The organism is Salmonella sp. K21076 (assembly GCF_039650795.1).
In the GTDB taxonomy this organism is placed as follows: Bacteria; Pseudomonadota; Gammaproteobacteria; order Enterobacterales; family Enterobacteriaceae; genus Salmonella; species Salmonella enterica.
The window spans coordinates 115,343-172,719 of sequence record NZ_JBCLYA010000047.1 but is presented as its reverse complement, the minus strand read 5'-3'; the positions used below and the strand labels follow the sequence as shown (position 1 = coordinate 172,719).

Below are 57,377 nucleotides of genomic sequence, written 5' to 3'. Positions count from 1 at the left end.
ATACGCGGGTGGCTTTTAGCGGCGTGGTGAACGAGCCGATGAAAATGGGCGGCGTCGATCTGCGGCTTAAATTCTCTGGCGATTCACTGGGCGATTTATATGATTTAACCGGCGTGCTGCTGCCGGATACGCCGCCGTTTGAGACCGATGGGCGATTGGTAGCGAAAATTGACGCCGAAAAGTCATCGGTATTTAATTATCGCGGTTTTAACGGGCGCATTGGCGACAGTGATATCCACGGCACCTTCACTTATACCACCGGTAAACCGAGCCCCAAACTGGAAGGCGATGTCGAATCGCGCCAGTTACGCCTGGCCGATCTTGGGCCGCTGATTGGCGTGGATTCCGGGAAAGACGCTGAGCAGTCGAAACGGTCTGAACAGCGCAAAGGCGAGAAGAATGTTCAGCCGGCGGATAAAGTGTTGCCTTACGATCGCTTTGAAACCGACAAATGGGACGTCATGGACGCCGATGTCCGGTTTAAAGGCCGGCGTATTGAGCATGGCGGCAGTCTACCGATTAGCGATCTTTCGACCCATATCATCCTGAAAAACGCCGACTTACGTCTACAGCCGCTGAAGTTTGGTCTGGCAGGCGGCAGTATTGTCTCCAACATCCATCTGGAAGGGGATAAAAAGCCGATGCAGGGGCGGGCGGATATACAGGCGCGTCGGCTGAAGCTTAAAGAACTGATGCCGGATGTGGAGCTGATGCAGAAAACGCTGGGCGAGCTGAACGGCGATGCGGATATTCGCGGCACGGGCAATTCGGTCGCCGCGCTGCTTGGCAACAGTAACGGCAATCTCAAATTATTGATGAATGATGGATTGATTAGCCGCAACCTGATGGAAATCGTGGGGCTGAACGTCGGCAACTATATTATCGGGCAGATTTTTGGCGATGACGAAGTGCGGGTTAACTGCGCGGCGGCGAATCTCAATATTGCGAACGGCGTGGCGCGACCGCAAATTTTTGCTTTTGATACAGAAAATGCGTTGATTAACGTGACCGGTACGGCGAGCTTCGCCTCTGAACAGCTCGATTTAACCATTGATCCGGAAAGTAAGGGGATTCGTATTATTACGCTGCGATCGCCGCTTTACGTGCGCGGGACATTTAAAAATCCGCAGGCGGGCGTCAAGCCCGGCCCGCTGATTGCGCGCGGCGCGGTTGCGGCAGCGCTGGCGACGTTGGTAACGCCCGCCGCCGCGCTATTAGCGCTCATTTCGCCCTCTGAGGGCGAAGCCAATCAGTGCCGGACGATTTTAACGCAGATGAAGCAGTAACGTGAAACGTCGCGCCGGATGACGCCATCCGGCGCCCTATTACAACGCCTGATGACGCGTCTCATGGGTTAACAGCAGTGCAATCAGCGTCAGCGCCGCCATTGACGCCAGGTAAACCCCTACCGCCGCCAGCCCGTAGTGGCTTTGCAGCCATGCGGCAATATACGGCGCGACGGAAGCGCCCAGAATCGATGACACATTGTAGGAAAACGATGCGCCGGTATAGCGTACTTCCGTCGGAAATAGCTCCGGCAGCAGCGCTCCCATTGGGCCGAAGGTCAGCCCCATCAGGCTCAGACCTAACAACAGGAACACGAATACCAGCGCTGGATTGCCTGAACCCAGCAGCGGGGTAAAGGCGAACAACGCGAAGAGAATGATGAGCGTGGTAATGATGACCATGCTTTTCCGACGGCCAAATGCGTCCGCCAGCAGGCCGGCGACGGGCACCATCACGCCGAAACCAATCACCGCCATCATCAGCATCCACAGTATTTCATTGCGCGGCAAGCCAAGCCCCACCGGCGCGGCGGCAGTGCTGTAAGTCATGGAATAGACGGTCATGATATAGAACAGCGTGTAGGTCGCCAGCATGATAAACGTGCCGAGAATGGTTACGTGGACATGCTTCGTCAGCAACGTGCCCAGCGGTATTTTTACCTGCTTTTTCGCTGCGGCGACTTTCGCAAACACCGGCGTTTCATGCAGCGACACGCGCACATACAGGCCGATAATCACCAGTACCGCCGAGAAGATAAACGGCACGCGCCAGCCCCAGCTCATAAATTGCTCGTCGGTCAGTAGCCAGGAGAGCAACGGGAAGGTGCCATTGGCAAAAAAGAAGCCGATCGGCGCGCCCAACTGCGGGAAGGAGCCATACAGCGCGCGTTTGCGCGGCGGCGCATTCTCCGTCGCTAATAACGCTGCGCCGCCCCATTCGCCGCCCAGCCCCAGTCCCTGACCGAAACGCGCCAGCGCCAGCAGCAGCGGCGCGAAAATACCTATCGTCGCGTAGCCCGGTAACAGACCGATAATGACCGTGGAGATCCCCATCGTCAGCAGCGAAGCCACCAGCGTGACTTTGCGGCCTACCCGGTCGCCGAAGTGACCAAATAGCGCAGAGCCGATCGGACGCGCCACAAACGCGATAGCGAAGGTGGCGAGCGATTGTAGCGTTGCCGCAGTGGGATCGCCCTGGGGGAAGAAGATAAGGGGGAACACGATCACCGCTGCGGTGGCGTAAATATAGAAGTCGAAGAACTCAATCGCGGTGCCGATAAGCGAGGCAATAACGACTTTATTGCGTGAGTTTACCGGAACATGTTCCTGCTCATGGTCGAGTGTTGTGGCGGTTGCTTGCATACTATTTTCTTATTTTTAGCGAACGAATAGCCATATTACGCACAGCAAAAGTTATATTTCAATGTGTAACAAAAGCCAAAAATGGTCAAAAAAAGCGCAAAAAGGGGATAATGTTTAAGCCAGCTATTTTGCGTCTATGAAATGCTTCACATAATTTTAGGATTGGTGGATAAAACTGGTTTCTGGTTAAATAAAAGTTAATTACCGGATTGATATGCTGAAACAATGAGATGAGGCGGAAGGACGTGCCTGATTGTACCGCCGGGTACGCTTTACATACCTGGCCTGGGTCCATACAGCAGTAGGCCGAATGACGACGCCGTGCGTGCCATTCGGCAGCAAGCCGCAGACTAGCGTTGCGTTTTACCCGGCATTCGCGGGTCGTCCTTATATTCGGCGGTGGCTATCCAGGCCGCGCAGAATAACGTCAGGCGGGCAAAAAAGTAGAAGAATGCCATCAGACCGAGTACGGAGCCAAACGCCGCGCCGGAAGGCGATTTCACCAGTGACGGCAGCGTATAAGTCATAATGATTTTAATCACCTCAAAACCGATAGCGGCGATAAATGTCCCGCGAATCAACGCTTTTTTACGGGGACGATGGCGAGGCAGTCGCCAGAAAATCCAGAAGAAAAGCAGATAGTTGGCAAAAATAGAGATGGCCAGACCGATCAAATGCCAGGCCGGTTTTAACCATTCGATGCTGTCGAGATACAAGGCGGAGATGATCATCTGCTGGGCGGAACCGGCGATGGAAGTAATGGACAGCGTAATGATTAAAGCGATTAATAATCCAATCAGCGAGATAAAATCGCGCAGATATTTGAGCCAGATTTTCTCCTGATCCTGCGGCTTGCGCTCCCAGACGTCCCGTGACTGGGCGCGAATCGCTTCCCGCAGGTTGCCCATCCAGTTAACGCCGGAATAGAGCGCGATACCCAGTCCGACCAGCCCTACCGTGGTACGCTGTTGAACCGCCGTATTAATCGTATTTTTAAGCGTGGACGCCAGCGTAGGATCGCTCACATTCATCAATATCTTGCTGAAAATATCTTCCAGTAGATTAGGGTGCGAGGCGAGGATAAAACCTGCCGCGGCAAAGGACACCATCATTATCGGGATCATCGACAGAAACGAAAAGTAGGTGATAGCCGCGCCAAACTGATTACCCAGTCGATCGTTAAAACGTTCGGTCGCGCGAATGAGGTGGGCCACCATCGGTTGACGCTGTATTTTTTGCATCAGGGTGGTGACGGAATGCAACGCCTGATTTGCCTTTTCGTTTTTTTCCGGGGCGTCATGCGGCTGCGTTTCTATTTTTTGTATCGGGTCGTGCTCCAGTTCCTGAATAGGGCGTTTTACGTCATTTTCCTGCGTCATCAGGTCGGTAGTCCTTCATCATTAATAGAATATGTCAGTATAGCTTCTCCCCGGTGGATGCTGAAAATGCGGCTACTCTGCGGCCTCTTTAATGGTTTCAGTCAGCCATACCATAAACAGGTGTACCCGGCGGGAAAGATTACGGCGATGGGGATAATGCAGCGTCACCGGCAGTGGAGCGGCGCGATATTGCGGTAAAATTTCAATGAGCGCTCCGGCGCGTAACGCCTCCCGTACAGCAATGCGCGGCGTCTGAATGATCCCTAATCCTGCCAGACAGGCCGTATGCCAGGTCTCCGTACTGTTTACCGTTAGCATTCCGCCGGTTTTTACCCACTGCATACCGTGGGGAGTTTCGAAGGCAAAACCCGGTGAAGAGACTCCCGGGGTCAATGAATAATGCACCATCGCATGTGAGGCGAGGTCGTCAAGGTTTTCTGGATATCCAAAGCGCGCCAGGTATTGTGGGCTGGCGCAGTTCACCCTTCTTAGTTTGCCAAGCGGGCGCGTCAGTATCCCTGGCGCATGTAGCGGCTCTGTGCGCACCACACAGTCGAAATCTTCCCGTAGTAAATCGACCTGTCGATCGCTACTACAAAGTTCCAGCGCAATGCCGGGATACTGATGCAAAAAAGTGAGCAGGCGCGGCATGATAAGGCTGTTTGCGAGACCTGGCGGGATATCTACCCGTATTTTGCCGCTGATACTGGCGGGATCAGGCTGGAAAAGACCCTCCAGTTCATCCAGGTTACTCAACAGATCTTTTGCCCGTTCGTAGTAAACCATCCCGTCCTGAGTAAGCTGTACCCGCCGGGTGGTGCGGTGGAGCAGGCGGATGCCCAGTTGATGTTCTAACGCTTGTATTTGCCGTGAGACGCTGCCTTTGGGAAGGCCGATATCTTCTGCTGCGCGGGAAAAACTTTCCCGTTCCGCCACGCGCACAAACAATTTCATTGCATATATTTTATCCATCATCAGGCTCTATTATTGTTTTTATTGAAACAGTGACGCTGAAGCGGCTGGTTTTATTGATTTTCTAGCATCTAATAAGCCCTTTCGCAATCATTGCTCGCGTGACGAATACGTCTGATCGCGTTGCGCGGCGGATTTATCGCCTTCCGGCTAGGCATTTTAGCGCCAAAAAGCCGATAAACGGGACGAGAGCGGTAAAACACGCTGATAGCCGCGGGTGTAGTGGGAGAGAGAAATGCATGTACATATACGGTATTGTCATTGACCCATCGTCGCGGTTTTCAGGCGGATTGGCTATTTTTTAACAAAATGTGCTACTTTATTTTTTGTAACACATAAGGCGAAAAGCAGATATTTCCTTTGTGACGCGCCAGGCGTACTCTTCATTAAATTAATATTCAAATTAGCCCTGTCTGTTTGTACTAATAAGATATTCCTTACTTTAAAACGCTAATGTTAGCGAATTCTGTAATCCCGATGTTGAAGCTGTAAATATTCATAACCTTTCTCTTCCTCAACCAATGACTATCGGTAAAATGGCCTATACCAAATGGCGACTTCTTATTTTACCCTACGGGTAATACCCTTCCTCATCTTGAGACTATTATCTTACCCAGGTGGAGAAAAGTAATGCAGGTAATCATGTTTGACAGGCAGTCAATATTTATTCATGGAATGAAAATCAGTTTGCAGCAGCACATTCCAGGAATAAGTATCCAGAGTGTCGGTCAGGCAGAAGAACTCTGGCAAAAAATAGAAAGCGCGCCGGATGCGCTGGTCATGCTGGATAGCGGCCTGGATGCTGAATTTTGCCGCGAGGTGTTACAAAGAACCGCGCAGCAATTTCCGGAGGTGAAGATTATTATCACGGCGATGGATGGCAGTCAAAAGTGGCTGCATGAAGTCATGCAATTTAACGTTCAGGTCGTGGTGCCACGCGATTCTGATGCCGAAACCTTTGTCCTTGCGCTCAATACTGTCGCTCGCGGGATGATGTTTTTACCGGGGGATTGGTTAAATTCAACGGAGCTGGAGTCCCATGATATAAAAGCGTTAAGCGCCCGCCAGCGGGAAATTTTACAGATGCTTGCCGCAGGAGAATCAAATAAACAAATTGGGCGGGCGTTAAATATTAGTACCGGGACGGTTAAAGCGCATCTGGAGTCGCTTTACCGGCGGCTGGATGTAAAAAATCGTACCCAGGCCGCCATGATGTTAAATGAATCGAATTAACGACGTTAAATTCGCAGTCCGCTTATTTCTGGCTGTGAAATATCATCCGTATTGATTAATGATAAAAAACGCTGATGTCCGATGCTGAACATCAGCGCAATAAGCGTTTCGCGTTGAAACCGATCGTTAAGTTCCGGCAAGCAATTCTGTAGCAGCATATCGCAGCTATTGAGGTCATCCAGCAAGAATGCCTCCGCCTGGTCGGGCGTAATGAACGTCAGCGTCTCATCCGGCGTCAACATATGCCCGTAACCAATCACCCAGTTACCCTGCCGATCGCGATACTTTTCCAGCGACAGACCCTGCCACTGTTTAATAAACGCGATGCAGGCGGAGCTAAAGCGAGATGAAATGTGCGGCATGGCATCTTTCTCATAAAAAGCGCGATTATAAAGTGTGCTGCACGCGTGGCTAGCGGTCAGACGGCCAAACGCAGGCAGGGAAAAGGTCTATGCCGTTCAGCGTCACGCCGCGTTGACAGAATGAAAAACTGATGTTTTTGGTTAGTAACCGATCTTCTTATAAATTTGCAATCATTAAGATTAAGTCACTGAAATGTGGCTAAATCTGTTATATCTATGAAAAAACATAATTAAAAGAAAACGAAGATCTCGTCGCGGGATCGTCTTTTTAGGGAAGATAATGACGAATAGCGCTTCGCAGGCGACACGCGCGCCTTTTGAACATAGCCTGGGGATTATCCGCCAGGCATCAATAGAAATCCTGCTGCTGCTGGGTATTCATACCACAGAGGGAAAAGAGCCCCGGTGGTTCATGGAACAACTTGAGCAGGCGCGTCTTAACCTGGGCGGTTGGGGCGCGGTGGCGAAAAAATTGCGGATAAATGACGCGCAGTTGAGCCAGTTTATGCTGCAACTGCGTCATCTTCAGCAGCATGTTCCCCAGTATGACAGCGGGCAAGAGGTGAGCGAAAATCAACTCCTTGCCGCGTTGCGTTTTGTCACCTCGCTGGAACATCTACGTCAGCAGCAGCCGCTACTGACGTATCAAACTGAGCTGGAAGACCCCGACCAGGAGGCGCATCTTGAGGCGCAGCGTCAGCTTCGGGCGATAGAACTGACGTTAAAAGCGCTTATTGCGCGCGCATGGCCGGATCGGGCGTCCCTGAATCACTACCTCAAGCAACATTTTGGCCCGGACCGTTTGCGCCAGTGGTTAAAACAGGGAGAAGATCAACATGCGCTGGAGGGCATGTTGTTTAGCGAACTGGCGCTTATGGTGGTCGATAAAAAATTGTTTGCTCGTCATTACGTCAGAATTTTTAATGACGCCTCAGCGTTAACGCTGTTCGCCGAGTCGCGCACCACTCTGCGTATGTTTCTGGATGATTGCCGCCTCGCGCGAAACGAGGTTATCGCCAGGCAGCCGCTCACCTCAGCGCAGCTTATGCTGCTAAACGTTCAGTATCAGCAAATCGTTCGGCCCATCCAGCGCGCCTATGCCGAAAAACGTACCCGCGTGAATCCCGCTTCGTTTCTGCTGGCGGATGAACGTGAATTGCGCCAGTTCTGGGAAACCGCGCGGCTTAAAGATCGGCAGGCCGGGGGAGATAAGCATGAGATTAGCGAGAGCATAGAACCACCGCGTAAGCGGCCTCCGCGTACGCCTGAAGAGCGTGAGCAACTTATTTCCGGCGCTTTGTGGGGCGGGGTTGGCGTCATGACGCTGGCGATACTGGCGGGCGCGTTCTGGCTATTTAGTTCGTCATCGCCAAGCTCCGATAACGGGCAAGCTCCCGCAATGGCGCAGGATGAACCGCCGCGCGAGGCGCCTTCCGCGCGGGAAACGCTCAATCATATGGGGATTACCTGGGATGCGTTTACCATGCGGGCGGCGATAGAGCGCAATGATACGCGGGTGACGGCGCTGTTCCTCCAGGGCGGAATGAACTGGCAGCTCGCGTGGACGGAGCAGGCGTTTGCGGCAGGACATACCGAGGTGCTGCAACTGTTGTTGCGTTATCCCGCGCTGATGGATGAGGTCAAACCCTGCCGACGATTTATCACAACGTTAAGTCATGACATGTCGAGCGGCGCGCCGCTGACCGCGATGCATAAAACCTATTTGCAAACGTTTTGCACCGTTCCGGCTGTTGTGACGCGCCAGCAGTACGATACGGAGCAGGCCCAGCTGCGCGCTCAGGCCCGGCCCAGCGCAGACAATAAAAAATGGCTGAAAATTCAGTCAGCCATTTATGATGCGATTCACTGAGCCCGGAGCAGGTTAAGGCTCTCCGTAAAGGCCAATCAGGCGGCGCACCACGCCATTGGTCCAGCCGAACCCATCCTGTAGCGGATACTCGCCCCCGCCGCCTTCGCGGGGCGTACCGCCGGAAATATGGTATTTCTCGATCAGTTTATGGTGCTCCTGATAAAAATGGTTCACCGTTTTTAACCAGTTATGGGCGATTTCATCGCCCAGCATATCGTCGCCATACCGTTTGAAGCCCTGAATCGCCATCCATTGCAGCGGCGCCCAGCCGTTCGGTTTATCCCACTGTTCGCCGGTTTCGTATTCGGTCGCCATAATCCCGCCGGGCGTTAACAGACGGCTGCGTACTACATTTGCCAGACGGTCGGCCTGCTCATGGTTCGCCATACCGACATACAGCGGCACGATACTGGCGGCGGAAAAGAGCGCCATTTCTTCGCGTCGCCAGTCATAGTCCCGATAACAGCCGTTTTCATCATCCCACAAATAATGGTTCACGGCGGCGCGTCGATCGCTGGCTTTCTGGCGAAATAGCGCCTCGGTGTCACGTTCGCCTTTCAGCGCTGAAATATTGGCGATAGCGCTCTCCAGTTTATACAGAAAAGCGTTCAAATCGATAGGGATAAACTGAGTTGTACGTATGCTGGCAAGCCGGCCCGCATCGCGTAGCCAGCGTGAAGAATAGTCCCAGCCGGACGCCGCCCCGGCGCGCAAATCCCGGTAGACTTCATTGGGCGGACGACCGGAATGTTTTGCGGTTTCGACATCTTCCAGCCAGGACTCGTCGCGCGGCGTGTCGCGATCGTCCCAGTAGCGGTTCAGCAGGGAACCGTCCGGCATCCGCACAACGTGGCGATAAGCCTGGTTGAGCGCCAGCGATTCGGCGCCGTCCATCCAGAAGGCGTATTCCATTTTGAGATGGTCGAGATAACGCCGCGCGCCGCGCACGCCATCTTCTTCGAACAGTTCAACCATCAGGGCGAAAACCGGCGGCTGCGAGCGGCTCAGATAATAGGTGCGGTTGCCGTTGGGAATATGACCATAGTTTTCAATCATCCAGGCGAAATTATCCGCCATACATTTAAGTAAGTCTTCGCGCCCGCTTTCCGCCAGACCCAGCATGGTAAAATAAGAGTCCCAATAATAGGTTTCGCTAAAACGGCCTCCCGGCACGATATAGGATTGCGGCAGCGCCAGCAGCGAAGACCACGGAATATGATCCTGCGGTTCGCGCGTCAGTATCGGCCAAAGCTGGTCAATATGTTCTTTGAGCGAGTTTTCGGGGTTAGAGACATACTCGCTGGATAAGGTTTCCGGTAGCCAGAAATGGTTCTCGACGAAGCGGCGTAAGTCAAAATCACGGTGGCGTCTGACCTTACGGTAGCGGATCAGGATATCAAGCGGGTCCATCTTCGGCGCGCAGTCCGGGAACGTTTTACTGTCTGGAAACAGTTTTGTTGACTGTACATGCTCGAACAGTTCGAGATACCGATCGGCAGGGGTCAGGGCGTCAGAGGCGGGAAGCCCCTCGATCATCTCCGGCTCCGGTTCCGCCTCGATCATTTCATCCAGCTTTAACTCGCACGGGTCTGTTTCATAAAACAGATCGACATCAATAGTCAGATCTTCAGAAGGCGTGGGGTTTAATTTCTGGTTGAGCATAATGACAAGGACCTCCGGCTTGCGTCGTAAAAGATACGGGTGTTGCCCGGCTGTCTATTAAGCGTAGACATTCGCTTCGATACCTGAGTGGCAAAGTGTGCGGTAGATCACATTTTGCAATTTATCTCTCAAAAAAACACTTCATAACTTACTGAATAGTATTGCGAAAATCCTATTTTCATGACGCCTCCCTCAGACCTAAAATCAGAACATTCGTTTCATAGTGGTATCACTACGTCACCACATGGCGTGGATTCACAAACAAAGGTAACGTAAATAGTTATAATACAAGCTATGGCACCATGATAATACAAATGGATACAAATGATCGAGCAACCCGACAGTAAAAGCGCCAAACCGCTTTATAAGCAGCTTGAAGACGCCTTAAAAGAGGCTATTGCGCGTGGAGAGTATAAACCAGGCCAGCAGATCCCGACGGAAAATGAACTGAGCGTGCGCTGGCAGGTGAGCAGGGTCACGGTCCGTAAGGCGCTGGATGCGCTGACGCGTGAAAATTTGCTGACCCGTGTCTCCGGCAAAGGCACCTTTGTTTCTGGTGAGAAATTTCAGCGTAGCATGACCGGCATCATGAGTTTCAGCGAGTTATGCCAGTCCCAGGGACGTCGCCCGGGGTCACGCACCATCAAATCCGTTTTTGAATCGGTAGACGATGAGACAAAAGCGTTACTGAATATGAACGATGGCGAAAAAGCGGTCGTCATTGAACGTATCCGCTATGCCGACGATGTGGCGGTATCGCTGGAAACCGTACATCTTCCCCCACGTTTTGCGTTTTTGCTGGACGAAGATCTTAATAATCACTCTTTGTATGAATGCTTACGCGAGAAATACCATTTATGGTTTACCCACTCCCGTAAGATGATCGAACTGGTTTATGCCAGCTTTGAAGTCGCCCATTATCTTGGCGTTAACGAGGGTTATCCGCTGATCCTGATAAAAAGTGAAATGATTGATAACAAAGGAGAACTCTCCTGCGTTTCGCAACAGTTGATTGTCGGCGATAAAATACGGTTTACCGTATGATGTCAGCATTACGCTAACGAAGAGCAGGCTGAATCGGGATCCAGATCGCGGATCCCGATTTTTTTTGGTTTCCATCTTGATCAAATGTCTTTAAATATCATATAAAAATAATAATACATTATGAGTCATTTATGGCGAATCCTCGCCTGTATCATTGATGGAACCAGAGGAAAGCATGATGGGTATGAAAGAGACAGTTAGCAATATTGTGACCAGCCAGGCAGAGAAAGGAGGCGTTAAACACGTCTATTACGTGGCGTGCGGCGGTTCTTATGCGGCGTTCTATCCGGCGAAAGCATTTTTAGAAAAAGAAGCGAAAGCGTTGACTGTCGGTCTGTATAACAGCGGAGAATTTATTAACAACCCGCCGGTAGCGCTGGGAGAAAATGCCGTTGTGGTTGTCGCCTCCCACAAAGGTAATACGCCAGAGACAATTAAAGCGGCTGAAATCGCCCGTCAGCACGGCGCGCCGGTCATTGGTTTAACCTGGATAATGGATTCACCGTTGGTGGCGCATTGCGACTATGTGGAAACGTACACGTTTGGCGACGGTAAAGATATTGCCGGAGAGAAAACGATGAAAGGCCTGCTGAGTGCGGTCGAACTGCTCCAGCAGACGGAAGGGTATGCGCACTACGACGATTTTCAGGATGGCGTCAGCAAAATCAACCGTATCGTCTGGCGTGCTTGCGAGCAGGTAGCGGAGCGTGCGCAGGCGTTCGCGCAGGAATATAAAGACGATAAAGTCATTTACACCGTCGCCAGCGGCGCGGGCTATGGCGCAGCCTACCTACAGAGCATCTGTATCTTTATGGAAATGCAATGGATACATTCCGCCTGTATTCATAGCGGTGAGTTTTTCCACGGGCCCTTTGAAATTACCGATGCGAATACGCCTTTCTTCTTCCAGTTTTCCGAGGGCAATACGCGGGCGGTGGATGAACGCGCGTTAAACTTCCTGAAAAAATATGGCCAGCGATATTATCCTGAAACTTTCACAGAAGGTGAATGCGTTATTGGCGCGGGATGATGTTGACGGTGTGGTCATTACTCATGGCACTGACACGCTCGATGAAACCGCCTACTTTCTTAATTTGACCGTGAAAAGCGACAAACCGGTGGTGTTTACCGCTGCAATGCGGCCCGCGTCGGCAATCAGCGCCGATGGCGCAAGGACAGCCAGGGCTGGTGTCTGACTCGCTCAACCCGGCGAAGGCGCGGGTGTTACTGATGATGGCATTAACTCAGACGCGTAATCCGGAACTGATCCAGAGTTATTTCAGTACGTATTAATCATGAAGGCCTGTGCGCCCACCCTCGAAGATGGGCGCACAAGATATTAACGCATGGTCACAAACTCTTCCGATGCGGTCGGGTGAATAGCGACGGTATTATCGAAGTCTTTCTTGGTAGCGCCCATCTTCAGCGCCACTGCGAAGCCCTGCAACATTTCATCCATGCCGAAGCCGATACCGTGGATACCCACAATTTTTTCTTCCGGCCCGACGCAGACCAGCTTCATACGGCACGGCTGGCGGTGCGTCGTCACCGCGGTATACATAGCGGTAAACGATGATTTATAGACTTTCACCTGCTCGTCGCCGTACTGCTCGCGCGCCTGCGGCTCGCTTAACCCGACAGTGCCGATAGGCGGATGGCTAAAGACCACGGTCGGGATGTTGCTGTAGTCCAGATGCTCGTCCGGCTTGTTGTTAAACAGGCGCTCGGAGAGACGGCGACCGGCGGCGACGGCGACTGGCGTTAGTTCTATCGCGCCAGTATTGTCGCCAACGGCGTAAATGCCTTCTACGTTCGTGTTCTGCCATTTATCAACGATGATGTAACCTTTTTCATTGGTTTTCACGCCCGCTGCCGCCAGATTAATATTGTCGGTCGACGGTTCGCGACCAATGGCCCAGATCAGGCAATCAACGGTTTCACTGCGGCCATCTTCCAGTTCCAGAGTCAGACTGCCGTCGGCGTTTTTCACCACCGCTTTCGGCACGGCGTGAGTATGCAGTTGCGGGCCTTCGGCGTTCATCACCTCAACCAGCGTTTCGCTAATCATCGGGTCAAAACTGCGCAGCGGCGCATGTTTACGGACAAACAGATGCGTTTTCGCCCCCAGCGCGTTGATAACGCCAGCCAGTTCAACGGCGATATAACCTGCGCCTACCACCGCGACGCGCTCCGGCAAGGCAGATAGCGCAAAGAAACCGTCGGAATCAATGCCGTATTCCACGCCTGGAATGCTCGGATGGCTCGGACGGCCGCCGGTAGCGATCAAAATATGGTCAGCGGTGATGGTTTCGCCGTTCACTTCAATGGTTTTGGCATCGACAAAGCGGGCAAAGCCTTTAATCACATCTACGTTATTTTTGCCCAGCACGTTGTCGTATGAAGTATGGATGCGGTCAATATACGCGGTACGGCTGGCAATCAGCTTGCTCCAGTCGAACTGATTAATCGTGGTGTCAAAACCGTAGTCCGGGCCATACAGATGAATCGCTTCACGAATCTGCGCGGCATGCCACATCACTTTCTTCGGCACGCAGCCCACGTTAACACAGGTGCCGCCCAGCTCTTTGGCTTCGATGAGCGCGCATTTCTGGCCGTACATAGCGGCGCGGTTAATCGAGGCGATACCGCCGCTGCCGCCGCCGATAGCGATGTAATCATAGTGTTTGGTCATGACCGCTCCTTTATGTTCGTTGTCGGACGGATAGATTCTGCGCTACCCGCCAAAATATTCGCGATTGTATACCTGAAGGTGAAAGGTTCCACCGATGGCTGTGATTACTCCGGCACGATCCAGCTTACCGAAGTGTGTCCGTGACCGTTTGGCGCCAACCTGCTGTGCAGCCACGGTAGCACGTTGTTCATCTGCTGCTCCAGTTTCCACGGCGGGTTAACCACGATCATACCGGACGCCGTCATCCCGCGCTGATCGCTGTCCGGGCGGATCGCCAGCTCAATTTGCAGGATTTTACGGATGCCGGTGGCCTCCAGCTCATGAATCATGCGCTTAATTTGCTGGCGGAGTACCACCGGATACCATAGCGCGTATGTACCGGTGGCGAAACGTTTATAACCCTCGCTGATGCCGCTGACTACCGCCTGGTAATCGGTTTTCATTTCATAAGGCGGGTCAATGAGAATCAGACCGCGGCGGGAAACCGGCGGCAATTTGGCTTTCAGTTGCTGATAGCCGTCAGCGCGTTCCACGCGGGCGCGGTTGTCTTTTTGAAACTCCGCGCGCAACAGTGGGAAGTCGCTGGGATGCAATTCCGTGAGTTGCAGACTGTCCTGCTCACGCAGCAACTGGCGGGCGATTAACGGGGAGCCCGGATAGTAGCGTAACTGCCCGCTGCGGTTGAAATGTTTTACGACGCTAATATACGGTTCCAGTTCGGCGGGCAGATCGTCCTGCTGCCAGATACGGGCGATGCCTTCCAGATACTCTCCGGTACGTTCAGCATGTTCGCTGCCCAACTGATAACGCCCCGCGCCCGCGTGCGTGTCCAGATAGAGAAACGGTTTTTCTTTCTCTTTTAGCGACTCGATGATCAGGCTCTGAACGGTATGTTTAAGGACGTCGGCGTGGTTGCCAGCGTGAAAGCTGTGACGATAACTGAGCATGGATGCAGATATTCCGGGAAGTAAACAAGTTAGCCGATAGTTTACCGCAGATCCGTAGAGATTACCGCTCTTGCGCTTTTATCGCCGTTGGCCAGGAGGAAAAACAAGTAGGCTGTGGCGTCAGAGCGTAAATAACGTCAACGAAGTGATGCAGGCGTCTGGATTGGCCTGTTTCACGGTCTTAAGGAAGGTGGCAAAATTTCGATTGAATAGGGTGTAGTTATGAAGGAAGCGCGTCTGTTTTCTTTGCCCTTCCGCTGTTATCCAGTCGACTGACCAGACTGAACGACCACTGACTCTCGTTGTTCCCGGTTTCGCCTCAATAATGCTGGTGAGTGGTATCGCGGTGGTGATACCGTCCGCGACCTCATAGAGGTACTGCATGTCAAAGTAGTAATCCGCGTTATAGCCGCGAGAACTGCCAAATTTTCGCAGCATCAGCGAAGAAGATGAAATTAATTTACGGCCATCTTGCAGATGCTTACTCCGACGGAAAATTTTTCGCCCAGGGAAAATAAAGAAAACAATAAATATCAGTACAATAACCTGTAATAACGTGGTCATATACAATCCTTGTATTCCAGAAACGAAAAAGTTGAGAATATTATACATGGGCAGTTTGCGCAAAAATGACAGCGATTGATGTCACGGCCCTGTTTTCAGAAAAACACCCATGAAAAGCCTATCTGAATTTAACGCTAATCATGCCGCGACGCGTCCACCGACTTACCCCTGTCGGGTCTTATTCTGAAATCGTTTTTATTATGATGATAGTGCTGGTTTTACCTTGTTTATTTGATTAAAACGATAGCGCTAATAATAGAAAAGAAAGGATTCATTGATGTTCCATTATGGAAAATGTGTCGTTCGCACGTTGTTTTTATTACTGGTTTGCTGTTCGCTGTCGGGCTGTCTTTCATTTGGGCTGATACTTGCCACCGATAAAGATGGCAATCGTCATCAGTCTACCTGGAAATCGGATACCGTTACCGCGCTTTCCTTAGGTAAAGATAGCAACGGGAAAACGGGCTGGGTGTTTGTTGGCGAACATTTTGACTACCTGTTGACCCAGGGCGGCGATAATGTGGTGGCGCTGTTAAAAGATGCGACTATTCGCCGGGATAAAATGCGAGTAAAGGATGGTGTTAAATTCCTGATTGATACAGATAAGAAGGAGTTTACGGGTGAAGTCAATGTGACTTACGCCTGGGTGGACGAGAAAGATAAACTGGCGGCGGTAGGCTACGGGTTTATTTGTGCAGACGGCGCGGTAAATTGCACGCTATCCGTCATGGACCTGAAAGGGACTATCCATCAGAAAAATAAAGAGCAGAGCGTTACGCAGCAGCTATCGTTCTATCATCCTTTCACCGTTGAGTTCTATCAGTATCAGCGCAGTATGTCCGGGGCAAAATTTGGCAGAGTGTTGCTGCCGGTAACTTTGGCGCTGGATATTGTCACTATGCCGCTACAGCTACTGATCTTCAGTCGTTAAAATTGGATTCAGCAGCAATGCCTACGTTCGGATGCTGGCGTTGCTGCACGGGTGAAATGAGCGCCCACCATCATTGAAATTCCCCCAACTATCCCCCATTCTAGATCCATAGCGAAAGCGCGATAGAGCGCTTCATTTCTTTTTTAGACCAGGACTGCGCATATGACCAATCCATTACTAACGTCTTTTTCACTGCCGCCTTTTTCTGCAATTAAACCGGAGCATGTGGTGCCTGCGGTCACCAAAGCGTTGGCCGATTGCCGGGCGGCGGTAGAAGGCGTTGTGGCGCATGGCGCGCCGTATAGCTGGGAAAACCTCTGCCAGCCGTTGGCGGAAGCCGACGATGTTCTGGGGCGTATTTTCTCGCCAATTAGCCACTTAAACTCGGTGAAAAATAGCCCGGAGCTGCGTGAAGCCTACGAACAGACGTTACCGCTGCTGTCGGAATACAGCACCTGGGTTGGGCAACATGAAGGACTGTACAACGCGTACCGCGACCTGCGCGACGGCGATCATTACGCCACTCTGAATACCGCGCAGAAGAAAGCGGTTGATAACGCGCTGCGTGATTTTGAACTGTCCGGCATCGGCCTGCCGAAAGAGAAACAGCAGCGTTACGGTGAAATTGCCACCCGCCTGTCTGAGCTGGGCAACCAGTACAGCAATAATGTGCTCGATGCCACCATGGGCTGGACGAAGCTCATCACCGACGAAGCCGAGCTGGCGGGAATGCCGGAAAGCGCGCTCGCCGCCGCTAAAGCCCTGGCGGAAGCCAAAGAGCAGGAAGGTTACCTGCTGACTCTGGATATCCCGAGCTATCTGCCAGTGATGACCTACTGCGACAACCAGGCGTTGCGTGAAGAGATGTATCGCGCCTATTCCACTCGTGCCTCCGATCAGGGGCCGAACGCCGGTAAGTGGGATAACAGCCCGGTGATGGAAGAAATTCTTGCGCTGCGCCATGAACTGGCGCAACTGCTGGGCTTCGAAAATTATGCCCATGAGTCACTGGCCACCAAGATGGCGGAAAATCCGCAGCAGGTGCTCGATTTCTTAACCGATCTGGCGAAACGCGCCCGTCCGCAGGGGGAAAAAGAGCTGGCCCAGCTGCGCGCCTTCGCCAAAGCCGAATTTGGCGTTGAGGAACTGCAACCATGGGATATCGCGTACTACAGTGAAAAGCAAAAACAGCACCTGTACAGCATCAGCGATGAGCAGCTACGCCCGTACTTCCCGGAAAACAAAGCCGTGAACGGCCTGTTTGAAGTGGTGAAACGTATTTACGGCATCACCGCCAAAGAGCGTACTGATGTTGATGTCTGGCACCCGGAGGTGCGTTTCTTCGAACTGTATGACGAAAATAACGAGCTGCGCGGCAGCTTCTACCTTGACCTGTACGCGCGCGAACACAAACGCGGCGGGGCGTGGATGGACGACTGTGTCGGCCAGATGCGTAAAGCGGATGGCACATTGCAAAAGCCGGTCGCTTATCTGACCTGTAATTTCAACCGTCCGGTGAACGGTAAACCCGCTCTGTTTACCCATGACGAAGTGATCACCCTGTTCCACGAGTTTGGTCATGGCCTGCATCATATGCTGACCCGCATTGAGACCGCCGGGGTCTCCGGTATCAGCGGCGTGCCGTGGGATGCGGTCGAACTGCCAAGTCAGTTTATGGAAAACTGGTGCTGGGAGCCAGAAGCGCTGGCGTTTATCTCCGGCCACTATGAGACCGGCGAACCGCTGCCGAAGGAACTGCTGGATAAAATGCTGGCGGCGAAAAACTATCAGGCGGCGCTGTTTATTCTGCGTCAGCTGGAGTTCGGTCTGTTTGATTTCCGTCTGCATGCGGAATTTAACCCGCAGCAAGGAGCGAAAATTCTTGATACGCTCTTTGAAATTAAAAAACAGGTCGCCGTGGTGCCGTCACCGACATGGGGCCGTTTCCCACATGCGTTCAGCCATATCTTTGCTGGCGGCTATGCGGCAGGCTACTACAGCTATCTGTGGGCCGACGTACTGGCGGCGGACGCTTATTCTCGCTTTGAGGAGGAAGGCATTTTCAACCGTGAGACCGGTCAGTCGTTCCTTGATAACATCCTGACTCGCGGTGGTTCTGAAGAGCCGATGGAACTCTTTAAACGCTTCCGTGGCCGTGAACCACAGCTGGACGCGATGCTGGAGCATTACGGGATTAAAGGCTGATTTTACGTGCAAATCTGCTTAATGGATGAAACGGGCGCCACAGACGGCGCCTTATCTGTTCTGGCTGCCCGCTGGGGACTGGAGCATGACGAAGACAACCCGATGGCGCTGGTATTGACGCCGCAACATCTGGAGCTGCGCAAGCGCGACGAACCGAAGCTCGGCGGCATTTTTGTCGATTTTGTCGGCGGCGCGATGGCGCACCGGCGCAAGTTCGGCGGCGGGCGCGGCGAAGCGGTGGCGAAAGCCGTCGGTATCAAAGGCGATTACCTGCCGGATGTGGTTGATGCCACGGCCGGACTGGGGCGCGATGCGTTTGTGCTGGCGTCCGTCGGTTGCCGCGTGCGGATGCTGGAGCGTAATCCGGTGGTCGCCGCGTTGCTCGACGACGGCCTGACGCGCGGCTACGCCGATGCGGACATTGGCGGCTGGCTTCAGGAGCGTTTGCAGTTGATTCATGCTTCCAGCCTGACGGCGTTAACCGATATCACGCCGCGCCCGCAGGTGGTCTACCTCGATCCGATGTTTCCTCACCGGCAGAAAAGCGCGCTGGTGAAGAAAGAGATGCGGGTGTTTCAGTCGCTGGTGGGGCCGGATCTCGACGCCGACGGACTGCTGGAACCGGCGCGTCAGTTGGCGACCAAACGCGTGGTGGTCAAACGTCCCGATTATGCGCCGCCGCTGGCGGATGTCGCGACGCCCAACGCCATCGTCACCAAAGAGCATCGGTTTGATATTTATGCCGGAACCCCTCTGACGGAGTAACGGATTGCCCGATGGCGCTACGCTTATCGGGCCTACGATTCTCAATTATTTGTAGGCCGGATAAGGCGTAAGCCGCATCCGGCACTGAGTATTACTGTTCGGTACCTTGCGTATTAATCATTCGGTTTAACCACGGCACCATAATGGCCATCACCACGGTGACCGCCAGCGTTACCAGACCAATTTTGCTAAAGACGCCGGTATAAATGGGCAGCGTCTGTAACGGATCGGTGATGTTTTCCGGTACGGCAGTGAAGGTCGCCACATAACCGCCGAGCAGGAAGGCGGCGGCCTGGGTCAGGAACCACATTCCCAGAATAAAGCCCATCAGATGCTGCGGCACCAGAGCGGCGACCATTGCCAGCCCCAGCGCGCTAATCAGCAACTCGCCCAGACTCTGGAACAGATACACTAGCACGATAAACCACGGCGACGTCAATCCTTGCGCATCGGCAAACCACATCCCGGCGGCGGCGGTCAGAAAACCCAGCGCGCAGAGGAACATGCCGAGCGTAAACTTCATCGGCATAGTCAGATCTTTGCCTTTGCTACCCAGTCGGGTGTAAATCGCTGCCAGTACCGGACTGGCGACGACCACCCAGAATGGGTTCAGCGCCTGAAAACTCACCGGGTTAATGGCGAATCCAAGAATTTCATGATGCACGTTATTAATCGCAAAGAAGTTCAGTGAGGTAGGCATCTGCGCATACAGAATGTAAAACAGCACGGCTTCAATCATCAGAATAAACGCCACGAACATTTTATTGCGGCCGGTTTTATCCAGACGAAACGCTTCGCGAAAGAAGAAAATAGTGACGACGATAGAAAGGACGATGAGCACCAGATTGGCAATCTTAACGTTGTGCATCAGCCAGGCGCAGAGGAAAATCATGACGACGGTGCCGAGTAGTACCAGCAGCAAATTGCGAAAACGTAGCGGTTTATGATCCGGTTCAGAACCGATATTTTTCACCATGCCACGGCAGGCGAAGTACACCAGAAGCGCAACAATTAAACCAGCGCCGCACAGATTATAGGTCACCGCATAGCCAAATTTATCGGCAATCACCGGCGCCAGCGATAGCGATAACAAAGAACCGATGTTAATCGACATATAAAACAGGGTGAAAGCGCCATCCAGCCGGGGATCTTTAGGCTGATAGCATTTAGAGAGCAGGCTGGCGGGATTGGCTTTAAATAACCCGTTGCCCACGGCAATCGTACCCAGTGCGATAAAAATCAGATCGGGATTTAATAGCGACATACCAGTCATAAAATAGCCAATCGCCAGCACAATCGCGCCCAGGACCAGGGTGCGTTTAGTCCCTAACAGATGGTCGCCAACATAGCCGCCGATGGAGATCAGGCCATAAACCAGCGCCGCAAAAGCGCCAAAAGTAATAAAGGCCTGTTCCTGAGAAAAACCCAATTGTTTAACGAAAAAGACCGCCAGGATGCCCTGGACGCCGTAATAGCTAAATCGTTCCCATAATTCTACAAAAAAGATCATGAAGAATGGACGAGGTTGCTGCAGCAAGCCCGTAGGTGCAGTTGTATTCATATTCCTTCGCCTTTTAATGCCATCCCGAAACGTATGAACGCGTATATCAAAACGCGCCGAAAAGTCTTACCCTGATATAGACTGCGGTTATTAGCCTGATCAATAGGTTATTATACAAATGATACGCAAACTAATTAGTGGATCACACTAATTATGTTTGGTGTGATGGAATGATGTACTGAGTACTGCGAAGAAGGGGGGATAAACAAAACGCCCACATAAGCGGGCGTTGTTGTTGATAGCCGGAGTTTGCCTGATGGTTCAGGCCAACCTGATTGACTATAGACCAGATGCGGTCTTAGCCGCCAGCCGGCACGGTAAGTATTACTCTTCTTCGTCGCGCAGCGGAACAATCAGCATGTCAACGTGAACGGTGTTGATCAGCTGGCGCGCAGAAGACATCAGTTTGCTCCAGAAGTCCTGGTGATGACCGCAAACGACCAGATCCATATCGTATTTCTTGATGGCGTCAACCAGCACCTGGCCCAAATCGCCGCTACCGCTCAGGGTTTCAGTGATAGGGTAGCCAGCGTTGGTAGACAGCTCGGTCAGCGCGTGGTGGGTTTCTTTGGAGATACGTTTCTGCATATCGCCCAGATTGACGTCAATCAGACCGGTGTACAGGTCTGAATAGTTCACATCAACGTGGATGAGGGAGATTTTCGCGTTGTAGGGGCGCGCCATAGAGACCGCTTTTTCAACCAGAACTTTACTTTCCGGGGAGAGATCAACTGCGATAAGAATGTGTTTATAAGCCATAGTGTTACTCCTTCCATAAGTTGTCGATGACCATTGAGCTACTGGCGTTTCTTATGCCGCCGCGTCACCCGCGTCCTGCGAACTCTATGCGCGGGGCTAGCTCAGCCGTTTACCATAACTATCCTTACATTATAGCGACCAGGATAATCCGTCAATCTGCCTTGCTTGCCAGTTAGTTAAACAAAATTTTCAGGGAATTGCATTGATAGTGATTAACCTTCTGGTAAAAAAATTAACTGATCTCCTACAATGTGTATAAGAGCCGTTCGAATGCGGAGCGCTAATATGGACGGCTTTCGTAGTACTCTTTCACTGATTGTCTGGCAGGGTATCGGGGAGCGGTAGTCCCGGAGAGGAACTCCGTGGGCGGGTCGCCGGGGAGGAGATATGATAAGCACCGTCTCACTATTCTGGGCTTTATGTGTCGTTTGCATTGTTAATATGGCGCGCTATTTCTCATCGCTACGCGCACTGTTAGTGGTACTTCGTGGTTGCGATCCTTTGCTCTATCAATATGTCGATGGCGGCGGCTTCTTTACCACGCATGGTCAGCCCAACAAACAGGTGCGCTTGGTATGGTATATCTACGCTCAGCGCTATCGCGATCATCATGATGAAGAATTTATTCGCCGTTGTGAACGCGTGCGCCGCCAGTTTCTGCTGACCAGCGCGTTATGCGGTTTGGTGGTGGTGAGCTTGATTGCGCTCATGATTTGGCACTGAATAAAAAAAGCGGGCCAGTTTCCTGACCCGCTCGTATTAGATAAGCCTCCGGATGACGCCGCTTGTAGCGGCCTGTCAGGCCTGTGTCGTTTCATCCTGACAGGCCGGATTAGCGACAGCGCTATCCGGCCCATTTGGCTTAAATAATCTTCAGGGAAAGCCAGTACAGCACGCCGGAAAGAATAATCGCCGCCGGTAACGTAAATACCCAGGCCATCAGAATGCTGGTCACGGTTTTACGCTGTAACCCGCCGCCATCAACGACCATGGTTCCCGCCACTGAAGAGGAGAGTACGTGAGTGGTAGAAACTGGCATACCGGTGTAGCTGGCAAGACCGATAGAGACTGCCGCCGTCATCTGCGCCGACATTCCCTGCGCATACGTCATGCCTTTTTTACCAATTTTCTCGCCGATAGTGGTCGCCACGCGACGCCAGCCGATCATCGTACCAATACCCAGCGCCAACGCCACTGCCATAATGATCCACACCGGCGCATACTCAATGGTGCTTAACATATCGGTCTTCAGCTTTTTCAGCAGGCGCTGGTCATCGCTGCTTACGCCAGGCAATTTCACGACTTTGTCGGTCGTGTCGGAAATGCACAGCATAATGCGACGCAACTGACTACGCTGTTCAACGCTTAACTTGTCGTAGCTTTCCACGTTTGCCAGCATCCCTTTCGCACGGTTAAGCGCGTTAATGGTGTTAGCCGGATGGCAGTGGAATTCAGTCGGTTCAGTCGCGCCCGGTTCCGGAGAGGGAATCAGTTGGTCAACGCCGGTGACGGCTTTCAGCAGGTCAGGACGCTGCTCAAAGTACGTTTCGACATTGTTGATAGCATCGCGCGTACGGGTGATTTCGTAGCTGGAGGCATTCATATTGACCACGAAACCCGCAGGCGCGACGCCAATCAGCACCAGCATGACCAGGCCAATGCCTTTCTGACCATCGTTCGCGCCATGCGAAAACGCCACGCCGATAGCTGAGAGGATCAGCGCGATACGCGTCCAGAATGGCGGCTTTTTCTTGCCGTCTTTCTTTTCACGTTCGGCTGGCGTCAGGTGGATACGGGCGCGTTTCTTAGTACCGCTCCAGTAGCGGCGCAGCAAGAAAATCAGACCGCCGGCGAATACCAGACCGACAATAGGGGAGATAATGAGTGAACCGAAAATATTGATAACTTTCGGGATGTTAAGCGCATCCACCACTGACGTGCCGGTCATCATCGCATTGGTTAAACCGATGCCGATAATGGCGCCAATCAGCGTGTGGGAACTGGACGCCGGCAACCCGAAATACCAGGTACCGAGGTTCCAGATAATCGCCGCCAGCAACATGGAAAAGACCATAGCGAGGCCGTGCGCGGAACCCATGTTGAGCAGGAGATCCGTCGGTAGCATATGCACAATGGCATACGCCACGCTGAGACCCCCCAGCAAAACGCCAAAAAAGTTAAACACTGCCGCCATGACAACCGCCAGCTGCGAACGCATCGCACGGGTGTAAATCACGGTTGCGACTGCATTGGCTGTATCATGGAAACCGTTAATCGCTTCGTAGAACAGCACAAAAGCCAGAGCAAGCAATAATAAAAGCCCGGTATGTAAATCCAGGCCAGCAAACAAATGTAGCATAGGACGTTACGCCATTTTGAGGACATGAACGCGGCGCATTATCAGTGACTTTGGCGGCGCGGGCAAAGTGAAATATAGACTTTTTTTGATGTACTTCGTGCTTTGTTTGATATCACTAAAGAATTATCTTATATATTTCAGATAAATACCATTTTCAGGCGCTTTTCGCGCTGGTGCGACCACTGAGGAAACTTTACAATTCTCGCCCGAATTTGAGAGAGGAAGGCGACGTGGAAAGGTTTGATGCTGTTATTATAGGCGCTGGCGCAGCGGGCATGTTTTGCGCCGCACAGGCAGGACAAGCGGGTAGCCGCGTGCTGCTCATCGATAATGGCAAGAAGCCAGGACGTAAAATCCTCATGTCCGGCGGTGGGCGCTGCAACTTTACTAATCTTTATGTTGAGCCTGCTGCGTATTTGAGCCAGAACCCCCATTTTTGCAAATCAGCATTAGCCCGCTATACCCAGTGGGACTTTATCGATCTGGTCGGCAGGTATGGGATAGCCTGGCATGAGAAAACGCTGGGACAGCTTTTTTGCGATGATTCCGCCCAACGCATTGTCGATATGCTGGTTGCCGAGTGCGACAAAGGTGGCGTAACGATGCGCCTGCGTAGCGAGGTATTGAGCGTCGAGCGTGATGAGTCGGGTTTCGTACTGGCGTTGAACGGCGAGACGGTGACTACGCAAAAGCTGGTGATTGCCAGCGGCGGCCTGTCGATGCCGGGGCTTGGCGCATCGCCGTTTGGCTATAAAATCGCCGAACAGTTTGGTCTCAAGGTGTTGCCGACGCGCGCCGGGCTGGTGCCCTTTACGCTACATAAGCCGCTGTTAGAACAGCTCCAGACGCTGTCTGGCGTCTCTGTGCCCTGCGTGATTACCGCCCGCAATGGCACGGTATTTCGGGAAAACCTACTTTTTACCCATCGTGGGCTGTCCGGCCCCGCCGTTTTACAGATTTCCAGCTACTGGCAACCGGGCGAGTTAGTGAGCATTAACTTATTGCCGGATCTCTCGCTGGAAGACGTTCTCAATGAACAGCGTAACGCGCACCCGAACCAGAGTCTGAAGAACACGCTGGCGATGCATCTGCCGAAACGGCTGGTGGAGTGTTTACAACAGTTGGGGCTCATCCCGGATGTATCGCTCAGGCAGTTGAACGTTCGTGACCAGCAGACGTTGGTTGACACGCTGACGGCCTGGCAAGTACAGCCTAACGGTACCGAAGGCTATCGGACAGCGGAAGTGACGCTGGGCGGCGTGGATACAAACGAACTATCATCGCGGACTATGGAGGCGCGCCGCGTGCCGGGTCTCTATTTTATCGGCGAAGTGATGGACGTCACCGGCTGGTTGGGCGGCTATAACTTCCAGTGGGCCTGGTCGAGCGCCTGGGCCTGCGCGCAGGATTTGATTGCGTTAAAAATTAACTAATTGATATTATGTGTTTTTCGGTCTCATTTGACTGATCGCCGTATATCTTGGCCTATAGCATCTTTTAGTCAGAAGTATTCTGGATAAGGGGCACTCATTTTGCATGGCATGACCACCGATTTCGTTTTAACAATGGGGAATGCGGACGGTAGTTTTCGCTATAAGGTCGTGGCAGTAAAACCAGATAAATTGGTTTCAGCTCGGGAGCCTGAATAACTTTAGATTGAACATCTGTTCTGGATGTTACTTTGGGTTGATTTCCCGATTTGCGTTGACTCAAAACAGAATCAAGTTTAGAGATAAAAATGTGTTAGACGATATCTATAATCAGAATGAAACATGTTTAACCATTTTCATTATGAATGCATTAATCTCAGCTGGGTTTTGAAGCAGACCGCATTCAGGTCGGATACTGGCCAACAACACCAGATACAGAATAAGGCCCCTGACAGGGCCTTCTGGTAGTATGTAGTCGATATTTACACTGTTTACAACGGGGAGTCATACTTTCTTATTAATCCTGTAAAGCAAACCACTGCACAGTGCGCCAGCAAAAAGAACAACTGCAATAGTGGCAAACATCAGCGTATATGCAAATTCTTTATACGTATCAAGAAGGTATCCGAAGATAAGATGGACATAAGCTTCCGGGCTGAATCCGATGCAGATTAATATCCCCATTGCGGTCCCGGTAAACACTTTCGGTATGCGAATTTCATTTACCTGCGCATACATTATACCGCGCATGCCAAACGTAAGCGCTCCCAGTAATAAAACCAGAGTAATAAGCAGGATCAGAAATCGTGAGTCATGAGGAATAAATATAAAAGATGCAGTTATCAATGCACCGAGAATAAAGAAGCTGGCCATAACTTTCAGGGAAGAACCAATCTTATCTGCAAGTAGGCCAGCAAAAGGCGAAATAATAAAAGCGAGAAAATATGCCCTAATCATCCCGATAACGGCAGTTTGGTCGGGAGTCATTCCATAGGCATCGGAGAGGTATGGTACCAGATAAGCTCCGCCCTGGTAAACAAAAATAACACAGCTGATAATGAATGCTGCCAGCCAAAGTTTTACACTTTTGAGTAGTGAAATAAGATCCGACATTTTTTTAGGTGCCGCATTTTCAATAGCACTAACACCTTTCGGAAATAAATAATAAGAGGTGAATCCCAGAATAATATAAATGGCTGCGTCAAATCGTAAAATAAAACCAATGCTGACAGCACTGGAGCCATGCAGACCAACAATAGCCACGGCACATAACGTCAGAACAGTGCCGGCAATTCCACGACCGGACTCCAGAAATCCAAAATACCGCCCCTGCTCATTGTCTGATGCAAGGAGTCTGGCAATTTTTGTCATGGAAACCAGGAACAGTCCATTACCGACTAAGGACATAAATCCGACGATAATAAACATGGCCTGATAGGAAGGCCGGAAGGACTGCCAGATGGCAAGGGCCGCCATTGTGAGATAGGCAATGGTAAGAATGCTTTTAGGATTTTTGAAACGGTCAACGATGATGCCTGAAACAGCACCTGATATAATGCCTACAAACCCGAGCCAGCTCATTAACATGCCCGATTGTGTATTTGTCAGTGAAAAGTATTCATTCCACGGATAGTAGAATACTTCACGCAAATACATAGCCTTGAATATTGTTCCCCCACCGACTGCCAGAAGAATAAAAAAATCAGGTTATGCCTTTTAATCGATTTGTCTTCTGCATGTTCCATATGTCCGCCTGTATAACTAGACGTTATTGTAGATTGATCCGTTAGTGTCTTGTGTTATTTTAATTTTTGTATGTATTTATAAACAGTGGGTTCAGATATGTTAAGTTTTTTGGCTACTTTCGTTACTGCCCCTTTAAGCAGAAATACGCCTTCATCATTTAGTAATGAAATAATATGGCTTTTATTTTCAGCATTCAGTGACTCTGGATTAATATTTTCAATATTGATTACATTATTAATTTTGAGATCAACCATTTCAGGAATGGTCAGTCCAATATGTTCATCAAGCTGAGTGCCGTTATTATTGTCAGTCTGCCCGACAAAAATGCTTAAAAAATGACTAAGTTTATCATTCAGGGCAATTAAATCTTCGACGACGGTATTCAGACATAGTGCACCAACAATTTCTCCCTGCTTATTCCGGATAAAAAAAGTGGCACACTTAAGCCGTCTGCCATCGCGTGTCTTGCTGAGATAATTACACTGGTAATGTACCTCACTGTCATTGTTCTTCATGGCACGGACTACCAGATCGGTGATGGGATCTCCGACAGAGCGACCGCTGATATGTCCATTTCTGATTTTATGTATAGAAGACTCAAGATCAGAAAGATTGTGCAGAACAACTTCCGTGTTTTCGCCAAAATAATCGGCCAGGAAATCGATCAAAAATTCATAGGGTTCAAGACAAGTGTTTTTCATGGTTAATCTGGTTGCCACCTCAGTGGCAACCACCTTTGTTATTGACGAAATGCCACAGCTTCAATCTCAACTCTGGCACCCATAGGAAGTGTTTTTACAGCAAAACAGCTGCGTGCCGGCGGATTTATCTTAAAAAAGCTGGCATAGACATCGTTGAACGCAGCAAAATCAGCCATATCACTCAAGAAACAGGTCGTTTTCAGTACCGTATCAGTATCACCGCCTGCCATCTTAACTACAGCCAGAAGATTAAGCAGTGACTGACGGGTCTGTTCCTGAATATCATCAGTTTCAATTTTGCCACTGTCAGCGTTAATGGGCAATTGTCCGGAGGTAAAAATTAAATTACCCATCGCATTGCCCTGACTGTATGAGCCAATTGCTGCCGGTGCTGTTTCTGTAAAAATAATCTCTTTCACTTCTGTTCCTTAAAAATACTTACTGAATGCCTTTTCCAGACGACTCAGTGCTTCATCAATACGTGACTCCGGAACACCACAGTTAATTCGGGCAAATCCGGTACCGGCAACACCAAACTGATCTCCCCGGTTAAATCCGAGTCCCGCATCCTGCACTAAAAATTCCTGAATGCGATCACCTGACCAGCCCGTATCATTAAAGTCGGCCCATACAAGATAAGTGGCTTCCGGCAGATTGGCTTTTACCGGATATGGCATGTTATTGAGCCCGTTAACCAGTTTAATCTGCATTTTACGGATATGATTCACCACCTCTTCACGATAGTCATGGTAATATTTATATCCGGCATAGGCGGCTTCATGCGCGAACGCAGTGGGCTGAAAATGTAATTCTTTCAGGACAACTGCCATCTGTTTTTTAAATACAGGATCGGCCGTGAAGACATAGGAACTAAAAATACCGCCAATGTTAAACAGCTTCCCTCCGGATAAAAAAACGATAATGCCATTTAAATTTTCCGCAGCTTTCATGACCGGCGTATAGCATTTTTCGTCATAGACAAAATCTGCATGAATTTCGTCAGAAATCAGGATTGTTCCTGTTTTCTGGGCAATTGCGGCGACTTTCCTGACTTCCTCTTCAGTCCAGCAACGACCTACCGGATTATGAGGGTTACAGAAAATCAGAATCTTATTCTCCGGGCGTGAACAGGTATCTTCCAGCTTTTCAAAATCAATAGTGTAATGATTGTTTTCATCACGCAGCAGATCACACTCAGTTACAGCACGGTGGTTTTCACGGATGGTTCTGGCAAAAGAATGATAGACCGGTGTCATAACCACAACGGATTCATTACACTGTGTCATTCCCCTGATAAAAGCGCCCATCGTCATCAGTAAAGGCGGTGTTTCAATAATATCAGCCGTATCCGGCCGCCAGTCATAATATCGATCATACCAGGATGCCAGCACATCCTTAAAATCATCATGATAGGCCGGATATCCGAATTCTCTGCGGTTACAGACTTCAATCAGTGCCTGACGAACCTCCACGGGAGAAACTAAATCGGTATCTGCAACAGACATAGGTATTACTGGAAATCCATTAATGACACTGTCATATTCCCATTTTTCTGATGCTATTCTCTGATAGATTTCATTAAAATCGTATTTCATTTTATTTTCCTTAATTTATTCAGCCGCAGTCCGGAAAGTATCTGCCGGTTTACCATCCATTTTCTTAAATGCCGTTTTGGCATTGCGGAGAAGTAAAAGTGAAGTGAATACAGCGAGAGCAAACATGGCACCCATGAAGATAAACATGTAGGTGTAACCCTGTACTTTATATGCATCAAGCCAGTACCCGAATAACGCATGGATAAACATTTCCGGAGAGAATCCCACAGTGGCCATGATCCCCATAACGGTACCGGTCAGACGAACAGGAACCTTCATTTCCTCAATTTGCGCATACATGATCCCGCGCAGAGCAAAGTTAATGGAGCCTACAATCATCAGGGTGCCGATCAGGACCCATACCATAGCCGGATCCTGTGGGATCACCAGGAACATGGCGACACCAATCACCCCGGCAATAAACAGCCAATTCATCACCTTAATCGCTGAGCCGACTTTGTCTGCGAGCAGACCCACAACCGGTGCAATCAGGATAGCGAGGACATAAGCACGGATCATACCGATAATTCCGGCATGTTCGGCGGTCATTCCGTAGACATCAGACAGATAAGGAACCAGATATGAGGACCCCTGATAGAAGGAGATGGTTGCAAAGATGGAGAAAGCTGCAAACCAGACTTCCTTAACCTTCATGACAGCCAGAATATCGTGTACAGATATTTTTTCCTTGGCCTTTTCTTCTCCGGAAGCAGAATTATGGTTATCACGGGGCATGGCGAACCACATCAGAACACCCAGCGCTAGGTAGAGAAAGCCGTATGCATGTAGCACACTGCCAATCCCTTCCACTTCGGTTGCAGACATGGCGAACCATGCTACGGCAACGGCAGAGATGGCTGACCCAGCGATACCACGTCCGGACTCCAGGAAACCAAACAGCTTCCCCTGGTCACTGGCATTACCAATCAGGCGGGTTGCGCGCACCATCGATACTAGGAAAAGACCATTTGCGAGGAAAGATAGTATGCCGATGATGACATACTGCGTAGCCAGACCCGGTGCTGTTGACTGCCATAATGTGGTTACGCCCACAGCCAGAAAGGTAAAAGAAATAATCAGTCGGGTATTGTTCACCTTATCGATAATCACCCCAGCAATTGAAGATGAAACAATCCCCACAAACCCCAGCCAACTCATCAGCAGGCCTGAATCCGTGTTATTCACTCCCATGAATTCATTCCAGGGGTAATAAAATACTTCCCTGAGGTACATCGATTTAAAAATGGTCCCTCCTCCGATTGCCAGAAGAATGACCATCAACCATTTTTGAAAATTGGATGTTTTCATAAACCTTCGCCTGTCCATAAATAAGAAACAAGTGTTCATGTGAGAATATAATTTTTTATACACATGAATATTATGAAGCACTTCACAGAGTGGGCAAAAAAGATAAAAAATTATCTCTTCTAATTTAATATCATTAAAATCATGTAGTTATATGTATAATAAATTATACATATGTGTGGGGCATTAATTATTTACGGTTGTAATTTTATAAAAATTATAAATTTTTATATTTCAGGACGTAACTGTCTGACAACATATATGCTGAATAGGGCGGAGAATAGGGGCAGGAAAGTGGATAAAATATTATCGTGTTTTACCTCCGGCAGGAGCGTTTCCTTATTAGAAGTACGAATATTTGATGCCGTGGGCTGTATCCATGTTTTTTAGCCGGGCCCGGCGACTTGAGCAGGGGTAATCACGCATGCTTTCGTTACCAGCCCCTTCGGTAAATAGATTGACGGGCACGATTTTTTGTCTGCAACATCTGTGCTACAACCGAATAGACATATTGAATCCAGGTGTTAGTATTCAATAGACAGCAGTTATGAGTATGCGTGTTTCATTTCCGGCCAGGAACGCTGATGATGACAACATTACTACCCGGTTTCACAGCATTTTCGTCATTCACTTCCTTCGCGGCGCGCGTTGCCTTAACGCTCGCTCAATGGCCATTGTTTTTCATTCCTTCTTATCCCGGATGGAAACCCCCGCTGAGCGCACGCCCGGCGGACTTTGTGACACGCATGGTTAGGCAACAGGGATTACGGCGGGTCGATTATGGACAAAATGAAGCGTCATCTGGTGTGGTGGGGAGCGGGGATTCTTGTGGCGGTGGCCGCGATCGCCTGGTGGATGCTGCGCCCTGCGGGAATACCGGAGGGGTTTGCCGCCAGCAATGGCAGAATTGAAGCCACCGAAGTGGATATTGCCACTAAGATTGCCGGGCGTATTGATACCATCCTCGTTTCGGAAGGGCAGTTCGTTCGTCAGGGCGAGGTGCTGGCGAAAATGGATACCCGCGTATTGCAGGAGCAGCGGCTGGAGGCGATTGCGCAGATTAAAGAGGCCGAGAGCGCAGTTGCCGCCGCCCGTGCCTTGCTGGAGCAACGCCAGAGTGAAATGCGCGCCGCGCAGTCGGTCGTCAAACAGCGGGAAGCTGAGCTGGACTCCGTCTCTAAACGTCACGTGCGTTCTCGTTCGCTGTCGCAGCGTGGCGCGGTATCTGTACAACAGTTAGATGACGATCGCGCGGCGGCGGAAAGCGCGCGCGCCGCCCTGGAGACCGCCAAAGCGCAGGTATCTGCGGCAAAAGCGGCGATTGAGGCGGCGCGTACCAGTATTATCCAGGCGCAAACGCGCGTGGAAGCGGCGCAGGCGACCGAGCGGCGTATTGTCGCCGACATCGACGACAGCGAATTAAAAGCGCCGCGCGATGGACGTGTGCAGTACCGCGTTGCGGAGCCGGGCGAAGTGTTATCGGCTGGCGGCCGGGTGTTGAACATGGTCGATCTCAGCGATGTTTATATGACATTTTTCCTGCCGACCGAACAGGCGGGGTTGTTGAAGATCGGCGGCGACGCGCGACTGGTGCTGGACGCCGCGCCGGATCTGCGTATTCCGGCGACCATCAGTTTTGTCGCCAGCGTGGCGCAGTTCACACCCAAAACCGTGGAAACCCACGATGAACGGCTGAAGCTGATGTTCCGCGTCAAAGCGCGTATTCCGCCAGAGCTGCTGCGACAGCATCTGGAATATGTCAAAACCGGTTTGCCGGGAATGGCCTGGGTTCGTCTGGATGAGCGCGTGCCCTGGCCTGACGATCTGAACGTGAGGTTGTCGCAATGACGTCGCTGACGCTGGTGCCTGTTCCTCCCGTGGCGCAGCTTGAGGGGGTGAGCCAGCATTACGGAAAAACGGTCGCGCTGAACAATATCACGCTGGACATTCCCGCCCGTAGTATGGTCGGGCTGATTGGTCCGGACGGGGTGGGTAAGTCGAGCCTGCTGTCGCTGATTTCTGGCGCGCGGGTGATTGAGCAAGGGAACGTTATCGTCCTGGGCGGCGATATGCGCGATGCGAAACATCGCCGCGACGTCTGTCCGCGCATCGCCTGGATGCCGCAGGGGCTGGGGAAAAACCTTTATCACACGCTATCGGTTTATGAGAACGTCGATTTTTTCGCTCGTCTCTTTGGTCATGACAAAGCTGAACGCGAAGCGCGTATTACCGAGCTGCTGAACAGCACCGGCCTGGCGCCGTTTCGTGATCGTCCTGCCGGGAAGCTGTCCGGTGGGATGAAACAAAAGCTGGGGCTGTGCTGTGCGCTGATTCATGACCCGGAATTACTGATTCTTGATGAGCCTACCACCGGCGTGGACTCGCTCTCCCGCGCTCAGTTCTGGGACTTAATCGACAGTATCCGCCAACGGCAGACCAATATGAGCGTGTTGGTCGCAACGGCCTATATGGAAGAGGCGGAGCGTTTTGACTGGCTGGTGGCGATGAATGCGGGCGAGATACTGGCAACCGGCAGCGCGCAGCAACTGCGGGCAAAAACCCATAGCGCGACGCTGGAGCAGGCGTTTATCGCCCTGTTGCCAGAAGCGCAGCGCCAGGCGCATAAGCCAGTGGTGATCCCGCCGTATCACGCTGAGCAGGAAGAGATTGCCATTGAGGCGAAAGATCTGACCATGCGCTTCGGTAAGTTCGTCGCGGTTGACCATGTTAATTTCCGCATTCCGCGCGGCGAGATTTTTGGCTTCCTCGGTTCAAACGGCTGCGGCAAATCGACCACCATGAAAATGCTGACCGGTCTGCTTCCCGCCAGCGAAGGCCAAGCCTGGCTATTTGGCCAGCCGGTAGACCCGAACGACATCGATACCCGTCGCCGGGTCGGGTATATGTCGCAGGCTTTTTCGCTCTATAACGAACTCACCGTGCGGCAGAATCTGGAACTTCATGCCCGCCTGTTTCATATTCCGCCAGCGGAGATCCCGGCGCGCGTTGCGCAGATGATCGAACGCTTTATGCTAACGGAGGTGGAAGATACGCTCCCCGCTTCGTTGCCGCTCGGTATCCGCCAGCGTTTATCGTTGGCGGTAGCGGTGATCCATCGCCCGGAAATGCTGATTCTTGATGAGCCAACGTCCGGCGTTGATCCGGTCGCCAGGGATATGTTCTGGCAGCTTATGGTCGATCTTTCGCGTCAGGATAAAGTGACGATTTTTATCTCGACCCATTTTATGAACGAAGCGGAACGTTGCGACCGAATGTCATTGATGCACGCCGGTAAAGTGCTCGCCAGCGGTACGCCGCAGGAATTGGTGCAACAGCGGGGCGCGGCCAATCTGGAAGCGGCGTTTATTTCCTGGCTACAGGAAGCTGCGGGAGCGGCGCCTGAAACCCCAATACCGCCATCCCAGACGCCCGCCGCGTCAGATAAACCGTCGCGGCAGGGATTGAGCTTCCGGCGTTTGTTCAGCTACAGTCGCCGCGAAGCGCTGGAGCTACGCCGCGATCCGGTACGCTCGACGCTGGCGCTGCTGGGAACGGTAATTCTGATGCTGATTATGGGCTATGGCATCAGTATGGACGTGGAGAACCTGCGTTTTGCCGTACTCGACCGCGATCAAACCGTCAGCAGCCAGGCATGGTCGCTCAATCTGGCGGGATCGCGCTATTTTATCGAACAGCCGCCGCTCGCCAGCTATGACGAGCTTGACCGGCGGATGCGTTCGGGAGAGTTGGCGGTTGCCATTGAGATCCCGCCTAATTTTGGCCGCGATATTGCTCGCGGTACGCCAGCGCAGATTGGCGTCTGGGTGGATGGCGCCATGCCCAGCCGCGCCGAGACGGTGAAGGGGTACGTTCAGGCGATGCACCAAAGCTGGCTGCAGGAGGCGGCAAGTCGTCAGCCGAACCCGGTTAAACAAACCGGGCTGCTCAACATTGAAACGCGCTATCGCTATAACCCGGATGTGAAAAGTCTGCCCGCTATCGTTCCGGCGGTCATTCCGCTGCTGCTCATGATGATCCCGTCAATGCTTAGCGCCCTGAGCGTGGTGCGGGAGAAAGAGCTGGGGCCGATGATTAATCTGTACGTAACGCCGACGACGCGCAGTGAATTTTTGCTGGGTAAACAACTGCCGTATATCGCGCTGGGTATGCTGAACTTCTTGCTACTGTGCGCGCTGTCGGTCTTTGTGTTCGGCGTGCCGCTGAAAGGCAGCTTTCTCACGCTTACCCTCGCGGCGCTGCTTTACGTCATCATCGCCACCGGTCTGGGGCTGCTGATCTCCACGTTTATGAAGAGCCAAATCGCCGCTATTTTTGGGACGTCGATTATTACCCTCATTCCGGCAACACAATTTTCCGGCATGATCGATCCGGTGGCTTCGCTGGAAGGACCGGGAAGATGGATCGGCGAGATCTACCCGACCAGCCATTTTCTGACGATCGCGCGCGGGACGTTTTCCAAAGCGTTGGATCTGTCCGATCTCTGGTCGTTATTTATGCCGTTACTGATTGCCGTCCCGGTGGTGATGGGTCTGAGCATTCTGCTGCTGAAAAAACAGGAGGGGTAATGCGCGGATTACGTAATATTTATAACCTCGGCGTCAAAGAACTGCGCAGTCTGCTGGGCGACAAAGCGATGCTGGCGCTGATCGTCTTCGCCTTTACGATTTCGGTTTACTCCTCCGCGACCGTCCTGCCCGGTTCGTTGCATCTTGCCCCTATCGCCATCGCCGATATGGATCAGTCACAGTTGTCGAACCGTATTGTGAATAGTTTTTACCGCCCGTGGTTTCTGCCGCCGGAGATGATTACGGCAACGGAAATGGATGCCGGACTGGATGCCGGACGCTATACCTTTGCGGTCAATATTCCGCCGAATTTCCAGCGTGATGTGCTGGCCGGACGTCAGCCTGATATCCAGGTTAACGTCGATGCGACGCGCATGAGCCAGGCGTTTACCGGCAACAGTTATATCCAGAATATTATTAGCGGCGAGGTCAACAGCTTTGTGGCGCGCGCGGGGAGATAGCGTTCAGCCGGTGTCGCTGGAAATTCGGATGCGCTTTAACCCGAATCTGGACCCGGCGTGGTTTGGCGGCGTGATGGCGATTATCAACAACATTACCATGCTGGCGATAGTGCTGACCGGATCGGCGCTGATCCGCGAGCGAGAACATGGCACGGTAGAGCATCTGTTAGTGATGCCGGTCACGCCCTTTGAGATCATGATGGCAAAAGTGTGGTCGATGGGGCTGGTCGTGCTGGTGGTTTCCGGTTTGTCTTTGATGCTGATGGTGAAAGGCGTACTTGGCGTACCGATTGAAGGATCGATCCCATTGTTTATGTTGGGCGTGGCGCTGAGCCTGTTCGCCACCACTTCAATTGGGATTTTTATGGGCACCATCGCCCGTTCGATGCCGCAGCTGGGGTTATTAATGATTCTGGTGCTGTTGCCGCTACAAATGCTCTCCGGCGGTTCCACGCCGCGCGAAAGTATGCCGCAGGCGGTGCAGGATATTATGCTGACCATGCCAACGACGCATTTTGTCAGCCTTGCCCAGGCTATTCTTTATCGCGGCGCAGGTTTAAGTATTGTCTGGCCGCAGTTCCTGACCCTGCTGGCGATAGGCGGCGTGTTCTTCCTGATAGCGCTGTTACGCTTCAGAAAAACGATTGGCACGATGGCGCAAACATTATTGCCGGATGGCGGCTGCGCCTCATCCGGCCTACAAACGACGACGTGCGAACGTAGGCCGGGCAAGCGAAGCGCCCCCGGCAAGGCGCTGGGGCGTTAGTCTTCTTTCGGCAAACATTGCAAGTGGCCGTGGCGCACGCCGCGCTGGGCGATAACATCATCGGCAAAATGCTGTACGTCGCCCATATCGCCCTTCAGAACGGCGATCTCCAGACAGTCATCGTGGTTGATATGGACGTGCAGCGTGGCGACGGATAAATCATGATGATGATGCTGGGTGGAGACGATGCGGCTGGCTAAATCCCGTTTCTCATGTTCATAAACATATGAAAGTACCGCGAAACCCTGTGTACCGTGTTCCTGGGTGGCCTCCTGCGCCAGAGCGCCGCGCAGAATATCACGGATCGCTTCGGAGCGATTGTTATAGCCGCGTCGCTGGCTCAGGCTGTCCAGCGTTTCCAGTAAATCGTCATCGAGGGTGATGGTGACACGTTGCATCTGACTTAAACCTTTTGGTATGGCGCGTCGGCGCATGGGAAGCTCCGCATTTTGTAACACACGTCCGCCGCCAGAGGGAAAATTAATGTGTCATAACGCTTTTGTTATCGTCTGCGGCGTCAGCGTAAACGGTGTGGGGGTACAGACTGCCAGACTGAGCGTATCGAGCTGACACTGGCTGACCGACAAGGCAGAGGGCAACGTGCTGTCCACGCTGACGATTTGCCAGGCGCTGCCGCCGCGTTGTTTTACGATGGCTTCTTTACGCGTCCAGATACGCCAGAAGGCCGCCAGTTGTCGCTCCGGACGTTCCGCTTCCATTTCAGCATGTTCGCCGAGGCTGAATACCGCATTTGCCAGCGAACGCCAGTTATCGCGCGGGCGGATCACTTCAATATCGCAGCCGACTTCACCTTCGTCGCTAAGCAACAGAGCAATAGTGTCGCCGCTATGGCTGAGGTTAAACCACAGCGGCGTTCCGGCGGAAAAAGCCGGTTTACCCTGTTCGCCATACACCATCTCCGGTAGCGGCGAGAGCGCACGGGAAAGCAGCACGCGCCCGGCCAGCCAGCTTGCCCGGCGAACGCCCTGCGGCGCCTGAGCGATTAACGCGTCGGGCAATTGACCTGCGCTTAATGTTGACACTTTTCCCAGAACGATCTGGTACATATCAGGACCAACGTTGCCTATGAAGAAGAGGAGATTGTAGCATCTGTCGCCTCATCCCGGTAAACGGCTTTTCGGTCGGCCTGGCCCCAGTAAGATCGCCAGTTTGCTGCCGCCTTTAGTGGTTTCCATCCAGATTTTGCAGACGCTGGTCAAAGGAACGGACAAGAGCATCCCGACCGGGCCTAATAGCCATCCCCAGACCAGTAACGAAAGAAATACCACCAGCGTGGACATCCCCAGACGATGGCCCATCATGCGTGGCTCCATAATGTTGCCAATCACCATATGAACCACCAAAAAGAGCGCGCCGACCAGTACGCATTCGTAAAAGCCGTTAAATAACAACGCCTGAATCATGGGGGGAACGGCGGAAATCACCGAGCCGATATTAGGAACGTAATTGAGCAAAAAGGCCAGTACGCCCCACATTAGCGCAAACTGAATATCCATTAATGCCAGCCCCAGCCAGATAATCGCGCCCGTCCATAGACTGAGCAGCGTTTTCAGCGCCAGATAATGCGAGACGCCTTTCAGGGCGCGGTGCAGGCCGGCAATATGGATTTGTGGATTGTTAAGCGCGAAACGTAATTTATAAGGCACGTGACGCACCTCAAACAGCATAAAAACCACGGTCATCACCAGCAGCACAATGCTTGCCATCGCGCCCGATACGCCGGTCATTAATGTTGTGGTGAAGAGCATGATTTTATCGGAATCCATCCCACGGAGCATACGTTCCGGCGACATATGTAAATTCAGGAAGGGCATTAACTCCTGAAGATGTAAAACCTTACGCGTCAGCTCCTTGCTGTATTTAGGCAGCATAGCGATAAATTCATTAAGCGATGCGGCAAGCACACCCACCAGCGCGGTAAGCACGATCAGCATGACGACCACCACGATAGTAATCGCCAGCGGTCGCTTCACGCCCCGGCGAATAAACCAGGTCACTAATGGATTAAGAACGATGGCGAAAAAGAGCGCCAGTAAGAGTTGTACAATAATATCCGCCGCGGCATGAATCCCGGCGAGAATAATAACCAGGGAGGCCAGTTTCAGCAGAATATGCATACCCGTTTTGTCGGGTTGAGCGGTTGCCATGAAGTTTTCCTTGTTGTGTTTTTTTCTAAGTGTAGCGGCTGCCCTGATACCGATAATCTGAATCTCACTACTGATTTTCACCGCGCGCCATGATAGAAAAGAAAACATGTTGTAAAAATGCGGTGATACTCATGCCCGAACCCGTCGCTGAACCGGCGCTAAACGGATTGCGCCTCAATCTGCGTATTGTCTCCATCGTGATGTTTAACTTTGCCAGCTACCTGACTATCGGCCTGCCGCTCGCCGTCTTGCCCGGCTATGTGCATGATGCGATGGGATTCAGCGCGTTCTGGGCGGGGCTTATTATCAGCCTGCAATACTTCGCCACTCTGTTAAGCCGTCCCCATGCCGGGCGGTATGCGGATGTATTAGGGCCGAAAAAAATCGTTGTCTTTGGCTTATGCGGCTGTTTTTTAAGCGGACTCGGCTACCTGCTGGCGGATATCGCCAGCGCCTGGCCGATGATCAATTTGTTGCTACTGGGGCTGGGTCGCGTGATTTTGGGGATTGGGCAAAGTTTTGCCGGCACCGGTTCGACACTGTGGGGCGTCGGCGTCGTCGGGTCGTTGCATATTGGTCGGGTTATCTCCTGGAACGGTATCGTCACCTACGGCGCAATGGCGATGGGCGCGCCGCTGGGCGTGCTGTGTTATGCCTGGGGCGGGTTACAGGGACTGGCGCTAACGGTGATGGGCGTGGCGCTGTTGGCGGTACTGTTAGCCCTTCCACGTCCGTCGGTGAAGGCGAACAAAGGCAAGCCGCTGCCGTTTCGCGCGGTGCTGGGGCGTGTCTGGCTGTATGGTATGGCGTTGGCGCTGGCCTCGGCAGGGTTTGGCGTCATCGCGACGTTTATTACCTTATTTTATGATGCTAAAGGTTGGGATGGCGCCGCCTTTGCGCTCACGTTATTTAGCGTCGCGTTTGTCGGCACGCGTTTGCTGTTCCCTAACGGTATCAATCGCTTAGGCGGGTTGAATGTCGCCATGATCTGCTTTGGCGTGGAGATTATTGGTCTGTTACTGGTGGGGACGGCAGCCATGCCGTGGATGGCAAAAATCGGCGTTTTACTCACGGGGATGGGGTTTTCGCTGGTCTTTCCGGCGCTGGGTGTGGTGGCCGTCAAAGCCGTGCCGCCGCAGAACCAGGGCGCGGCGCTGGCGACCTATACCGTCTTTATGGATATGTCTTTGGGGGTGACCGGGCCGCTGGCGGGGCTGGTGATGACCTGGGCGGGCGTGCCGGTGATTTATCTGGCGGCGGCCGGGCTGGTAGCGATGGCGCTATTACTGACCTGGCGCTTAAAAAAACGGCCTCCGTCTGCACTGCCGGAGGCCGCATCATCGTCGTGAAGGTTACTTAATAACCAACGTATTGATGATGTTTTCAGCTGTGGTTTGCGCTTTTTGCTGATTGTCCGCAGGCAGCGTGACCTGAATCGTCAGCAATTGGTTATCCACTTTGCCCAGCACGATGGAAGAGTACGCCGTCTGGCCTTTCGCGGAGATAATGCTGTCCAGCTGTTGCAACGTATGGCCTTTGAGCTCAATAGACTTATTGGTGACGACCTGAAGCTGCGGGTCGCGGCTACGCTGTTGCTCAAGCAGGCGGTTCGCCAGCACCGGCAACGCTTCATCGGTATTATCGCCGACGATAACAATCACCGCTTTCTGGCCCGTCGGGTCAGAATAAACGTGCATATTATTCGCCTGGGTGCCCAGCTTACCGCTTTGATCGGTCATATCCGCCGGCAGTGAGAAACTGAGTTTGCCATCCATCAGGCTGATGGGCTGACCGGAGGCCTGGCTTTCTGCGGCGGCGCTTTCTGCCGACGCTTTTGTATCGTTGTTATCACAGGCCGCAAGCCCCATAACCAGCAGGCCAATACCGGCATATTTAACCAAATTGCGCATTGACTTCTTCCTTTCGATAAACGGCCATAACGGCTCATTCGCTCATCTTATCACAACTCGGAAAACGAACCTTTAACTTGCCGGTAATGGGGAAATTTCAGATTTATCTGCCAGCTTTTTCAGCAACATATTCAGTAGAACGCCGTACATCGGCAGGAAGAAAATAATGCTGATGAGCACCTTAAAGCAATAATCCACCAGCGCAATTTCCATCCAGTGCCCGGCCATAAAGGCATCGGGGCTTCGCCAGAACGCAATGAAGAAAAAGGCAAGGGTATCGCTGATATTGCCAAACAGCGTTGAAGCGGTCGGCGCCAGCCACCAGCGACGATTTTGGCGCAGGCGGTTAAACACATGGACATCAAGGATCTGTCCCAGCGCGTAGGCCATAAAGCTGGCGGCGGCGATACGGGCGACGAACAGATTAAAGTTCGCCAACGCGGCGAAACCTTGCCAGGCACCCATATAGAACAGCGATGACACCACATATGACACCAGCAGCGCAGGGATCATGACGGCGAAGATAATGCGGCGCGCCAGCGGTGCGCCAAAAATACGCACGGTAAGATCGGTGGCGAGAAAAATAAAAGGAAAACTAAACGCGCCCCAGGTCGTGTGGAAACCAAAAATAGTGATGGGGAGCTGCACCAGATAGTTACTGGAAATGATCACCAGTAAATGGAATAGCGATAGCCAGAACAACGCTTTTATGCGCTGTGATTGTGTAAACGGAGTCATATTGTGACCTTTTTGTTGGATGGGGTGAGGGAACCCAATAAAGAACCGCCGCATAATACTGTTTTGCGCTGGCATTGCAATGGCTAATTTTCACGCAATCGTTAACCTGCTTGGCTTACTGACGAAGATGGGCGTAAAATATCGCCGTTTTTCTACCATTGAGACGAAGATGAGCGATCTGTTTTCCTCCCCTGACCATACGCTTGACGCCCTGGGGCTGCGTTGCCCTGAACCGGTAATGATGGTGCGCAAAACGGTGCGCAACATGCAAACTGGCGAAACATTGCTGATTATCGCCGACGATCCGGCGACGACGCGTGATATTCCGGGGTTCTGTACCTTTATGGAACACGATTTGCTGGCGCAAGAGACGGAGGGTCTGCCGTACCGCTATTTATTGCGTAAAGCGCATTAACCGCACGGCAGATAGCATTCTGATTAGAAGCTTTCCCAGTTCGCCTGTTCTGCGGCGGGCTGTGGCGTTAAGCCTTTGCTTAACGGCGTCGGCGACGCCTCCCGACGAGGTTGTTTCTGGATGCGGAACGCGGCGACCGCCTGACGAAGCTCGTTAGCCTGATCTTCCAGCGCCGCCGCTGCTGCTGCGGATTCCTCTACCAGCGAGGCGTTTTGCTGCGTCACGCTGTCCATTTCCGATACCGCCTGCGCCACCTGCTCAATGCCTTTGCTTTGCTCATCGGAGGCAGAGGCGATTTCGCCCATAATATCGGTCACGCGGGTCACGGCGTTAACGATCTCTTTCATGGTTTCTCCCGCTTCGCGTACCTGCGTAGAGCCGGTATCAATGCGCGACACGGAGTTTTCAATCAGCACTTTGATCTCTTTGGCGGCCTGCGCGCTACGGCTGGCCAACGTGCGTACCTCTCCGGCCACAACCGCGAATCCTCGCCCCTGTTCGCCGGCGCGGGCGGCTTCTACCGCAGCGTTCAGCGCCAGGATATTAGTCTGGAAGGCGATACCGTCAATCACGCTGGTGATGTCCACGATTTTTTCCGAGCTTTCGGCGATATCGTTCATGGTGCTCACTACGTTATCCACCACGCGTCCTCCTTTACGCGCGGTTTCTGATGCGGTTTTCGCCAGACCCGTCGCCTGTCGTGCGTTATCGGTGTTTTGCCGTACCGTGGCGGTTAACTGTTCCATGCTGGCGGCGGTCTCCTCCAGCGCCGAGGCCTGCTGTTCGGTACGGGAAGAGAGGTCGCTGCTGCCAGCGGAAATTTCGCCTGCGCCAGTATAGATAGAGTCTGCGTTATCGCGCACCGCGCTGACGGTACGGATTAACGACTGCTGCATCGTTTTGAGACCGGCAGCCAGTTGGCCCATTTCACTACGTCCTTCAGCCTCTATCTCATGGGTAAGATCGCCGTCGGCGATCGTTTGAATGTGCGCCATAATCCGTTGCAGCGGGCGGAGTAGAACGCGTTGCAGCCCCAGCCAGATAAACGCCAGCACGATGAGCACGATAAGTAGAATTATCCCCAGCGTCCATTGCATCTGGGTAAAACTGCTCTGATTCTGATCGCTGGCTAATTTTATTAATTGCGCATTTTGAGAGAGCCACTGGTCATATACCTGCTCCATGTCATCCTGCGCTTTTTGCGCGTCAAGGTTGCCATAGGCGGCGTAATTATCGGCTTTAAGATAGTGGATAGACTGCTGCAAAACGTCATACATCTGCTTAAAGCTGGCTTCGGCCTGGGCATCCAACGCCGGATCTTTGCCTGCGATCGCTTCGGAGTTCACGTAGTTGTTGAAATGCTTTTCCGCTTCGTTGAGCGACGCGCCAGCGTTGGTTAACAGCGTGTTCATGGCGTCCAGCGAGGCGGGATCGCGCTGATTTTTTAACATGCGTATCGCCACGCGGTTAATGGTGACGCGGGTTTCAATCAATGTCTGAAAACTGCCGCCCAGTTCCTGTTGTTGGTAACTCAGTGCGCTCGCATTCTGGAAATTCAGCCGATCGCTGCTGACGGCGGAATAAAACAGTATTCCTGTCACCAACAATAAGGCGCTAAATATGCCCAGCGTCGCGATAACGCCGGTGATGACTTTGATATTTTTCATAGTGCCTAACATTCCTTATTTTGTAGACGGTATGATCAATATCGGTTGGATAAAAATTAACCTTACATCAAATCGCGCTATTTCTGATTAATGGTTTGATAAGTAATAGAAAATAAATGATTTTCGCGTGAATAATATGTACAAAGAAAGGAATATCGCGGGATAACCCGGCGACATGCCGCCGGGTGGGAGAAGATTAGTTTTTACGCAGCAAACGTAGCGCGTTGGCGGTCACTAATACCGTGGCTCCCGTATCCGCCAGGATTGCCAGCCATAGCCCGGTAAAACCCAGTAGCGTCGTCACCAGGAAAATGGCTTTCAGCCCCAGCGCAATGGTGATGTTCTGCCGGATATTCGCGTGGGTAGCGCGCGCCAGCGTAATCATCTGCGCTAACCCGCGCAGACGGTTATGAGTAAGGGCGGCGTCAGCCGTTTCCAGCGCGACGTCAGTACCGCTGCCCATCGCAATTCCGATACTGGCGGCTTTCATCGCGGGCGCATCATTAATGCCGTCGCCCACCATCGCCAGCGGCGCTTGTTGGTTAAGGGCGGTGACTGCCCGCACCTTATCTTCCGGCAGTAGTCCGGTTTTAAACGCCAGATCCAGCTCGCCGGCAATCGCTGCCGCCGCCCGTGGGTTATCGCCGGTCAGAATCACGCCGTTAACGCCTAACTGATGCAGTTCGCGGATGGCGTCGCGCGCATCGTCACGCAACGTATCCTGGAGGGCGAGGACGCCAACAACGGTCTCGTTACGTAGCACCAGAACCACCGTCTGCCCGGCGTTTTCCAGTTCGCTAATTTGCCCGGCAAACGCTGCCGCAGGCTGTTTTCCCGCCGCGCAAATCAGAATACGTTCGCCGTTAACCTGCGCTTCAATCCCGGTGCCGGCCAGCGTTCGCTGCGATTCCGCCGTCGGGATCGCCAGATCGCGTGTCTGCGCTTCGCGGACAATAGCCTGCGCCAGCGGGTGCGTAGCGCCTTGTTCTACGGCTGCCGCCAGCGCCAACAGTTCAGCCTCGCTGATACCGCTTGCCGGATGAATCGCCGTCACCCGTGGTTTACCGATGGTCAACGTACCGGTTTTATCAAAGGCAACCTGCGTGATACGGCCCAGTTGCTCCAGCGCTGCTCCGCCTTTAATCAATGCGCCGCGCCGTGCCGCCGCCGCCAGCCCGGAGGTAATGGCCGCGGGCGTGGAGATCACCAGCGCGCACGGGCAACCGATTAATAGCAGCGTCAGCCCTTTATAAATCCACTCCTGCCAGCCGCCATCGAACATCAGCGGCGGAATAAGCGTCACCAGCAGCGCGATGACCATAATGACTGGCGTATAGATGCGGCTGAAACGGTCAATAAACCGCTCAATGGGCGCACGGCGCTCTTCCGCCTCTTCAATCAGCGTCAGGATACGGTCAATCGCGCTGGCGCCAGGTTCAGATAGCACCTCCAGGGTGACGAGACGGTCAACGCTGGTCGCGCCTGCCGGGACTTTGTCGCCCGTTGCGCGCTCCACAGGGATAGACTCGCCGGTGAGCGCGCTTTCATCAAAGCTGGCGAAACCGGAAACCAGTTTACCGTCGGCGGGTAAACGCCCCCCGGCGGCGACTTCGATAATATCGCCCGGTCGCAGGGTATTAATAGCGACCTCTTCCCGCACGCCGTCGCGCAGACGGGTCGCCGTTTCCGGTTTAAGCGCCATTAACGCGCTGACGCCTTTACGGGCGCGGCTGGCGGCCCATCCTTCCAGGCGCTCGCCGATGAGGAACAGCAGCAATACCATTGCTGCCTCCGCCGTCGCGCCTATAAACAGCGCGCCAATGGCGGCGACGCTCATCAGCGTTTCAATAGCGAACCAACTGCCGCTTTTCATCAGCCGCAGCGCCTGGCGGGCAATAGGATACAGACCGACCAGAGTGGTGACGATAAAGGCCAGTTGGCCGAACGGGTGGTTAAATTGCTCCAGCCCCCAGCTTATCGCCATCATAATGATCAGCGTAATAAGCGGCAGGTTCTCTTTAAGACGAGATTCAGGCGCGGCGTCGCGCGAATCTTCACTACGCAAGGTATAACCCGCCTTCTGTACGGCGTGTTCAATTTGCGCGCGGAGGTCGGTGTCGGCATCGACCACTAACTTTTCGGTGGCGAACAGCACTTGCGCCTGGTTGACGCCGCGAATTTGGCGTACCGCATTCTCCACTTTTCGGGCGCAGGCGGCGCAGTCCATGCCGGAGATTTTCCAGGTATAGCGCGTGCCTGCCACGGCAGTAGAAACAGGCGCGCTGGACGCGCAATGTTCTTCGCAGCAGCAGCTATCGGCCTTCTGTATTGCCGGGGCTAATCTGAAGGAGGTAAAGGGCGGGACTTTTTTGCCATCGGTATCAGGGGTCGACATAACGTCCTCCGGTTGATGATAATTTTCTCATTAACCGGAGGATACACTCTGGAGTCGACTCCAGAGTCAAGCGCTATTATTTACAGGTACAGCGAGCGAACAATCAGGAAGTGTCCTGCAAAGTAGCAGGCGGCGGCAATCGCGTTATCCGCCCGGAAACGGCGGCGGTAATGGCTACCCAGCCAGACGATATTGCCGATGAACAGCAGCGTCGCGCCGGTAAAGGCCGAAAGGGCTGGCGCCGTTGGGCGGAAGAACCACAGTTCGCCCGCCAGCCAGACCATGACCAGCGTCATGGCGATAAAAGTACATACCGGCCAGCGTAGCTCCTCCAGTCGCGTCCAGATAACGGCGATAAGCAACGCGCCGACTATCAGTAACGCCAGCGGCAGCGGCCAGAAGAACGACAACGTCATTTGGCTGGCAAAGTAAATGGTGTAGAGCAGATGCGATAAGAAAAATGCCCCGACGGCGTACAGCAGGCGTTGACGCGGTAAGAGCGTTAACGCATCGCCGACCAGCGAGGCGCACAGTCCGGCCAACACAAGATAACTGATGGCGTCAAACATCGGCGCTTGCCAGGCCAGTAACAGCAACAGTAATAACGTGACGGGCTTAAAAACCCAGCGTTGCCAGGCTGGCCCGCGATAGGAGGCGTCCACATACAGCCATGCGGACAGGCAGACAGCGATAAACGACCAAAGCATCTTAATTCCTTGAATTCGTTATTTTTTCGCAAACGGTATGCTTGCGGCTCTATTATTCAGTGTAGAGGCCGTGACGGTCAGATGACAACACTATAACGGGCAGGGTATGCTTATTTCCGCATTTTCTGACAGGTTAACAGTATGAGTAAGCCACCGCTTTTCTTCATTATAATCATTGCATTAATCGTAGTTGCCGCGTCGTTCCGCTTCGTTCAGCAACGGCGGGAAAAAGCCGCTAATGAGGCGGCGCCGTTACAGCAAAAGCAGGTCGTGGTCAGCAATAAACGGGAGAAGCCGGTTAACGACCGACGCTCTCGCCAGCAGGAAGTGAGCCCGGCGGGAACCAGTATGCGCTATGAGGCCAGTTTTAAGCCGCTCAATGGCGGTCTGGAAAAAACGTTCCGTTTACAAGCGCAGCAGTACCACGCTTTGACGGTGGGCGATCAAGGTACGCTAAGCTATAAGGGAACGCGGTTCGTCGGATTTGTTAGCCGTACCCCGGATAACGAATAAACCGTCATCCGGCAGCAAACGTTATTTTTTGTTCTTAAACTTCTTCTGCCAGACCAGCAGCTCAAACACGCTGAACAGGAAAATGCGGATTTTCTCTCCCGTCGTCATCTGCGGACCCGCTTTCGGTATCGTTGATTTCAGCAACGCCAACTGCATACCGTGCATCAGCGCCATGAACACCAACGCCACGTTGACGAAGATATTGAGCGGGCGCGGGAAGGGATGCACCAGATTAAGAATCAAAAATGCCCACACGAAGAGCATTAATAAGCGGCCCAGATTAATCAACATCATTTTCTCCTTGCGCGTCGCGCTGATACAGACGATAAGCGACCTGTCCGGCCACCTTTTCTCGATACAATGCCCAGTTCGCCGGAACGGGCGGCAGACCGTTTTCCACCTCGCTTTCTACGTAGATTAGCGCGTCGTCGGCCAGCCATCCCTGGGTTTCTAGCAATTGTAACGTCTCTTCCAGCAGTCCTTTACGAAACGGCGGGTCGACAAAGACGACGTGATGCGGCGTCCCCGGCTGGCTGAGGAAGGCCAGAGTATTGGTATTGACGACGCGAGCATTGTTGGCTTTCAGCGTCGCCAGATTTTTTTGCAACTGCTGCGATACGGCGCGATCCATTTCCAGTAACGTTGCCTGGGCCGCATAACGCGATAGCGCTTCCAGACCCAGCGCGCCGCTGCCGGCAAAGCAATCCAGACAATGGGCGTCTACCATTACCGGAGCCAGCCAGTTAAATAACGTTTCGCGCACGCGATCGGTGGTAGGACGCAGACCCGGGCTGTCCGGAACCGGTAATTTACGGCCACGCCATTGCCCGCCAATAATGCGGATTTGGCCGCTGCCAGAGTGAGTCGGTTTTTTCATTTCTCTTGCTCGAACCGCCTGTTGCAAGTTATTCCAGGCGGTGATGTGAATTAAGTTAAGTGATAGACTATTTCATCATTTTTTTAGCTTCCATGTATATAGCGCCGCGAGGGGTGTAGTCGCAGATGGCAAAACAGAAAAAACGTGGCTTCTTTTCCTGGTTGGGCTTCGGTGATAAAGAGCAGAAGCAGGAACAGACCGAAGAACAGCAGATTGTTGAGGAACAACGACCGGTTGAGCCCCCTGTTGAAACGGCGGCAGACGTAGACGCGCAAACGCCCGCGCACAGCAAAGCAGAAACAGAAGCCTTTGCGGAAGAGGTGGTGGACGTTACTGAGAAAGTTCAGGAGAGCGAAAAACCGCAGCCGGTAGAGCCGGAGCCCACGGCGGCCATTGAGATGGCAGCGCCGCAGATCGCGGTGGAACGCGAGGAATTGCCGCTGCCGGAAGAGGTCAAAGACGAGGCTATCTCGCCGGAAGAGTGGCAGGCCGAAGCGGAAACCGTAGAGGTCATTGCCGCGGTAGAAGAAGAGGGCGAAAACGCGGCGAAATTCACCGACGAAGAGCTGGAAGCGCAGGCGCTGGCCGCTCAGGCGGCGGAAGAGGCGGTGATGGTTGTTCCGCCGGCGGAAGAAGACGCGCCGGTGGAAGCGATCGTTCAGGAGCAGGAAAAACCGACTAAAGAAGGTTTCTTTGCCCGCCTGAAACGCAGTCTGCTGAAAACCAAAGAAAATCTCGGTTCCGGATTTATCAGTCTGTTCCGCGGCAAGAAAATCGACGATGATTTGTTCGAGGAGCTGGAAGAGCAGTTGCTCATCGCTGATGTCGGGGTGGAAACCACGCGTAAGATTATCGCTAATCTGACGGAAGGCGCCAGCCGCAAACAGCTTAAAGATGCCGAGGCGCTGTATGGTCTGTTGAAAGACGAGATGGGCGAGATTCTGGCGAAGGTAGACGAACCGCTTAATATTGAAGGTAAAACGCCTTTTGTTATTCTGATGGTTGGCGTGAACGGCGTGGGTAAAACCACCACTATCGGTAAACTGGCGCGCCAGTTTGAGCAGCAGGGTAAATCAGTGATGCTGGCGGCGGGGGATACTTTCCGCGCGGCGGCGGTCGAACAGCTACAGGTCTGGGGACAGCGTAACAACATTCCGGTTATCGCCCAGCATACCGGCGCGGACTCCGCCTCGGTGATTTTTGACGCTATCCAGGCCGCGAAGGCGCGTAATGTGGATGTGTTAATTGCCGATACGGCAGGGCGTTTGCAGAACAAGTCGCACCTGATGGAAGAGCTGAAAAAAATCGTTCGCGTCATGAAAAAGCTGGACGAAGAAGCGCCACATGAAGTTATGCTGACCATTGACGCCAGCACCGGACAGAACGCGGTAAGCCAGGCCAAACTGTTCCATGAAGCGGTGGGCTTAACCGGTATTACCCTGACCAAGCTGGACGGTACGGCGAAAGGCGGGGTGATTTTCTCGGTAGCTGACCAGTTTGGCATTCCTATCCGTTACATTGGCGTGGGCGAACGTATCGAGGATTTGCGTCCGTTTAAGGCGGACGATTTTATTGAGGCACTTTTTGCCCGAGAGGATTAACAATGATTCGCTTTGAACATGTCAGCAAGGCCTATCTCGGCGGGAGACAAGCGCTGCAGGGAGTGACATTCCATATGCGGCCAGGCGAGATGGCGTTTCTGACCGGCCACTCCGGCGCGGGGAAAAGTACCCTGCTGAAGCTAATCTGTGGGATTGAGCGGCCCAGCGCCGGCAAAATCTTCTTCAGCGGGCATGATATTACGCGCCTGAAAAACCGCGAAGTGCCGTTTTTGCGCCGCCAGATTGGGATGATTTTCCAGGATCACCATCTGCTGATGGATCGCACGGTCTATGACAATGTGGCGATACCGTTAATCATTGCCGGCGCCAGCGGCGATGATATCCGTCGTCGTGTGTCGGCGGCGCTGGATAAGGTTGGACTACTGGACAAAGCGAGAAACTTCCCGATTCAACTCTCCGGAGGCGAACAACAGCGCGTGGGCATCGCCCGCGCGGTGGTCAATAAGCCAGCGGTATTGCTGGCGGATGAACCGACCGGGAACCTGGACGACGCGTTGTCGGAAGGGATTTTACGTCTGTTTGAAGAGTTTAACCGCGTAGGGGTGACGGTACTGATGGCGACGCACGATATTGGACTTATCTCGCGTCGTTCCTATAGGCAGCTCGTCCTGAGCGATGGACATCTGCATGGAGGCCTGGCCAATGAATAGGCGCGACGCGATTAACCAAATCAGGCAGTTCGGCGGACGGCTGGATCGACTGCGTAAGTCTCGCGGCGGAACAGGCGGCGGGCGCAACGCGCCAGGACGCCAGAAGCCGACGCCGAAACCGAACTCACGTAAAACAAATGTTTTTAATGAACAGGTGCGCTATGCTTGGCACGGTGCGCTGCAAGATCTGAAAAGCAAACCGCTGGCGACGTTTCTGACGGTGATGGTGATCGCCATCTCCCTGACGCTGCCCAGCGTCTGTTACATGGTCTATAAGAACGTCAACCAGGCGGCGACTCAGTACTATCCGTCGCCGCAGATCACCGTTTATCTGCAAAAAACGCTGGATGATGACGCGGCGGCGCGGGTCGTTGGGCAGCTTCAGGCCGAGCAGGGCGTTGAGAAGGTCAACTACCTGTCCCGTGAGGACGCGCTGGGCGAATTCCGCAACTGGTCGGGTTTTGGCGGCGCGCTGGACATGCTGGAAGAGAACCCGCTACCGGCGGTGGCGGTGGTGATCCCCAAGCTGGACTTTCAAAGTACCGCCTCGCTTAATACGCTGCGCGACCGTATCTCGCAGATTAACGGCATTGACGAAGTCCGCATGGATGATAGCTGGTTTGCGCGTCTGGCGGCGCTCACCGGGCTGGTGGGCCGCGTGTCGGCGATGATTGGCGTGCTGATGGTCGCGGCGGTCTTCCTCGTTATCGGCAACAGCGTGCGCCTGAGCATTTTTGCCCGTCGCGACACCATTAACGTGCAAAAGCTGATTGGCGCGACCGATGGCTTTATCCTGCGTCCGTTCCTCTACGGCGGCGCATTGCTCGGTTTTTCCGGCGCGTTTCTTTCACTGATATTGTCTGAAATTTTGGTGATGCGTTTATCATCGGCGGTGACTGAAGTGGCGCAGGTCTTCGGCACGAAGTTTGATCTCAATGGTTTATCGTTCGATGAGTGCCTGTTGCTGCTGCTGGTCTGTTCCATGATCGGCTGGATCGCCGCTTGGCTGGCTACGGTGCAACATTTACGTTACTTTACTCCCGATTGATAAAATCGTGGTATAATCTTTCCCTGCAATGGGCTTCCGTTCGCAGGGAAAGAGTCCCTGTTGTCTCTTCCCCGCGTTTCATCTTCATGTCACATTATGTGTGTAAATTATGCACAGTGTTACATTGAACTTGTGGATAAAATCACTGTCTGATAAAAGAGTGGATGATATTCTCGTTGCTCATCGGCTTTGGCACGGTTGTTGCTCGCTGACGGTGCCAGGCAATACTGATTGAGAGGATTTGAATGACCAAAGAAATGCAAAATTTAGCTTTAGCCCCTGTTGGCAACCTGGAATCTTATATCCGGGCGGCGAACGCGTGGCCGATGTTATCGGCTGACGAGGAGCGGGCATTGGCTGAAAGGCTGCATTACCAGGGCGATCTGGAAGCAGCTAAAACGCTGATCCTGTCTCACCTGCGCTTTGTTGTTCATATTGCTCGTAACTATGCGGGCTATGGTCTGCCGCAGGCGGATTTGATCCAGGAAGGCAACATCGGCCTGATGAAAGCCGTACGTCGTTTCAACCCGGAAGTAGGCGTGCGCCTGGTCTCCTTCGCCGTACACTGGATTAAAGCAGAAATTCACGAATACGTGCTGCGTAACTGGCGTATCGTTAAAGTCGCAACCACGAAAGCGCAGCGTAAGCTGTTCTTTAATCTGCGTAAAACCAAGCAGCGTCTGGGCTGGTTTAATCAGGATGAGGTTGAAATGGTGGCGCGCGAACTGGGTGTTTCCAGTAAAGACGTGCGTGAGATGGAGTCGCGTATGGCGGCGCAGGACATGACGTTTGACATGTCTTCGGACGATGAGTCCGACAGCCAGCCAATGGCGCCGGTGCTGTATCTGCAGGATAAATCGTCTAACTTTGCCGACGGCATTGAAGACGATAACTGGGAAGAGCAGGCCGCTAACCGACTGACCGATGCGATGCAGGGGCTCGACGAGCGTAGCCAGGATATTATCCGCGCTCGCTGGCTGGACGAAGACAATAAGTCTACGTTGCAGGAGCTGGCCGATCGTTACGGCGTCTCCGCTGAGCGTGTGCGCCAGCTTGAAAAGAACGCCATGAAAAAGCTTCGCGCTGCGATCGAAGCGTAATCTTCGCGAATTGCCAATGAACCCTCGAATGTGAATTCGGGGGTTTTGTTTTTTGTAGGCCGGATAAGGCGTTTACGCTGCTATCCGGCAACACGTTTGCCCGATGTCGCTTCGCTTATCTGGCCTACGGGCCCTTCCTCTCCCCCACCGACACAAATCTGTTATCTGGATGTAAATTTAGCTATTCCAAAATAATAAAAATCGGGTATGTTTTAGCAGAGTATGCTGCTAAAGCACGGGTAGCTAGCCAATAATCGAAATAAAGTGCTGAACAATAACACCACAACACACGTAACAACCAGAATAATGGGGATTATCAGGATGAATATGAAGGGTAAAACGTTATTGGCAGGATGTATCGCCCTGTCATTAAGCCATATGGCATTCGCAGAGGACATTAAAGTCGCGGTTGTCGGCGCGATGTCCGGTCCGGTGGCGCAGTATGGCGACCAGGAATTTACCGGTGCGGAGCAGGCAATTGCCGATATCAATGCGAAAGGCGGTATTAAAGGCGATAAGCTCGTCGCGGTGAAATATGACGACGCCTGTGATCCAAAACAGGCGGTAGCGGTCGCTAACAAAGTGGTGAACGACGGCATCAAGTATGTTATCGGTCACTTATGCTCCTCTTCCACACAGCCAGCGTCTGATATCTACGAAGACGAAGGCATCCTGATGATAACCCCGGCGGCGACCGCACCGGAGCTGACCGCGCGCGGCTATAACCTGATTTTGCGCACGACCGGCCTGGACTCTGACTAGGGACCAACGGCGGCAAAGTATATTCTGGAGAAGGTAAAACCGCAGCGCATCGCGATTATCCACGATAAGCAGCAGTACGGCGAAGGGCTGGCGCGCGCGGTGCAGGACGGTCTGAAGAAAGGCGGCGTTAACGTCGTATTCTTTGACGGCATTACCGCCGGCGAAAAAGATTTCTCCACTCTGGTAGCGCGTCTGAAAAAAGAGAATATCGACTTTGTCTACTACGGCGGTTATCACCCGGAAATGGGGCAGATTTTGCGCCAGTCCCGCGCCGCAGGGCTGAAAACCCAGTTTATGGGGCCGGAAGGGGTGGCGAACGTCTCGCTGTCTAACATCGCCGGAGAGTCGGCGGAAGGCTTACTGGTCACCAAACCGAAGAACTACGATCAGGTCCCGGCGAACAAACCGATTGTGGATGCCATCAAAGCCAAGAAACAAGATCCTAGCGGCGCATTCGTGTGGACCACCTACGCCGCGCTGCAATCGTTGCAGGCGGGTCTGAACCAGTCTGACGATCCGGCGGAAATTGCCAAATACCTGAAAGGCACCACGGTCGACACCGTAATGGGACCGCTGTCGTGGGATGAGAAAGGCGATCTGAAAGGATTTGAGTTCGGCGTGTTTGACTGGCATGCGAATGGTACGGCGACAGACGCTAAGTAATTTTCCTGGCGCCTTTCGCGCTGCAGGTGCGTTGGCTACGTTATTCAACCCCGGTCACTTACTTATGTAAGCTTCCGGGGATTTCATAACTTGCCGCCTGCCTGCAACGCGAAATTCTTGGAAAATTGCGAGGTGGTTTTTATCTTTTCTCCCGGCATGTAGGCCGGATAAGCGTCAGCGCCATCCGGCTTTCTTTTAGCGCTTCTCCCAGCCGTCATGCTGGGCGGTAAAACCTAACGCCTGCATAAACGCGGCCATCACGCTGCGGTCTTCAACACCGACATCCGCCATCCACCACGACGAGACGTTGGGATTATCGCGGATGACCTCTTCTACCAGGTATTGCCCGACGCCGCGGCGACGGGTGATTTCACGCACGCGTAAGGAATCCAGCGCGCCCTGCGTTCCGCTCAGCGTCACTCTTACGGCGCCCAACAAACGCTCGTTAAACCGCGCGGCATAAATCCGGTGCGTTTCATCTACGCTTAATGAGGAGGCGGAATATTCCGGCCAGATTTTGCCCAGATCGATCTGATCCTGAGCGCTAAAGTGTTCTAAACGAAGAATGGTCAGCTTCATCGACGGCTTGTCCCGATTTCAAAAGATGCGATCAGTGTACCGAAACAGGCAGGCCAGATGCTTTCTCTTTTTTGTGTCATTTACCAGGTTATTAATTTTTTAACAACGATAATTACAGTTTGAAGCATTAGAGAATGGAAAACAGGCAGCATAATTCCCTGAATGCTAGTGAATTATTCCGCTTAATGTGCCGTTATTTTATGCTGACAAGCGTGCTTTTTTTTGTTTATCTATAACGAAAAGCAGAATATTATATTTTCTTAATAGACTGAAAAATAGAGATTTTAATCTTATTATGCTTTAAATGCTGCGCTAACTCATTAATGAGTCAGTAAAAAGCGCACCATTTATAAAAAGTACAGTCTGCTTTTTAACCAGTAAAAAACAAAACATATAACATCACGAATGGGGATACAGGCACATGAAACGGAAAGCGAAAACAATAATCGCAGGGATTGTTGCATTAGCAGTCTCGCAGGGGGCAATGGCAGATGATATTAAAGTCGCCATAGTCGGGGCGATGTCCGGCCCGGTAGCGCAATGGGGCGATATGGAATTTAACGGCGCGCGCCAGGCCATTAAAGACATCAATGCTAAAGGCGGTATTAAAGGCGATAAGCTGGTCGGCGTAGAGTACGATGATGCCTGCGATCCAAAACAGGCGGTGGCGGTGGCCAACAAAATCGTTAACGACGGTATTCAGTACGTTATTGGTCACTTGTGTTCTTCTTCTACTCAGCCAGCATCCGATATCTATGAAGATGAAGGTATTCTGATGATCTCCCCGGGGGCGACTAACCCGGAGCTGACCCAGCGCGGCTATCAGTACATTATGCGTACCGCCGGCCTGGACTCCTCCCAGGGGCCAACGGCCGCGAAATACATCCTGGAAACGGTGAAACCGCAGCGCATCGCTATCATTCACGATAAACAGCAATACGGCGAAGGACTGGCGCGCTCCGTGCAGGATGGCCTGAAGCAGGGCAATGCCAATATTGTCTTTTTTGATGGTATTACCGCCGGCGAAAAAGATTTCTCCGCCCTGATTGCTCGCTTGCAAAAAGAGAATATCGACTTTGTGTATTACGGCGGCTACTACCCGGAAATGGGGCAGATGCTGCGCCAGGCGCGGGCTAATGGCCTGAAAACGCAATTTATGGGGCCGGAAGGCGTGGGTAACGCGTCGCTGTCCAATATTGCGGGCGGTGCGGCGGAAGGCATGTTGGTGACGATGCCAAAACGTTATGACCAGGACCCGGCGAATAAAGCGATTGTCGAGGCGCTGAAAGCCGACAAGAAAGATCCCAGCGGTCCGTATGTCTGGATCACCTACGCCGCCGTCCAGTCGCTGGCGACCGCAATGACGCGTAGCGCCAGCCATGCTCCGCTGGATCTGGTGAAAGATCTTAAAGCGAACGGGGCTGATACCGTTATTGGGCCGCTGAAATGGGATGAAAAAGGCGATCTTAAGGGATTTGAATTTGGCGTCTTCCAGTGGCACGCCGACGGCTCGTCAACCGTCGCGAAGTAATGCCAGAAGATAAGTTATCCCACCGCCCGCACGCCGGGCGGGTTTAAAAAGGTTACCTTATGTCCGAGCAGTTTCTCTATTTCTTGCAGCAGATGTTTAACGGCGTCACGCTGGGGAGCACCTACGCGCTGATTGCTATCGGTTATACGATGGTGTACGGCATTATCGGCATGATCAACTTCGCTCATGGCGAGGTGTATATGATCGGCAGCTACGTCTCTTTTATGATCATCGCCGCGCTAATGATGATGGGAATAGACACCAGTTGGCTACTGGTGGCCGCCGGATTTATCGGCGCGATTATTATTGCCAGCGCCTACGGCTGGAGTATCGAGCGAGTCGCTTACCGGCCTGTGCGCAATTCCAAGCGCCTGATCGCCCTGATTTCCGCCATCGGGATGTCCATCTTTCTGCAAAACTACGTCAGCCTGACGGAAGGTTCGCGCGACGTGGCGTTACCCAGCCTGTTTAACGGCCAGTGGATTGTGGGCAGCAGCGAAAACTTTTCCGCGTCCATCACCACCATGCAGGCGGTTATCTGGATAGTCACCTTTCTGGCTATGCTGGCGCTCACCATTTTCATTCGCTACTCCCGGATGGGCCGCGCCTGCCGCGCCTGCGCGGAGGATCTGAAAATGGCCAGCCTGCTCGGCATTAATACCGACCGCGTCATTGCGCTAACGTTTGTTATCGGCGCGGCAATGGCGGCGGTGGCGGGCGTGCTGCTCGGTCAGTTCTATGGCGTGATTAACCCCTACATCGGTTTTATGGCCGGGATGAAAGCGTTCACCGCGGCGGTGCTGGGCGGTATTGGCAGCATTCCGGGCGCGATGATCGGCGGTCTGATTTTGGGCGTCGCCGAAGCGCTCTCGTCTGCATATTTAAGTACCGAATATAAAGATGTCGTGTCGTTCGCTCTGCTGATTCTGGTACTGCTGGTGATGCCGACCGGTATCCTGGGGCGTCCGGAGGTAGAGAAAGTATGAAACCGATGCATATTGCGATGGCTCTGTTCTCTGCGGCGATGTTCTTCGTTCTGGCTGGCGTCTTTATGGGCGTACAACTGGAGCTGGACGGCACCAAACTGGTGGTGGATACCGCCGCCGACATCCGCTGGCAGTGGATCTTTATCGGTACGGCAGTGGTTTTTTTCTTTCAGTTGCTGCGTCCGATGTTCCAGAAAGCGGTGAAGCACGTCTCCGGACCGAAGTTTATTCTGCCGGCGATCGATGGCTCTACCGTTAAGCAAAAGCTGTTTCTGATGGCGCTGTTGGTTATCGCCGTGGCGTGGCCGTTTATGGTGTCGCGCGGTAGCGTCGATATCGCCACTATGACCATGATTTATATCATCCTCGGTCTGGGGCTGAACGTGGTGGTGGGGCTGTCCGGCCTGCTGGTATTGGGCTACGGCGGCTTTTACGCCATCGGCGCTTATACCTTTGCGCTGCTTAACCACTATTACGGTTTGGGTTTCTGGACCTGCCTGCCG

At 52.7% G+C, this 57,377-nt stretch carries 50 protein-coding genes and 3 pseudogenes (2 of these 53 running past the window's edge); 25 read left to right on the top strand and 28 right to left on the bottom strand.

The window, feature by feature from the left end:
- Positions 1-1,286, top strand: partial view of an AsmA family protein gene (locus tag AAYN39_RS15715; protein ID WP_000158664.1) — the 3' portion only. It extends 775 nt beyond the left edge of the window; the window shows 1,286 of its 2,061 coding nt (coding positions 776-2,061); its start codon lies off the left edge, out of view; the stop codon is at positions 1,284-1,286.
- 39 nt (positions 1,287-1,325) lie between these two features.
- Here AAYN39_RS15715 and AAYN39_RS15710 read toward each other — a convergent pair whose 3' ends face one another.
- From AAYN39_RS15710 to AAYN39_RS15700, 3 genes are all read right to left on the bottom strand, one after another.
- A complete protein-coding gene (locus AAYN39_RS15710) occupies positions 1,326-2,648 on the bottom strand; it encodes an MFS transporter (protein ID WP_001148985.1) in 1,323 nt (440 codons plus the stop codon).
- Positions 2,649-2,998: 350 nt separating this feature from the next.
- Positions 2,999-4,027 (bottom strand): inner membrane protein YhjD, encoded by a 1,029-nt coding sequence (gene yhjD / locus AAYN39_RS15705; protein WP_000191231.1) that lies wholly within the window; start codon positions 4,025-4,027, stop codon positions 2,999-3,001.
- Between the two features lie 72 nt (positions 4,028-4,099).
- Positions 4,100-4,999 carry a LysR family transcriptional regulator gene (locus AAYN39_RS15700; RefSeq protein WP_000358047.1) on the bottom strand — a complete coding sequence of 300 codons (900 nt, stop codon included), beginning with the start codon at positions 4,997-4,999 and terminating at the stop codon, positions 4,100-4,102.
- Positions 5,000-5,629: 630 nt separating this feature from the next.
- Between AAYN39_RS15700 and AAYN39_RS15695 the strand changes: the two genes are divergently transcribed.
- Positions 5,630-6,232, top strand: coding sequence for a response regulator transcription factor (locus tag AAYN39_RS15695; RefSeq protein ID WP_001196086.1), 603 nt, complete (start codon positions 5,630-5,632; stop codon positions 6,230-6,232).
- Positions 6,233-6,237: 5 nt separating this feature from the next.
- Here the strand turns inward: AAYN39_RS15695 and AAYN39_RS15690 are convergent, their stop codons facing one another.
- Complete coding sequence (locus tag AAYN39_RS15690; RefSeq protein ID WP_001120250.1) at positions 6,238-6,594, bottom strand: lysozyme; 357 nt, start codon at positions 6,592-6,594, stop codon at positions 6,238-6,240.
- Between the two features lie 280 nt (positions 6,595-6,874).
- Between AAYN39_RS15690 and AAYN39_RS15685 the strand changes: the two genes are divergently transcribed.
- A complete protein-coding gene (locus AAYN39_RS15685; RefSeq protein ID WP_000185007.1) occupies positions 6,875-8,464 on the top strand; it encodes an STY4199 family HEPN domain-containing protein in 1,590 nt (529 codons plus the stop codon).
- Between the two features lie 12 nt (positions 8,465-8,476).
- On the opposite strand, the gene AAYN39_RS15680 is transcribed toward AAYN39_RS15685, so the two are convergent.
- A complete protein-coding gene (locus AAYN39_RS15680) occupies positions 8,477-10,126 on the bottom strand; it encodes an alpha,alpha-trehalase TreF (RefSeq protein ID WP_000934251.1) in 1,650 nt (549 codons plus the stop codon).
- A 324-nt stretch (positions 10,127-10,450) separates the two neighbouring features.
- On the opposite strand from AAYN39_RS15680, the gene AAYN39_RS15675 reads away from it, so the two are divergent.
- The 3 genes and pseudogenes from AAYN39_RS15675 to AAYN39_RS15665 all read left to right on the top strand — a co-directional run.
- Positions 10,451-11,170 carry a GntR family transcriptional regulator gene (locus AAYN39_RS15675; RefSeq protein WP_000572570.1) on the top strand — a complete coding sequence of 240 codons (720 nt, stop codon included), beginning with the start codon at positions 10,451-10,453 and terminating at the stop codon, positions 11,168-11,170.
- A 175-nt stretch (positions 11,171-11,345) separates the two neighbouring features.
- A complete protein-coding gene (locus tag AAYN39_RS15670) occupies positions 11,346-12,200 on the top strand; it encodes an SIS domain-containing protein (RefSeq protein ID WP_010989272.1) in 855 nt (284 codons plus the stop codon).
- Positions 12,133-12,463, top strand: a pseudogene (locus AAYN39_RS15665) (asparaginase domain-containing protein); the annotation flags it as partial. The gene AAYN39_RS15670 and the pseudogene AAYN39_RS15665, both read left to right, overlap by 68 nt.
- 46 nt (positions 12,464-12,509) lie before the next feature.
- Here the strand turns inward: AAYN39_RS15665 and gorA are convergent.
- The 3 genes from gorA to AAYN39_RS15650 all read right to left on the bottom strand — a co-directional run bounded on the left by gorA (position 12,510) and on the right by AAYN39_RS15650 (position 15,373).
- Positions 12,510-13,862 carry a glutathione-disulfide reductase gene (gene gorA / locus AAYN39_RS15660; RefSeq protein WP_000160779.1) on the bottom strand — a complete coding sequence of 451 codons (1,353 nt, stop codon included), beginning with the start codon at positions 13,860-13,862 and terminating at the stop codon, positions 12,510-12,512.
- Positions 13,863-13,966: 104 nt separating this feature from the next.
- Positions 13,967-14,809, bottom strand: a complete 843-nt coding sequence (locus tag AAYN39_RS15655; protein ID WP_000954235.1) for a 23S rRNA (adenine(2030)-N(6))-methyltransferase RlmJ — start codon at positions 14,807-14,809, stop codon at positions 13,967-13,969.
- 120 nt (positions 14,810-14,929) lie between these two features.
- Positions 14,930-15,373 carry a hypothetical protein gene (locus tag AAYN39_RS15650; protein WP_000209571.1) on the bottom strand — a complete coding sequence of 148 codons (444 nt, stop codon included), beginning with the start codon at positions 15,371-15,373 and terminating at the stop codon, positions 14,930-14,932.
- A 277-nt stretch (positions 15,374-15,650) separates the two neighbouring features.
- On the opposite strand from AAYN39_RS15650, the gene AAYN39_RS15645 reads away from it, so the two are divergent.
- From AAYN39_RS15645 to rsmJ, 3 genes are all read left to right on the top strand, one after another.
- On the top strand, positions 15,651-16,304 hold the full coding sequence (locus AAYN39_RS15645) for a lipoprotein (protein ID WP_000469191.1): 654 nt from the start codon (positions 15,651-15,653) through the stop codon (positions 16,302-16,304).
- Between the two features lie 162 nt (positions 16,305-16,466).
- Positions 16,467-18,509, top strand: coding sequence for an oligopeptidase A (gene prlC, locus AAYN39_RS15640; protein ID WP_000184173.1), 2,043 nt, complete (start codon positions 16,467-16,469; stop codon positions 18,507-18,509).
- A gap of 6 nt (positions 18,510-18,515) precedes the next feature.
- A complete protein-coding gene (gene rsmJ, locus AAYN39_RS15635; RefSeq protein WP_001165126.1) occupies positions 18,516-19,274 on the top strand; it encodes a 16S rRNA (guanine(1516)-N(2))-methyltransferase RsmJ in 759 nt (252 codons plus the stop codon).
- A gap of 91 nt (positions 19,275-19,365) precedes the next feature.
- On the opposite strand, the gene dtpB is transcribed toward rsmJ, so the two are convergent.
- Positions 19,366-20,835 (bottom strand): dipeptide/tripeptide permease DtpB, encoded by a 1,470-nt coding sequence (dtpB, locus tag AAYN39_RS15630; protein ID WP_001098284.1) that lies wholly within the window; start codon positions 20,833-20,835, stop codon positions 19,366-19,368.
- Positions 20,836-21,159: 324 nt separating this feature from the next.
- Positions 21,160-21,594 (bottom strand): universal stress protein UspA, encoded by a 435-nt coding sequence (gene uspA, locus AAYN39_RS15625; RefSeq protein ID WP_000323566.1) that lies wholly within the window; start codon positions 21,592-21,594, stop codon positions 21,160-21,162.
- 387 nt (positions 21,595-21,981) lie between these two features.
- Here uspA and uspB point away from each other — a divergent pair, with 387 nt between their 5' ends.
- Complete coding sequence (uspB, locus tag AAYN39_RS15620) at positions 21,982-22,317, top strand: universal stress protein UspB (RefSeq protein ID WP_000626193.1); 336 nt, start codon at positions 21,982-21,984, stop codon at positions 22,315-22,317.
- Positions 22,318-22,456: 139 nt separating this feature from the next.
- On the opposite strand, the gene pitA is transcribed toward uspB, so the two are convergent.
- The gene (gene pitA / locus AAYN39_RS15615) at positions 22,457-23,953 is read right to left on the bottom strand and encodes an inorganic phosphate transporter PitA (RefSeq protein ID WP_000902764.1); all 1,497 of its coding nucleotides are present in this window, start codon (positions 23,951-23,953) and stop codon (positions 22,457-22,459) included.
- 230 nt (positions 23,954-24,183) lie between these two features.
- Here pitA and AAYN39_RS15610 point away from each other — a divergent pair, with 230 nt between their 5' ends.
- Positions 24,184-25,386, top strand: coding sequence for an NAD(P)/FAD-dependent oxidoreductase (locus AAYN39_RS15610; RefSeq protein ID WP_000439232.1), 1,203 nt, complete (start codon positions 24,184-24,186; stop codon positions 25,384-25,386).
- A 501-nt stretch (positions 25,387-25,887) separates the two neighbouring features.
- On the opposite strand, the gene AAYN39_RS15605 is transcribed toward AAYN39_RS15610, so the two are convergent.
- The 5 genes from AAYN39_RS15605 to AAYN39_RS15585 form a co-directional block, all read right to left on the bottom strand.
- Positions 25,888-27,039 carry an MFS transporter gene (locus AAYN39_RS15605; RefSeq protein WP_001685958.1) on the bottom strand — a complete coding sequence of 384 codons (1,152 nt, stop codon included), beginning with the start codon at positions 27,037-27,039 and terminating at the stop codon, positions 25,888-25,890.
- A 143-nt stretch (positions 27,040-27,182) separates the two neighbouring features.
- Positions 27,183-27,848 (bottom strand): PAS domain-containing protein, encoded by a 666-nt coding sequence (locus AAYN39_RS15600; protein ID WP_001761199.1) that lies wholly within the window; start codon positions 27,846-27,848, stop codon positions 27,183-27,185.
- Between the two features lie 20 nt (positions 27,849-27,868).
- Positions 27,869-28,249 (bottom strand): RidA family protein, encoded by a 381-nt coding sequence (locus AAYN39_RS15595; protein ID WP_000658719.1) that lies wholly within the window; start codon positions 28,247-28,249, stop codon positions 27,869-27,871.
- Positions 28,250-28,258: 9 nt separating this feature from the next.
- Positions 28,259-29,425 (bottom strand): aminotransferase class I/II-fold pyridoxal phosphate-dependent enzyme, encoded by a 1,167-nt coding sequence (locus tag AAYN39_RS15590; RefSeq protein WP_000872632.1) that lies wholly within the window; start codon positions 29,423-29,425, stop codon positions 28,259-28,261.
- 15 nt (positions 29,426-29,440) lie between these two features.
- Positions 29,441-30,733, bottom strand: coding sequence for an MFS transporter (locus tag AAYN39_RS15585; protein WP_000858309.1), 1,293 nt, complete (start codon positions 30,731-30,733; stop codon positions 29,441-29,443).
- Positions 30,734-31,510: 777 nt separating this feature from the next.
- Here AAYN39_RS15585 and AAYN39_RS15580 point away from each other — a divergent pair.
- The 3 genes and pseudogenes from AAYN39_RS15580 to AAYN39_RS15570 all read left to right on the top strand — a co-directional run.
- The gene (locus tag AAYN39_RS15580) at positions 31,511-32,578 is read left to right on the top strand and encodes an HlyD family efflux transporter periplasmic adaptor subunit (protein WP_000359835.1); all 1,068 of its coding nucleotides are present in this window, start codon (positions 31,511-31,513) and stop codon (positions 32,576-32,578) included.
- Positions 32,575-35,316: a ribosome-associated ATPase/putative transporter RbbA gene (gene rbbA / locus AAYN39_RS15575; RefSeq protein ID WP_000202935.1), complete on the top strand. Its 2,742-nt coding sequence runs from the start codon at positions 32,575-32,577 to the stop codon at positions 35,314-35,316. Before AAYN39_RS15580 ends, rbbA begins: the two co-directional genes overlap by 4 nt.
- A pseudogene (locus tag AAYN39_RS15570) lies at positions 35,316-36,435 on the top strand (ABC transporter permease); the annotation flags it as partial. The gene rbbA and the pseudogene AAYN39_RS15570, both read left to right, overlap by 1 nt.
- A gap of 104 nt (positions 36,436-36,539) precedes the next feature.
- Here the strand turns inward: AAYN39_RS15570 and nikR are convergent.
- The 3 genes from nikR to AAYN39_RS15555 all read right to left on the bottom strand — a co-directional run bounded on the left by nikR (position 36,540) and on the right by AAYN39_RS15555 (position 38,711).
- A complete protein-coding gene (nikR, locus tag AAYN39_RS15565; protein ID WP_001190057.1) occupies positions 36,540-36,941 on the bottom strand; it encodes a nickel-responsive transcriptional regulator NikR in 402 nt (133 codons plus the stop codon).
- A 90-nt stretch (positions 36,942-37,031) separates the two neighbouring features.
- On the bottom strand, positions 37,032-37,610 hold the full coding sequence (gene acpT / locus AAYN39_RS15560; RefSeq protein ID WP_000284366.1) for a 4'-phosphopantetheinyl transferase AcpT: 579 nt from the start codon (positions 37,608-37,610) through the stop codon (positions 37,032-37,034).
- Positions 37,611-37,661: 51 nt separating this feature from the next.
- Positions 37,662-38,711 carry an AI-2E family transporter gene (locus tag AAYN39_RS15555; protein ID WP_000179588.1) on the bottom strand — a complete coding sequence of 350 codons (1,050 nt, stop codon included), beginning with the start codon at positions 38,709-38,711 and terminating at the stop codon, positions 37,662-37,664.
- Between the two features lie 89 nt (positions 38,712-38,800).
- Between AAYN39_RS15555 and AAYN39_RS15550 the strand changes: the two genes are divergently transcribed.
- Positions 38,801-40,060 (top strand): MFS transporter, encoded by a 1,260-nt coding sequence (locus AAYN39_RS15550; RefSeq protein WP_014341530.1) that lies wholly within the window; start codon positions 38,801-38,803, stop codon positions 40,058-40,060.
- A 3-nt stretch (positions 40,061-40,063) separates the two neighbouring features.
- Here AAYN39_RS15550 and AAYN39_RS15545 read toward each other — a convergent pair whose 3' ends face one another.
- On the bottom strand, positions 40,064-40,621 hold the full coding sequence (locus AAYN39_RS15545) for a DcrB family lipoprotein (protein WP_001245277.1): 558 nt from the start codon (positions 40,619-40,621) through the stop codon (positions 40,064-40,066).
- 72 nt (positions 40,622-40,693) lie between these two features.
- A complete protein-coding gene (locus AAYN39_RS15540; RefSeq protein ID WP_000187489.1) occupies positions 40,694-41,359 on the bottom strand; it encodes a 7-cyano-7-deazaguanine/7-aminomethyl-7-deazaguanine transporter in 666 nt (221 codons plus the stop codon).
- 169 nt (positions 41,360-41,528) lie between these two features.
- Here AAYN39_RS15540 and tusA point away from each other — a divergent pair, with 169 nt between their 5' ends.
- Positions 41,529-41,774 (top strand): sulfurtransferase TusA, encoded by a 246-nt coding sequence (gene tusA, locus AAYN39_RS15535; RefSeq protein WP_001541054.1) that lies wholly within the window; start codon positions 41,529-41,531, stop codon positions 41,772-41,774.
- Positions 41,775-41,797: 23 nt separating this feature from the next.
- Here tusA and AAYN39_RS15530 read toward each other — a convergent pair whose 3' ends face one another.
- The 3 genes from AAYN39_RS15530 to AAYN39_RS15520 all read right to left on the bottom strand — a co-directional run bounded on the left by AAYN39_RS15530 (position 41,798) and on the right by AAYN39_RS15520 (position 46,543).
- A complete protein-coding gene (locus tag AAYN39_RS15530; protein WP_000789682.1) occupies positions 41,798-43,441 on the bottom strand; it encodes a methyl-accepting chemotaxis citrate transducer in 1,644 nt (547 codons plus the stop codon).
- A gap of 196 nt (positions 43,442-43,637) precedes the next feature.
- Complete coding sequence (gene zntA, locus AAYN39_RS15525) at positions 43,638-45,836, bottom strand: Zn(II)/Cd(II)/Pb(II) translocating P-type ATPase ZntA (protein WP_000106671.1); 2,199 nt, start codon at positions 45,834-45,836, stop codon at positions 43,638-43,640.
- Positions 45,837-45,916: 80 nt separating this feature from the next.
- Positions 45,917-46,543 (bottom strand): lysoplasmalogenase, encoded by a 627-nt coding sequence (locus AAYN39_RS15520; protein WP_000964735.1) that lies wholly within the window; start codon positions 46,541-46,543, stop codon positions 45,917-45,919.
- A gap of 141 nt (positions 46,544-46,684) precedes the next feature.
- On the opposite strand from AAYN39_RS15520, the gene AAYN39_RS15515 reads away from it, so the two are divergent.
- Positions 46,685-47,056: a DUF2500 family protein gene (locus AAYN39_RS15515; protein WP_000042855.1), complete on the top strand. Its 372-nt coding sequence runs from the start codon at positions 46,685-46,687 to the stop codon at positions 47,054-47,056.
- Between the two features lie 21 nt (positions 47,057-47,077).
- On the opposite strand, the gene AAYN39_RS15510 is transcribed toward AAYN39_RS15515, so the two are convergent.
- The gene (locus tag AAYN39_RS15510; protein ID WP_001681701.1) at positions 47,078-47,347 is read right to left on the bottom strand and encodes a DUF1145 family protein; all 270 of its coding nucleotides are present in this window, start codon (positions 47,345-47,347) and stop codon (positions 47,078-47,080) included.
- Positions 47,337-47,933 (bottom strand): 16S rRNA (guanine(966)-N(2))-methyltransferase, encoded by a 597-nt coding sequence (gene rsmD, locus AAYN39_RS15505; protein ID WP_000743275.1) that lies wholly within the window; start codon positions 47,931-47,933, stop codon positions 47,337-47,339. The genes AAYN39_RS15510 and rsmD overlap by 11 nt, the downstream gene beginning before the upstream one ends.
- Positions 47,934-48,058: 125 nt before the next feature.
- Between rsmD and ftsY the strand changes: the two genes are divergently transcribed.
- The 5 genes and pseudogenes from ftsY (at position 48,059) to livJ (ending at position 53,778) form a co-directional block, all read left to right on the top strand.
- Positions 48,059-49,534 (top strand): signal recognition particle-docking protein FtsY, encoded by a 1,476-nt coding sequence (gene ftsY, locus AAYN39_RS15500; protein ID WP_001118701.1) that lies wholly within the window; start codon positions 48,059-48,061, stop codon positions 49,532-49,534.
- 2 nt (positions 49,535-49,536) lie between these two features.
- Positions 49,537-50,205 carry a cell division ATP-binding protein FtsE gene (gene ftsE, locus AAYN39_RS15495; RefSeq protein ID WP_000617729.1) on the top strand — a complete coding sequence of 223 codons (669 nt, stop codon included), beginning with the start codon at positions 49,537-49,539 and terminating at the stop codon, positions 50,203-50,205.
- Positions 50,198-51,253, top strand: a complete 1,056-nt coding sequence (gene ftsX / locus AAYN39_RS15490; protein WP_001081708.1) for a permease-like cell division protein FtsX — start codon at positions 50,198-50,200, stop codon at positions 51,251-51,253. Before ftsE ends, ftsX begins: the two co-directional genes overlap by 8 nt.
- 245 nt (positions 51,254-51,498) lie before the next feature.
- Positions 51,499-52,353, top strand: a complete 855-nt coding sequence (rpoH, locus tag AAYN39_RS15485) for an RNA polymerase sigma factor RpoH (RefSeq protein ID WP_000159621.1) — start codon at positions 51,499-51,501, stop codon at positions 52,351-52,353.
- 321 nt (positions 52,354-52,674) lie between these two features.
- A pseudogene (gene livJ, locus AAYN39_RS15480) lies at positions 52,675-53,778 on the top strand (branched chain amino acid ABC transporter substrate-binding protein LivJ).
- 83 nt (positions 53,779-53,861) lie between these two features.
- On the opposite strand, the gene AAYN39_RS15475 reads toward livJ, so the two are convergent.
- Both AAYN39_RS15475 and panM read right to left on the bottom strand, forming a co-directional pair.
- Positions 53,862-53,996 (bottom strand): hypothetical protein, encoded by a 135-nt coding sequence (locus AAYN39_RS15475; RefSeq protein WP_001517957.1) that lies wholly within the window; start codon positions 53,994-53,996, stop codon positions 53,862-53,864.
- The gene (gene panM / locus AAYN39_RS15470; RefSeq protein WP_000778873.1) at positions 53,974-54,357 is read right to left on the bottom strand and encodes an aspartate 1-decarboxylase autocleavage activator PanM; all 384 of its coding nucleotides are present in this window, start codon (positions 54,355-54,357) and stop codon (positions 53,974-53,976) included. The genes AAYN39_RS15475 and panM overlap by 23 nt, the downstream gene beginning before the upstream one ends.
- A 421-nt stretch (positions 54,358-54,778) precedes the next feature.
- Here panM and livK point away from each other — a divergent pair, with 421 nt between their 5' ends.
- The 3 genes in view from livK to livM are tightly spaced (at most 59 nt apart) and all read left to right on the top strand, a layout consistent with a single transcriptional unit that may run on beyond the window.
- Positions 54,779-55,888 (top strand): high-affinity branched-chain amino acid ABC transporter substrate-binding protein LivK, encoded by a 1,110-nt coding sequence (livK, locus tag AAYN39_RS15465; RefSeq protein ID WP_000822976.1) that lies wholly within the window; start codon positions 54,779-54,781, stop codon positions 55,886-55,888.
- A gap of 59 nt (positions 55,889-55,947) precedes the next feature.
- Positions 55,948-56,874 carry a high-affinity branched-chain amino acid ABC transporter permease LivH gene (livH, locus tag AAYN39_RS15460; RefSeq protein WP_000003007.1) on the top strand — a complete coding sequence of 309 codons (927 nt, stop codon included), beginning with the start codon at positions 55,948-55,950 and terminating at the stop codon, positions 56,872-56,874.
- Positions 56,871-57,377 carry the 5' portion of a branched chain amino acid ABC transporter permease LivM gene (livM, locus tag AAYN39_RS15455; protein ID WP_000803764.1) on the top strand. 771 nt of this gene lie beyond the right edge of the window, so 507 of the gene's 1,278 nt are visible here — the first part of the coding sequence; the start codon lies at positions 56,871-56,873; its stop codon lies beyond the right edge, outside the window. Before livH ends, livM begins: the two co-directional genes overlap by 4 nt.

What these genes read in the sequence shown, in the direction of transcription:
- uspB (WP_000626193.1), top strand. Translation starts at nt 21,982, where the DNA reads ATGATAAGCACCGTCTCACTATTCTGGGCTTTATGTGTCGTTTGCATT.
- AAYN39_RS15700 (WP_000358047.1), bottom strand. Translation starts at nt 4,999, where the DNA reads ATGGATAAAATATATGCAATGAAATTGTTTGTGCGCGTGGCGGAACGG.
- uspA (WP_000323566.1), bottom strand. Translation starts at nt 21,594, where the DNA reads ATGGCTTATAAACACATTCTTATCGCAGTTGATCTCTCCCCGGAAAGT.
- AAYN39_RS15685 (WP_000185007.1), top strand. Translation starts at nt 6,875, where the DNA reads ATGACGAATAGCGCTTCGCAGGCGACACGCGCGCCTTTTGAACATAGC.
- rsmD (WP_000743275.1), bottom strand. Translation starts at nt 47,933, where the DNA reads ATGAAAAAACCGACTCACTCTGGCAGCGGCCAAATCCGCATTATTGGC.
- ftsX (WP_001081708.1), top strand. Translation starts at nt 50,198, where the DNA reads ATGAATAGGCGCGACGCGATTAACCAAATCAGGCAGTTCGGCGGACGG.
- AAYN39_RS15675 (WP_000572570.1), top strand. Translation starts at nt 10,451, where the DNA reads ATGATCGAGCAACCCGACAGTAAAAGCGCCAAACCGCTTTATAAGCAG.
- panM (WP_000778873.1), bottom strand. Translation starts at nt 54,357, where the DNA reads ATGAAGCTGACCATTCTTCGTTTAGAACACTTTAGCGCTCAGGATCAG.
- AAYN39_RS15515 (WP_000042855.1), top strand. Translation starts at nt 46,685, where the DNA reads ATGAGTAAGCCACCGCTTTTCTTCATTATAATCATTGCATTAATCGTA.
- dtpB (WP_001098284.1), bottom strand. Translation starts at nt 20,835, where the DNA reads ATGAATACAACTGCACCTACGGGCTTGCTGCAGCAACCTCGTCCATTC.
- AAYN39_RS15530 (WP_000789682.1), bottom strand. Translation starts at nt 43,441, where the DNA reads ATGAAAAATATCAAAGTCATCACCGGCGTTATCGCGACGCTGGGCATA.
- AAYN39_RS15590 (WP_000872632.1), bottom strand. Translation starts at nt 29,425, where the DNA reads ATGAAATACGATTTTAATGAAATCTATCAGAGAATAGCATCAGAAAAA.
- acpT (WP_000284366.1), bottom strand. Translation starts at nt 37,610, where the DNA reads ATGTACCAGATCGTTCTGGGAAAAGTGTCAACATTAAGCGCAGGTCAA.
- AAYN39_RS15605 (WP_001685958.1), bottom strand. Translation starts at nt 27,039, where the DNA reads ATGTATTTGCGTGAAGTATTCTACTATCCGTGGAATGAATACTTTTCA.
- AAYN39_RS15680 (WP_000934251.1), bottom strand. Translation starts at nt 10,126, where the DNA reads ATGCTCAACCAGAAATTAAACCCCACGCCTTCTGAAGATCTGACTATT.
- AAYN39_RS15645 (WP_000469191.1), top strand. Translation starts at nt 15,651, where the DNA reads ATGTTCCATTATGGAAAATGTGTCGTTCGCACGTTGTTTTTATTACTG.
- livH (WP_000003007.1), top strand. Translation starts at nt 55,948, where the DNA reads ATGTCCGAGCAGTTTCTCTATTTCTTGCAGCAGATGTTTAACGGCGTC.
- AAYN39_RS15580 (WP_000359835.1), top strand. Translation starts at nt 31,511, where the DNA reads ATGGACAAAATGAAGCGTCATCTGGTGTGGTGGGGAGCGGGGATTCTT.
- AAYN39_RS15670 (WP_010989272.1), top strand. Translation starts at nt 11,346, where the DNA reads ATGATGGGTATGAAAGAGACAGTTAGCAATATTGTGACCAGCCAGGCA.
- rpoH (WP_000159621.1), top strand. Translation starts at nt 51,499, where the DNA reads ATGACCAAAGAAATGCAAAATTTAGCTTTAGCCCCTGTTGGCAACCTG.
- rbbA (WP_000202935.1), top strand. Translation starts at nt 32,575, where the DNA reads ATGACGTCGCTGACGCTGGTGCCTGTTCCTCCCGTGGCGCAGCTTGAG.
- AAYN39_RS15475 (WP_001517957.1), bottom strand. Translation starts at nt 53,996, where the DNA reads ATGACGGCTGGGAGAAGCGCTAAAAGAAAGCCGGATGGCGCTGACGCT.
- zntA (WP_000106671.1), bottom strand. Translation starts at nt 45,836, where the DNA reads ATGTCGACCCCTGATACCGATGGCAAAAAAGTCCCGCCCTTTACCTCC.
- AAYN39_RS15655 (WP_000954235.1), bottom strand. Translation starts at nt 14,809, where the DNA reads ATGCTCAGTTATCGTCACAGCTTTCACGCTGGCAACCACGCCGACGTC.
- yhjD (WP_000191231.1), bottom strand. Translation starts at nt 4,027, where the DNA reads ATGACGCAGGAAAATGACGTAAAACGCCCTATTCAGGAACTGGAGCAC.
- ftsY (WP_001118701.1), top strand. Translation starts at nt 48,059, where the DNA reads ATGGCAAAACAGAAAAAACGTGGCTTCTTTTCCTGGTTGGGCTTCGGT.
- AAYN39_RS15585 (WP_000858309.1), bottom strand. Translation starts at nt 30,733, where the DNA reads ATGAAAACATCCAATTTTCAAAAATGGTTGATGGTCATTCTTCTGGCA.
- AAYN39_RS15540 (WP_000187489.1), bottom strand. Translation starts at nt 41,359, where the DNA reads ATGACTCCGTTTACACAATCACAGCGCATAAAAGCGTTGTTCTGGCTA.
- tusA (WP_001541054.1), top strand. Translation starts at nt 41,529, where the DNA reads ATGAGCGATCTGTTTTCCTCCCCTGACCATACGCTTGACGCCCTGGGG.
- pitA (WP_000902764.1), bottom strand. Translation starts at nt 23,953, where the DNA reads ATGCTACATTTGTTTGCTGGCCTGGATTTACATACCGGGCTTTTATTA.
- AAYN39_RS15510 (WP_001681701.1), bottom strand. Translation starts at nt 47,347, where the DNA reads ATGTTGATTAATCTGGGCCGCTTATTAATGCTCTTCGTGTGGGCATTT.
- gorA (WP_000160779.1), bottom strand. Translation starts at nt 13,862, where the DNA reads ATGACCAAACACTATGATTACATCGCTATCGGCGGCGGCAGCGGCGGT.
- AAYN39_RS15550 (WP_014341530.1), top strand. Translation starts at nt 38,801, where the DNA reads ATGATAGAAAAGAAAACATGTTGTAAAAATGCGGTGATACTCATGCCC.
- AAYN39_RS15545 (WP_001245277.1), bottom strand. Translation starts at nt 40,621, where the DNA reads ATGCGCAATTTGGTTAAATATGCCGGTATTGGCCTGCTGGTTATGGGG.
- AAYN39_RS15710 (WP_001148985.1), bottom strand. Translation starts at nt 2,648, where the DNA reads ATGCAAGCAACCGCCACAACACTCGACCATGAGCAGGAACATGTTCCG.
- AAYN39_RS15555 (WP_000179588.1), bottom strand. Translation starts at nt 38,711, where the DNA reads ATGGCAACCGCTCAACCCGACAAAACGGGTATGCATATTCTGCTGAAA.
- AAYN39_RS15520 (WP_000964735.1), bottom strand. Translation starts at nt 46,543, where the DNA reads ATGCTTTGGTCGTTTATCGCTGTCTGCCTGTCCGCATGGCTGTATGTG.
- ftsE (WP_000617729.1), top strand. Translation starts at nt 49,537, where the DNA reads ATGATTCGCTTTGAACATGTCAGCAAGGCCTATCTCGGCGGGAGACAA.
- prlC (WP_000184173.1), top strand. Translation starts at nt 16,467, where the DNA reads ATGACCAATCCATTACTAACGTCTTTTTCACTGCCGCCTTTTTCTGCA.
- nikR (WP_001190057.1), bottom strand. Translation starts at nt 36,941, where the DNA reads ATGCAACGTGTCACCATCACCCTCGATGACGATTTACTGGAAACGCTG.
- AAYN39_RS15650 (WP_000209571.1), bottom strand. Translation starts at nt 15,373, where the DNA reads ATGACCACGTTATTACAGGTTATTGTACTGATATTTATTGTTTTCTTT.
- livK (WP_000822976.1), top strand. Translation starts at nt 54,779, where the DNA reads ATGAAACGGAAAGCGAAAACAATAATCGCAGGGATTGTTGCATTAGCA.
- AAYN39_RS15695 (WP_001196086.1), top strand. Translation starts at nt 5,630, where the DNA reads ATGCAGGTAATCATGTTTGACAGGCAGTCAATATTTATTCATGGAATG.
- AAYN39_RS15690 (WP_001120250.1), bottom strand. Translation starts at nt 6,594, where the DNA reads ATGCCGCACATTTCATCTCGCTTTAGCTCCGCCTGCATCGCGTTTATT.